Origin of the sequence: Pseudofrankia coriaricola (genome assembly GCF_001854805.1) — a bacterium.
Classification (GTDB): domain Bacteria; phylum Actinomycetota; class Actinomycetes; order Frankiales; family Frankiaceae; genus Pseudofrankia.
Genome location: NZ_MBLO01000249.1, coordinates 1 through 57,671 on the forward strand (window position 1 = coordinate 1; position 57,671 = coordinate 57,671).

Genomic DNA, 57,671 nt, shown 5'->3' on the forward strand with positions numbered 1-57,671 from the left:
TACACCGCGGCCTCGACCATCTTTACACCGGAATCTGGGAACCCCCAGCCCGCGCGGACGACACTCGACACGGCGACAACCCGGTCCGCCCGCCCATCGACGACTGCCGTGCCAGCGACGCGGCCGCCGACCCCGAGCCGACCCAACCCGGTGACTGCTCCGACCCCCTCTTCGACGAGGACGACGAGGACTACCAGGACCAGGACCACGACCTCCCGGCGACCGGCCGCGCCGGCCCGCCAACCAGCCACCCTGTGTCAGGCGAGGAAGACCGGGCGCGGACGAGCGCGCGCTCCGTGCGGACGGACCCCCAGCGTGACCGGTAGCCGTCCGGCCGCCTGTACCGCCGGCGACGTCCTCCACCACCTTCGGAAGTCTGTCGGTCACCCGAGCCGATGGCTCAGCTCTGTGGACGCTGGAGGCATCGCGGTCCCTTGCTCCTGCCCGGCAGCGGGTACCCACCGCGTGGTCCACGCCGTTGACGAGTCCGGATCGTTTTTTCGATCTTGAAGGCTCGCCTGCTCGGCCATCCTGACCGGCTCGTCGAGATCAGGACGTCCGTCGGTCGGGCCGCCGGTGACCAATCGTCGGTCCGACGTCGGACCGTGCCCCGTGCCCCGATCGGGCACCGGGCGTGGGAGTCCCGCGCGACGGCGTGGTCGACGCGGCGGTCAGCGGCGGCGGGCGCGCGCCAGGACGTCGGCCAGAGGCAGCGGCCAGCCGGGGTGATGGGTGAGACAGAGCGGGGTGTTCACCCGCTGGATGGGGAGGCCGGCGCTCGCGGCGTAGAACTCGCCGACGCCGAGACGGCCGATCTCCGGGGCCTCGCCGCCGAGCGCCGTCGCCAGCGCGCGGGCCGCGTCGATCTGTGCCGGGACATTCAACCGGCCGAGGAAGTGCGTGGCAGCGCCCGCCGAGACCCGCGGGTCCAGCCCCTTGGGGGACTGGGTCGCGAAGACCAGGCCCAGCCCGTGATCGCCGGCCTGGTCGAGCAGCGCGAGCGTGCTGTCCGTATACGGCGTCGCCTGCCCGGCCGGCGCGAACGTCTGCGCCTCGTCGAGCACGAGCAGGCCGGCGAGAGGCCGGCCCGCCGCCGGGCGTCCGCCCGTCCAGGCGAGCAGCGCCCGCTGGAGCTCGCTGACGAAGGCCTGCCGCCCCTCGACCGTCGGCAGCCCCATCAGGCTGACCACCGACACCCGGGCGCGCCGCCCCGGCGCCGGGGTGAGCAGCTCACCCGGGTCGGTCGCGGGACCGTCGTCGCCCGCGGTCAGGCGCAGCGGCCGGCCGTCGTCGAGGTTCGGCGTCCACACGACGACATCGGTGGCCGCCAGATACTCGCGGGCCAGCTCCGCGTCGCCGCGGCTCCGGCCGTGCCCGGGCGGCGACGGCCAGGCGTCGCCCAGGCGCGCCAGCTCGCCCGCTGGATCCAGCACGACCGACGAGACGCCGCGCAGCGCGCACTCCTCGACCAGCCTGCGCACCAGCACCGTCTTCCCCGAGCCGGACCCGGCGAAGACCACCGTGTGCCGGCGTAGCGCCGCCAGCCGGAGCTCCACCGCTGCCCGCGTCCCCGCCGCCGCCCCGAGCGTCACCAGCTCGCCCGGCTCCTCGACCGCCTGTGCAGGTACAGCCTGTGTAGGTACAGCCCGTGCCGGTACGGCCGGAGCTGGTTTGGCCGGGGCCGGAACAGCCGGGGCCGGTAGAGCCGGAGCCAGCGGCTGAAGCGCCGCCGGAGCGGCGACCGGTGGAAGCCGGGCGGCGTCGGCACGAAGAGTGGCCCGTTCGTCATGACCGGCCGACCCGTCGCCGCCGGCGGTCAGCGGCAGCGTGACCGGCACGAGCTGGGGCACCTGAGCCGGGGCTGGTGCCGCCGGGGAGGGGAGAGGGGAGCGCAGGGACACCTCGGGTGGCGCCGGGGAAGGCGCCGGGTCGACCGGCGCCTTGGGGACGCCGGCCCCGGGGCTCGTGACCGGAACCAACAGGGCGACCCCTGCCGGGGAGGTAACCGGGTCGAAAGCGGCCGGAGACTGGGCATTCGCCGCCGCTGGCGATGCATGCGCCCCGTTGGGCGAGGCCGCCGTCGCCGGCGGCGGGGGTACCGGCGGCGGGTCGGCGTTGCCGGAGTGCGTCGCCGCCGCGGGCATTCCCGGCAGCGCCACCGGCACCAGCAGGGGCGCGTCGGGAGCGGTGTCCGCCGTCGTCGCGGGCGGCGGCGGAGCCGGCTGGGAGCGCGCCGGCGCGCCGGGGACGAACACCGGCACCAGCAGCGGTGAGGAGGTCACGTCGTGGACATCGTCGTCCGGGCCGGCCCCCCAGGGCGTCCTCGGCGAGGACGGCCGCGAGGCCCGCGGCCAGCCAGCTGCCTCCGCCGGCTCGGCTGACTCTGGCCCGGCTGTCTCCGGCCTGGCTGTCTCCGGCCTGGCTGTCTCCGGCCTGGCTGTCTCCGGCCTGGGTGCCGCCGACCTGGGTGCCTCCGGCCCGGCGGGCGTCGGCTGCCCTGGCTCGGCGGGTGACGTCTCACCCGGTCGAACTGGCCGTGAGGAGGGTGCGCCCAGGGGTGCCGGCGCGGTCCATGCCTGCGGTGCCGCCGCGACGTGGACCGTCGGTGGATTCGCCGGTGCCACTGGCACCGGCGGGTCCACGGGGGCGAGCGGCGTCGTCAGCGGGTCCGGCCACGTCATCGACGCCGCCGGCGCGAGTGGCGGTGAGAACGCCGGGAGGACGGGCGGTGTGGCCGGTACAGCCGGTCCGGACGGCGCCAGTGGCACCAGTTCCGCCGTCGGCGCCGTCGACGGGGAGGACGGCGCGAGAGCGGGAGGCGGCGGGGCTGGGGCAGGCGGGGCCAGGGGCGCCAAGGGAGCCAGCACGGCGGTCGGCGGCTCGGCCGACGCTGACCATGCCGACAGCATCGGGCGCACCGGAGTGACGGGCGGGACCGGCGGCGTCAGTTCCGCCCCCGCGACCGCGGGCGCCGTTGACGGGGCTGGCGGGTCCGGCAGGGCTGGCGGGAGCGGAGTGGGCGCCGGGACGGATGGAACAGGCGGCGCCGTTGGCGGTTCCGGCGATGCCACGGCCGGTTCCGACGACTCCGCCCGCCGCGCGGCCGGCGGCGGCAGCGGCGCCCAGGGGGACGGCGGTCTCGCCGGGTCGCGCGTCGGCGTCGGCGTAGACACAGGCACTGGAACCGGCACCGCGGGTGACCGCGGAGCAAGGGGGGCCGACGACGTCACCGGAAGGGCCGACGGCGTCACCGTGGTCGGCGCCGGCGCCTGGACCCGCGCTGGCGCGGAACCCTGCGCCGGTGAGACGGCCGGCCGCGGGTGCGTGGCGGCGGCATCGGCGGTCCGGGGTAGGGACGCGAGGACGAGCGTCGTCGGGACCGGGGCGGGAACGGGAGCGAAGGGCGTGCGGCGGGGCGGCTGGGCGGTCATCACCACGAACGGGTTCGGGGCGGGTGGGGTCGCCGGGGCGGCGACCACCGGGGGGTAGTGGCCCGGCTCGGGAGCAAGCTCGCGGTAGACGGCGTCGAGCGCCGCCGTGAGCAGGGGAGTGGAGCTCGCCGGGCGGCGGGCGAGCAGCCAGGTCTGAAGCGTCGGGTGCCGGCCGTCGAGCAGCTGGCGCAGCGCGGCGAACGTCCGCAGGTCCTCGTCGGAGAGGAAGTGGGTGATGCCGCCGGCCCGCTCGAACGCCTCGAGGGCGTCCTGCGTCTTCACGCCCTTGCTCCACTCGGCGGAGCGCAGCACCACCAGCGCCCGCCGCCCGGCCGCCGCGGCGCCGTCGAGCCCGGCGAGGCCCCGGTCGCGGCGGCGGATGCGGCCGCCCTCGCCCGCGCCGATCCCGGTGGCGATCCCGGCCATCGTGCAGGCGTTGTTCAGCCTGGTCAGCGCCGTGCCCGGGTGGGTGGTCAGGATCGCCCGGAACGACCAGTGCGCCTCGTCGCCGGTCGTCTCGTCGAGGACGCGGCGCAGCCGGGCGTGCAGCGCTGGTTTGGCGCTCGGCCGCGCGTCCCGGCTGAACGCGCGGCCGGCCGGGCCGAGTTCGGCGATCCAGGCGTCCAGGCCGGCGGCGAGCAGGTCCGGGACGGCGTCGTCCTCGTCGCGGTCGGCCAGCGCCTCGAGCCCCGGCGCGCCGGCGCGCAGCCGGGCCCAGGCGACGTCCAGCTCGGCGAAGCCGACGACCAGCCGCCGACCGGCCGGCCCGTCGAGGTCGAACTCCTCCTCCTCGGCCGCGCCGTTGACCATGATCGTGCCGCCGCCGACGGAGATCGGCCCCCCGCCGGCCGCCCGCGCCCCGGCCGTGGGCGCCGCGCCAAGGACGGGCACGCCGATGGCATCCTCGACGGCGACGTCGTCGAAGGAGCGCAGCTCGGTGTGGGTGCCCGAGGCGAGGCAGGCGCGCACGTGGGCGTCAATGCGCTGTAGCAGCGCCCGCGGGGTGTAATCGCCCGCGGTGAGCAGCGCCTCCGGGCGCACCGGCCAGGTCGGGTACGGCGGGGTGAACCCGATCGTCCGGTAGCGCTGGTCGAACCGGCGGGCGACGAGCTGCTCGGCGAGTTCTCCCGCGCCGATGACGCCGAGCGGGCTGACCACCCGGAACCGGTCGCGCACCGAGCGGACCGCCTGGGTAGCCACCAGGTCCCAGGTGATCGGCAGGCAGGCGAGCAGGCACAGCGTCCTGGTGGTCAGGTCGCGCAGACCCAGCAGGCCGTCGGCGACCTCGTTGACGATCGGGCTGACCCAGGGGCCGCCCGGCCCTCCCTGACCACTCAGTGCGCCCTGACCGCCCTGACTGCCCGGTCCGCCCGGTCCGCGTGGACCGGGCGCGTCGTCGTTCGGCGCGTCGGCGGGGTCGGGGTGGTCGTGGGGGAGGTGGGTCTCGGCGGTGGCGGTGTCGATCTGGTCGACGGCGATGACGGTCGGGCCGGTGATCGCGAGCAGCCGGGACAACTCGCGGACGATCTCGGTGGCGGGCTTGGCGGGCGAGCGCATGCCGCGCTCGGCGCGCTCGTTCGGGAACTGCTCCTCCATCGACTGCAGGTAGCCGCGCCCGACGTCCTCGTCGTCGAGGTCGTCCGAGCCGAAGAGCACCAGCGCCCGCAGCGTGTCCTGGCAGTCGCCGCCGAGGCGGCGGTCGTAGCTGCGCAGCGCCACGACGAAGTCCTTCAGGTGGACAGGTTCCAGCGGGATCCGGCCGGTGACCGCGCCGACGATCGAGGGCGAGGCACCGACGACGTCGGCGAGGCGACGCAGGAACAGCCGCAGCTGGGTCTGGCCGCCCTCGGCTGGGCGGGTCAGGCCGTCGACGATCGCACCGATGACGCTCTCCCAGAACGGCGCCGCGCCACCCAGCGGGCCGACGAGGAAGAAGTAGCCACCGGCCTCGTGCACCTGCTCACGGACCCAGCCGAGCAGGTGCGTCTTGCCCGCGCCCGCCTGCCCCTGGACGACGAGGCCCGGCGGGTTGTCCTCGGGACTCGCCGCGGCGTCGCGGATCGCGTCGAGCAGCGAACGGACGGTGTCCGCGTGCAGCCCGTCCACATGCACGGGTGACGGCGTCCACACCCCGTCGGCGGTGCGGATCCAGTTCAGGTTGAGGGCGGCGAAGGCGTCGCGCTCGGTGGGTGCCGGCATACGCTCAGCCCTCGACCATGATCAGATGCTTGGCCTGGCCGCCGATCTCGACTGCCTCACGCTGGTCGGCACCCGTCAGCGCCTTCTGGTCCTCGTCCGGCGCGACGGTCACTCCCGGCCCGCGGTTCATCCGCCGCAGCGCGGCGTCGACGTCGGCGCGGGTGAGATCCGCGCCGAGGCGCGGCCGCAGGTCCGCGAGCCGCACCCAGTCCCCTGGCCACCGGGCAAGCGTCCCGTACACCGTCCTGATCCGCTGGTCGACCTCATGCCCGGCCTCGCCGGCCCCAGCCTCGGCCCCACCGGCCGGCGGGGGGCGGAAGAGGTCCGCCAGGGTGAGGCCGGTGCGGTCGAGGTGGCCGGCGAGCGCGGCGAGCAGCGCGTGGACGGCTCCAGATGGGATGCTCCCGGCTCGCCCGGCCGGCGGTGTGGCGAGCTCGCGGCGGCAGCGGGCCCAGCCGGCGGCGGTCAGCTCGTGGACGTAGGACCGGCCCGCCCGGCGGCTGGTGACGAGCCCGAGGCCGTTCAGCCGGCGGCGGTCGGCACCGTCGAGCGAGAGCCGGAAACGGGCGGCCAGCTCCGGGTTGGGCACGGGCCGGGCCTCGGCCATGAGTGTAAGCAGGATGCCAACCTGGCCGCCCGTGAGCTGGTCACCGGGCCGCCCGCCGTCGCGCTCGACCGGCTTCTCCCCCGACATCCGCCAGACCCTCTCTGCGTGCCTCGACCCGCGCCCCAGCCCGTCCCTGCACCGGTGTGCCAGCCCCGCGCCGGGCGCGTGCGAGCGTGGCCGGCGGGTGCACCCGGTGCGGGGCGCGGTCGAGGGGCGCGAAACGCCACTTCAGCGTTCTAGGTTGGCACATCGCCACGGGGGCGCCGGCCGCGCCCTCCACTGTCGGCCAGACCTTCGAGGCAGGCGAATCCGGCGTCAGGCGAGAATGCATACGAAGGCGACGTGTCCGGGTGACCGGCCGTGCGCGCTGGCGACCCGCCGGCGTGCCCGTGGGGAGGCATACCGCACCCGATGTCGAGGAACCACCACATAGGCACCACCTGGGTACCACCGCACCGACCTCACGACATGACACCACCGCCGAACCGCCGGAGCCGGGAGAGCGCGGGGCGCGCCGAAGGCACCGGGCGCCGCGCGACCGAGCGTTCCGGGGAGGAGACGAGCACGCGTGCTGACGCCGCTGGGCAGGGACGACCCGAGCGAGATCGGGCCCTACCGCATCCAGAGTCTGATCGGCAGAGGCGGCATGGGCGCCGTCTACCTCGGGTTCTCACCCGCCGACAAGGCGGTCGCGGTGAAGGTGCCCTCGCCGGCGTTGGCGCGCGACGACGAGTTCCGCGGCCGGTTCCGCCGCGAGGTCGACGCCGCCCGCCGGGTGCACGGCCGCGCCGTCGCCGCCGTCCTCGACGCTGATACCGACGACGAGCGTCCCTGGATGGCGACGGAGTACGTCGAGGGCGCGAGCCTGGCCGAGGCGGTCGCCGGCCGGGGCCGCCTCGACGAGCGGCTCGTCGCTGGGCTCGCCGTCGGCCTCGCGGAGGCGCTGGTCGCGATCCACGCCGCCGGTGTCGTCCACCGCGACCTCAAGCCGGCCAACATTCTGCTGTCCTGGGACGGCCCCCGCGTCATCGACTTCGGGGTCGCGAGCGCCAGCGGGGCGACGCAGCACACCAGCACCGGCATGCTCGTCGGCACGATCGTCTGGATGGCCCCCGAACAGCTGCGCGGCGAGCGCGCAGGCCCCGCGGCCGACATCTTCGCCTGGGGTGCCTGCGTCGCCTACGCGGCGGCCGGCCGGGCGCCGTTCCACGCCGACAACCCGCAGGCGATCGCCCTCAAGATCATGAACGAGCCGCCGGACCTGTCCGGCGTGCCCGCGTCGCTGCTGCCGATGGTGCGCGCCGCGCTGGACAAGAACGCGGCGAGCCGGCCGTCGGCCGCCGAGCTGCGCGACCGGCTGCTGCGCGGCGTCGCCGCCGCCGACACGGCGACCAGAGCCGTCGGCGACGACCGCTACGCGACCGCGCTCGCCAGGCTCTGGGAGCTCCCGAGCCCGCCGCCTGGCCAGCCCAGCCCACCGCCCGGACAGCCCGGCGCGCCGTACCAGACCCCGCCCGGCCCGTACCCGCTGGCTGGGTACCAGCATTCGCCGCCGCCGCGGCCGGCCTATGGCCCGTCGACCCCGCCGCCGGCCTATGGCGGACCGCCCGGCGCCGGCTACGGCACCAGCGGGTATGGCGGTGGCTATGGGGGGTCGGGGTATCGCGACCCCGGCTACCCGGCCGGCGGCGCGCCGGCGGGCAGCTGGGCCCGGCAGCCGGCCCGGCCCGCTCCCGTGCCGCCGCCGCGCCGCCGGTCCGCCGGCACCGTCGTGCTCGTGGTCGCGTTCGTCCTGCTGCTCGGTGGCGCGGCCGCCGTCGCCCTGGCGCTCGCGAACCGCGGCGACGGCGGCTCGCCGGACGTGTCCGCCTCCACGGCCGGTGTCACCACCCCGGCGGACTCGGGCGCGCCCACCGGGCCGTCGACGAGCGGCGGGCCGTCCACGGGCGGGCAGGGCACGACGCCCGGCGGCCCGTCCCCGACCCGTCATCTGCTGACCGCGCAGGAGGTCAGCGGGATCGTCGACGGCGAGGGCTACCGGGCCGAAATGAACACCTTCGACCGGAACCGCGACCTCAACGTCGTCATCGGCACCAGGGACGTGCCCGGCGGCGACGTCAACGGGAACGACACGACGGAGCAGCTCGCGTTTGTCTTCGCGAATGGCGAGTACATCGGCACCGATTTGAAAGACCCCAGCCGCCACATCGAGGTGGTCCAGCAGACGCCCAGCTACGTCGTCCTCGAGTACGGCGTCTACGACGTCCCCGACGGCGACTGCTGCCCGAGCAGCACCGTCCAGATTCGCTACAACTGGGACGGCAAGTCCTTCCGCCCCCAGAACGAGTCCGACATCCCGACCTCCGACCCCAGCGTCGACGGCAGCCGCCGCTGACCTCGCGGCGTCAGGCCGTCAGGCCGTCACGGCGGCACGGTGTCACGGTGTCACGGTGTCACGGCGGCACGGATTCGCGGTGGCACGGATTCGCTGGCGCACGGCGTCACGGCGTCACGGATTCACAGCGCACGGATTCACGGCGCCGTGCGGCGCCTTCTCCACCGGGCCCCGCTGGCACGGATGGGTGTGTCCCAACACCGACATCTGTGATGTCGGGCAAAGGTGCGGCGCGGCGGGTCGACTGTTGAGAGGGTGATGGGCACTGGTGGTGCCACCTTCCTGAGGTCGGCGGCGGCTCTGATTCGGACGCGGCGCCACCTCGGGGCTTGGGGGAATTGTGCTGGCACCACTTGGCGACGCCGATCCGCGCATGATCGGCCCGTTCCGGATGACCGGCCGGCTCGGCTCGGGCGGCATGGGCACGGTCTACCTCGGGTTCGGGCCGGACGACCGCCCGGTCGCGGTGAAGGTCCCCACGCCCGAGCTCGCCGGCGACCCGCGGTTCCGCGCACGCTTCCGGCGTGAGGTCGACGCGGTCCGGATGATCGGCAGCAGCTCGGTTGCGACCGTCGTCGCCGCGGACACCGAGGCCGAGTCGCCGTGGCTGGCCACCGAGTACGTCGAGGGCGCGACCCTCCTCGACGCGGTCGCCGGCCGCGGGCCGCTCGCGCCGAGGCTCGTCGTGGGCTTCGCCGCCGGCCTCGCCGACGGGCTGGTCGCGATGCACGCGGTCGGCGTCGTGCACCGCGACCTCAAGCCGGCCAACGTGATCCTCGGCTGGGAAGGGCCGAAGATCATCGACTTCGGGGTCGCGCTGACCACCCAGCCCCTGCTAGGCGGCTCGACCACTGACTCCGACCCCGACCTCACCCAGGCCAAGACCCAGTTCGGCCAACGCATCGGCACCCTCGTCTGGATGGCGCCCGAGCAGCTGCGCGGCGAGGCGGTCGGCCCGCCGGCGGACGTGTTCGCCTGGGGCGCCTGCGTCACCTACGCCACCACCGGGCATTCGCCGTTCCGTGGCTCGCGCCCGCTCGAGGCCGTCGGGCTCATCCAGCACGCCGAGCCGGACCTCGCCGGCGTCCCGCCCGAGCTGGTCGACTTGGTGCGGGCGGCGCTGGCGAAGGACCCGCGAGCGCGTCCGTCCGCGACGGTTCTCGTCAGCGGCCTGCTGCACCGTGAGATCCGCACTCCCCTGGAGTCGGACCAGGCGGTCGAGACCGCGCTGGTGACGTGGGTCGAGCAGCCGCCGACCCCGGCGCCGCCCCTGGCCCTGCCGCCGTCCAAGTCGTCCGCCCCGTCCGCCCCGTCTGCCCCGTCGGCCCGCTCGCGGGCGGCCGCGGAGGCGGACGCGCTCAGGGGGACCTCTGCCGGGCAGACGTTGAACCTGCGATCCACCCAGGGACTCGCTGGCCAGCCGCGGCCAGGCCGCCCGGGTGAGCCGTCGGGGCCGCCACGCGGCGACCGGTACCCTCCCGCCGGCCGTGACGGCGCCCGCCCGGGCTATGTCACCGGCCCGTTGCCGGCCGGCGGCGGGCCGGGCCGCCAGGGTGACGACTGGACCGATGGGTCCGACGTGCCGACCTACGTACGCCCTCCCACAGGTCCCCTGCCCCGTGGGCGCGGCGGGGCCGGAACGGACGCCTTCGGGGCGGCCGCCGGGGAGGGCGCGGGCTGGTCTGACGGGCGGGGACGGCCGGGCGACGTGAGGCGGACCGGGCCGTCGACGACGATGAAGGCGCTGCTGGCGACCATGGTGGTGCTGCTCCTCGGCGGCGGCGTCGCCATCGCCCTGCTCCTGGCCAACGCCGGCGGCGGCGACGGCGACCCTGGCCTGTCGGTCAGCGAGACCTCGCCCGCCGTCGCCACGTCCGCGCCCGACTCATCCTCCCCGTCCGCGTCCGCGTCCGCTTCCCCGTCCGCGTCCGCGTCCGCCGAACCCACCTCCGCCAAGCCGTCACCGCGGCGCACCACCCGACCCCCCTCCCAGCGTCCCACCAGCAACCCGCCGACCACCCCGACCTCCCCGGTCACCGACACCCAGACGCCCCCGACGACGCCGACCACGCCGAAGATCACCGACACGGCCACCGCGCCCACCACACCTGGCTCGTCCCCGACCACCGGGGTCACCCCGACCCCGTAGCCCCCGCCCCTGGCACTGGTGCCCGTGCCGCCCCGCCGCCCGGCGGCGGGCCGTCCATCACGGTCGCGGCTGGGTACTCGAGGGCGTGCGGCGCAAAAAATTTGTCAAAATTGGTGATCTGAATAAGGATCTCCTGTGTAGCGGCGGATGCAGCGGCGGATATCCCGCATTGCGGGCCCGACGCCGTATCGCCGAGTTCGCGATTCTGCGATCCGGGGAGGTCCCGTGGCCGTGCCCGCGTTCGTGACTGGTAGCGCTGTCCGCCGCGAGCCCGTCGCGCCGCGCTCGTCGGACGGCGGCGGCACGGGTGTGACCGGGACGGGCCGGGTGATCGTGGCGCCGCGGGACGTGCCGGCGGTGCTGGGGCGCCACGTGCTGGTGGACGGTCTGGACCTGGTCGTCGACCTGGCCGCCAGCCGCGGGCGCACGCTCGTCGACGCCCGCACCGGCGAGCGCTACCTCGACCTGTACAGCTTCTTCGCCTCCGCCCCGCTCGGCGTCAACCCGCCGGAGCTGGCCGACGACCCCGACGTCGTGGCCGAGCTCGGCCGGGCCGCGCTCAACAAGCCGGCGAACCCGGACGTCGCGACCGTCGCCTACGCCGAGTTCGTCGCGACCTTCGCCCGCGTGCTCGGCGACCCGCGCCTGCCGCACCTGTTCTTCGTCGAGGGCGGGGCGCTCGCCGTCGAGAACGCCCTGAAATGCGCCTTCGACTGGAAGAGCCGCCACAACGAGGCGCACGGCCGCCCGCCAGAGCTCGGCACCCGGGTCCTGCACCTGCGGCACGCCTTCCACGGCCGCAGCGGCTACACCCTCTCGGTCACCAACACCGACCCGAACAAGACCGCCCGTTTCCCCACGTTCGACTGGCCGCGGATCGACAGCCCGGCGCAGACGTTCCCGGTGACGGCGGCGAGCCTCGCGACCGTGCGCGCCGCCGAGCGGCGGGCCCTCGACCAGGCCGAGGAGGCGTTCGCGCGCCACTCGCACGACATCGCCTGCGTCCTCGCCGAGCCGATCCAGTGCGAGGGCGGCGACCGGCACCTGCGGCCGGAGTTCCTGGCCGCCCTGGGCGAGCTCGCGCATGCCCACGACGCCCTGTTCGTCCTTGACGAGGTGCAGACCGGCGTCGGCGCCACCGGCGCTGCCTGGTGCTACCAGCGCCTGGGCCTGCGGCCCGATGTCGTCGCGTTCGCGAAGAAGGCGCAGGTCGGCGGGGTGATGGCCGGCGGCCGGGTCGACGAGGTGCCCGACAACGTGTTCCGGGTGCCTGGCCGGATCAACTCCACCTGGGGCGGCGGCCTCGTCGACATGGTCCGCTCGACCCGGATGCTGGAGGTCATCGAGCGCGGCCGGCTCTTCGACGCCGCCGCGCGCGCCGGCGAGCGGCTGCTGGCCGGGCTCACGGCGCTCGCCGCCGGTCATCCTCGGCTGCTGTCCAACCCGCGTGGCCTGGGCCTGCTCTGCGCGTTCGACCTGCCCGACCGCGCGACCCGCGACGAGGCCCTGCGCCGGCTGCGCGTCGACGAGCACGTGCTCACCCTGCCCGCCGGCGACGTCACGGTCCGGGTGCGTCCGGCGCTCACGATCACCGGCGACGAGATCGGCGCGGCCCTCGCCGCCTTCGGCCGGGTGGCGGCGGCCCTGGCCGGTGGAGCTGGCGAGGCCGGTGTGGCGGCGGGCAGGGCGACCCCGGCCCATCGGCCTGCGACCGAGTCGTCGCCCGCTTACGGTGGCGGTGGCGGTGGCGGTGGCGGTGGGGGCGGGCGGCTGGCCGCGTGSGCGGACATGACGGGAGACGGGAGCTGACGATGACCCTGGTGCACCCGCCACTGGTGGCGCCCATGATCGAGGGCATCGAGACCGAGGGCCCGACCGTCGCGTCGACGAACCCGGCGCGCCACGGCGACGTTGTCGCGGAGGTCCGCCTCGGCGGGCCGGAGGTGCTGGTCGCCGCGGCGCGGGTCGCGAGAGTGGCCCAGCGCGGCTGGGCGGACGTGCCGGCGCCGGTGCGTGGCACCGTGATCGGCAACTTCGGCCGGCTCGTTGAGGACAACGCGGACGCCCTCGCCCGGCTGGTGACGAGGGAGATCGGCAAGCCACTCGGCGAGGCCCGCGGCGAGGTGCAGGAGATCGTCGACACCTGCCGGTTCTTCCTGGGCGAGGGACGGCGGCTCTACGGCGAGACCGTGCCGTCGGAGATGCCCGACAAGCAGTTGTTCACGTTCCGCGAGCCGGTCGGCGTCATGATGGTGATCACCGCGGGGAACTTCCCGGTCGCGGTGCCGAGCTGGTACATCGTGCCGGCGCTGCTGTGCGGCAACGCGGTCGTATGGAAGCCGGCCGAGTACGCGGCCGCCTGCGCCCGGGCGCTCACCGAGCTCGCCCAGCACGCCGGCCTGCCCGCGGGCGTGCTCTCGATGGTCCCAGCCTCCGGGGAGGCGACCGCCGACGGCCTCGCGCGGGCGCTCGAGGCCGGGGTCGTCGACAAGGTTGGCTTCACCGGCTCGACGGCGGTCGGCCGCCAGATCGGCGAGCTGTGCGGCCGGCACCTGCAGACGCCGTGCCTGGAGCTCGGCGGTAAGAACCCGATGGTCGTCGCGCCGGACGCCGACATCGACCTGGCCGTGGACGGCGCCCTGTTCGGCGGGTTCGGGACCGCCGGGCAGCGGTGCACGTCGCTCGGCACGCTGATCGTCCACGAGTCCGTCTACGTGGGTTTCCGCCGCCGGCTCGCCGCCGCCGTCGAGAACGCGAGGATCGGCGACCCCACCCGCGATGTCCTGTACGGCCCGCTGCTCGACGCCAGGTTCGCCACCGGCTACGAGCGCCACCTGGAACTGGTCCGCGGCCACCACTCGACATTCGGCTCGACCGCCGTCGGCCGGATCAGCGTCGGCGCCCCGCGGCGCGGGTTCGTCGGAGACCCGGCCGAGGGTCTCTATTACCACCCGGTCGTCGTCGACGGCATGCTTCCCGACGACGAGCTGTTCCGCGAGGAGACGTTCGGCCCGATCGTCGGCCTGACCACCTACCGCACCCTGGAGGAGGCCATCGAGCTGGCCAACCTCCCCGGTTACGGCCTGTCGAGCGCGATCTACACCAATGACCCGGCGACGGTCTTCAGGTTCCGCCGCGGCGTGTCCGCCGGCATGGTCAGCGTCAACAACTCCACCTCCGGCGCCGAGGCCCATCTGCCCTTCGGGGGAAACGGCCGCTCCGGCAACGGCTCCCGCCAGTCCGGCCGCTGGGTCCTGGACCAGGTCACCCGCTGGCAGTCCGTGAACTGGGATTACTCCGGCCGCCTCCAGAAGGCCCAGATGGACACCACCATCCCCGACGCCGACCAGGGATTCCGCCTGAACGGCTGATCGCCGGAGTCTCGGTGAGATACGCGCCGACCACCGGCCGGCCAGCAGCGGCACGGAACGCCCAGGTTCTGCGCGCCGATTCCACGCAGATCGACGCAGAGGCAACCAATCGGCACGCAAATACGACTAATAGGCGGGAGGGGATCCGTCGCGGCCGGTCGGGAGTATGAGGGGATCGGCCGGTCGCCGACCGAGAGGTCAGCCTTGCAACGACGACTGAAAGATCATCTGCTCCGGCACTCCGAGCCTCGCCTGGCGGGTGCCCTCCTGGCGGGACCTGCCCGCACGCGGAACGCGTCGAAGGGCGCGGTGGCGCTCGCCGCCCTGGCCGTGTTGGGTGGAGCCGCCCTCCTGACAGGGTGTCAGCCGGTCACACCCACGACGGGTACCGGCGGTGGCACGGTGGTGGCCCCTCCAACCGGCCCATCCGGCACGTCACCCGGCACGACGGCGACGACCAGCGCGTCCTCGACCCCCGTGAGGACCACCCCGGCCGCGACCACGACCGTCGGCACCACGAGGCCGCCGGCGCCGGCGGCGTCAGCCGCGGCGACCTCCACCACCGGCGCGCTCGCGGCGTGGCCGAAGGCCACCGGCGAGGTCAGCTCCAGCACCACCACCAAGGTCTCCGGCACCTTCGACGGTGGGCTTCGGCGCTATCGCGGCGTCGGCGACGGTGGGCAGGGGGAGAGCCAGCCGGCCATGTTCGAGGTGGCGAACGGCGGCACCGTGCAGAACGTGATCATCGGTACGCCGGCGGGCGACGGCATCCACTGCCTGGGGACGTGCACCTTGCGCAACGTCTGGTGGGAGGACGTCGGCGAGGACGCGGCGACCTTCAAGGGCACGTCCGCGGCGCAGACGATGACGATCGACGGCGGCGGCGCCCGGCACGCGGCCGACAAGGTGTTCCAGCACAACGGGCCAGGCACCATGGTCATCCGGAACTTCCAGGTGGAGGACTTCGGGAAGCTGTACCGGTCGTGCGGGAACTGCAAGGCCCAGTACCAGCGCGCTGTCGTCATCCAGAACGTCACCGTCACCGCGCCGGGGAAGACGCTCGCCGGAATCAACTCGAACTACGGCGACACCGCGACGCTTTCCGGAATCACGATTGTCGGCGACACCAAGAAGAAGATCAGCATCTGTGACCGGTACGAGGGCAACGACGTCGGCGACGAACCGGTGAAGCTTGGCACCGGCGCCGACGGGACCTACTGCCGCTACTCGCCATCGGACCTCACCTACCGCTAAGCCCGCAGCGGGGCCGGTCCGGCGCCGAGGTCCACTCGGCCCTGGGCCGGCCAGGAACGGTGCGGTTGCCGGGCCGTCGGTAGCCCGCATCAGGAGGCCGGGACTCGCTGGGAGATGCGCCAGCCGGCCGGTGTCCGGACCAGCGTGATGTCGACGTGTTCTGGTGCGGCCTGGTCCTGGTGAACGAGCACATTGCCGCTCGCGTCCAGGATTTCGTAGGCGTTCAGCTGGTAGGTGACCCGTAGCACGACCCGGTCCTGGATCTGCTCGCGGATCTGGACGTCGAGGAAGTGGTACGACAGGTCCGGGACGTGCCCGCCCCCGCTGGCGACCTGGCGCAGCAGGGCGAGGTCGGCGGCGTAGACCGCGCTGCCAACCTCGTAGACATCCGCGAGCGCGGACTCGTCGACCCGCTCGAAGGCCCGTCCCCTGGCCGCGTCCAGGTCGGCGAGCGTCGTCGCCCACACCTCCTCCGACGGTTGGCTTGCCGTTGCCGTTGCCGTCGGTGTGGCTGTCGGAGTGGCTCCGCTCGTCAAGGCGGCTGCGCCCGGCCCGGGCGCTCCCTTCTCGTCGGGCGTCCCGCCGTTCGAGGCGCTCAGCAACACCGCCATGATCGTCACCGCGAGCAGGACGACGACTCCCGCGAGCGCGAGCAGCCAGCGGGGCGGCCGCCCGTGGCCGCGCGCCTCTCGGCCGCCCAGCCGCGGTGGTCGCGAAACCGTTACCGCCGCTGAAGGAACAGGCGATGACGGCTGCTCCTGCCCCATGCCCCGAGCGACCTTGTCGCTGCCTGACGGCGGGGGCGTCAGCTCGGGCTGGCGCTCGGCGAGACCGTCGGGCGATGCTGCCTCGACTGGTCCGGAGACGTCCCGCGGTCGGTCCAGTTCGGCCATCGGCGGCCATGCGTCGAGACGGGATGCGGCCCTGTCGTCATCCTCCTCGCCGGTGACTGCTCGGGATCCCGCCGTCGCGATCAGACTGCCGTACAGCTGCGTGGCGGACGGCCGGCGGTGCGGATCCTTGTCCATGGCGGCGGCGACGAGCGAGCGCAGTGGCTCGGGGACACCGGCGCAGTCGGGTACCTCGTGGACCACGCGGTAGACCTGCGCCTGGGTGCTGCCGTCGCCGAAGGGTGGGCGGCCCGTGGCCGCGTAGATCACCAGTCCGCCCCAGGCGAAGATGTCCGTCGCCGAGCCGACCGGTTCGGCGGCGTTGCCTCGTGCCTGTTCCGGGGCCATGAAGGCGGGCGTCCCCGGCTTCGGACGGGCGACGTCCAGTGTGGTGAACGAGCGTGCGATGCCGAAGTCGATGACGAGCGGGCCTTCGGCGGACAGCAGTACGTTGGATGGCTTCAGGTCCAGATGCACCGTCCGGGCCTGGTGAATCGCTGTCAGCGCGGTTGCCACGGCGACCGCGAGCCGTTCCAGCCGCGCCGGCTCCATCGGGCCGTTGCGGCGAATCTCCTCCTCGAGCGTGGGACCGTCGATGAACTCGGTGGCGTAGTACAACCGGCCGGCGTCGTTACCGGAGTCGAGTACTCGTACGGTGCCGATGCCCGCCACCCGCCGCGCGAGGCGGACCTCGTGCTCGAACATTTCCCGGAAGGCGGGATTATCCGCGTACTCCGAAAGGATGACCTTGACCGCCGCGCGTCCGCTCAGGGACCGGCCGAGGTAGACGGCCCCCATACCGCCTGCGCCGAGCCGGCCCTCCAGAGCGAACTGGCCGATCCGCATCGGATCATGCGGCAGGAGCGGCTTCAGCACCGAGCGGCCCGACCCGCCCAGGCCGCCGCCGGCCTGGCATTGGCAGGCGCTTCACCCACTGCACCGACGTCCTCCGCGAACCGTCGTCCTCCGCGAACCGTCGAACGCCCGGCATTCCCAGCCGTCCGACCATACCGCGTCACCGCCACGGCGCACAGTCGGATGATCGGTGACCCGATCGGGTGCGGAGCGGACCATCCGCGCATCCGCTCAGTTGTTCGCCGCCGGCACGCCGTCCTGGTCGAGGGGGACGAGGAGGTCGCGGGCCAGGATGGCGGCCAGGGCGAGGGTGCGGTAGCCGGCGTCGTCGAACAGGACGGTGAGGCGGTCGCCCTCGTCCCGGACGACCTGACCGGTGCCCCACTGCTGGTGGCGGACCTTGGTGCTGACCGGGAACGCGTGCCCGGCCATTGCCTGCTCGGCCGCCGCGCGCGCGGCCGTCTCCGGACTCGGCGGTCCGTCCGGCCGGGCCGCCGCGGCGGCCTCACAGCGGTCGCAGTTGCCGCAGTCGGCTTCATAGGGCTCGCCGAAGTAGGTCAGCAGGTAGCGGCGGCGGCACCCACGGCTCTCGGCGAAGCCGCGGATCTCGTCGACCCGGGACCTGTCGACCGTGCGGCGGGCCTCGGCGCGCGCGGCGGCGCGGTCCGCGGCGGTCGCCGCGTCCGGGGCGTCGGGACGTTGTTCGACGCTGCCGTCGTCGTTCACGGCCAGCGCGCCGGCCGCCGCGAGCAGGTCGACGAGCCGGATCAGCGCCGACTCGCTGAGATCCGCCTCCTGGGCGAGCCGGGACAGGGCGACCGGCCCATCGGCGTGCGACATCAGTACCGCGACCCGGCGCACCTGGACCGGGTCGGGTGGGCCGGCAATGAAGAACCGGCGCAGGCCCAGATCCTCGGGGCGGAAGAACAGGCACGCGTTGGCCTGGTCGCCGTCCCGGCCCGCCCGCCCGATCTCCTGGTAGTAGGAGTCGAGGGAGTCGGCGACGTCGGCGTGCGCGACGAAGCGGACGTCGGGCTTGTCGATGCCCATGCCGAACGCGGTGGTCGCGACGACGACGTCCAGGTCGCCCGCGAGGAACGCCGTCTCGGTCTGGCGCCGCCGGGCCCCGCCCAGCCCGGCGTGGTAGGGCTCGGCCGACAGCCCCAGCGCGGCAATCTCGGTGGCGATCTCCTCGGTGGCGCGACGGGTGGCCGCGTAGACGATGCCCGGCTTGGCCTCGACGGCCGCGTACTCGACGAGCGCGGCGCGCTTGTCGGCGTCGTCGGTGAAGGTCCGGACGGCGAGATGGATGTTCGGCCGGTCGAAACCCGAGACGGTCTCGGCCGGGTCGCGCATCCGCAGCCGTTCGATGATCTCGCGGCGCACCGGTGGCGCGGCGGTCGCGGTGAGGGCGACGACGGTCGGGTGCCCCAGGTCGTCGATGACCTCGCCGAGGCGCAGGTAGTCAGGGCGGAAGTCGTGTCCCCAGGACGAGATGCAGTGCGCCTCGTCGATCACGAACAGGGAAGGCGCGGCTTCGCGTAGCAGCGTCCGGACCTCGGGCTTGGCCAGTTGCTCCGGGGCGAGGAAGAGGAACTCGCTGGCGCCGTGCCGGATCGCGCCGAACGCCTGGGCCAGCGCCCGCGTGCCGACCTGCGAGTTCGCCACCACCGCGGCGCCCGGAGAGCCGGGCTTCCCGTTCCCACCGCCGAAGGCGTCGAGCCCGCCCAGACGTTCCGTCAGCCCGCGGACCTGGTCGCGCTGCAAGGCGATCAGTGGCGAGACGACGATCGTCGGCCCTTCGAGCAGCAGTGCCGGGATCTGGTAGACGGCTGACTTGCCGGCACCGGTCGGCAGCACGCACAGGGTGTCGCGGCGGTCGACGATCGTGCGCATCGCCGCGCGCTGCCCGGGGCGCAGGGCGTTGAACCCGAACGCGGCCGAGGCCACCGCGTCGAGCAGGTCGTCGGTCTCGTCAGCCGCCTCACCGGCGGCGCTCTCGACGGGTGCCGGTGTCCGCGGCGCCGGCGCTGATGCCCCTGGCGCTGTCCCCGCCGCCCGTGGCGCGGGCACCCGAGACGGCGCGCCGGGCGTCACCGTCCCAGCGGTCCCACCGCCGCGACGCCACCACAACAGCCGTCCGAGCCGCACTCTTACCGTCCCTTTTGTCCATTTTGTTCGTACCGTCTCGCGATCACGGCCGTTAGGCCGGGTCCGCGTCCCCTCGGGGATCGTCATCGGGATGGGCGGATGAACCGGTCAGGCCTGGGGGGCCGCCTGCTGCGCGGGCAGATCCGCGGAGGTACTCGTGGCCTGCTGGGCCAGGACCAGGCTCGGCTCGCCGTCGGCCTCGACCGCCACGCTCTGGGGGAGAGGAGAGGTCAGGCGCAGGATGTCGGTGACGGCGGCGCCGTCCACGGTCTCCTTCTCCAGGAGGAGCGCGGCGAGGTGGTCGAGGGCGTCGTGGTGCGTGCGCAGGAGGTCGACGGCCCGGGCCTCTGCCTCGCGCAGCAGGCGGGCGACCTCGTCGTCGACGACGCGCTGGGTGCCTTCCGAGTAGGGCCGGCTGACGAGCTCCTCGCCGCCTAGGAACTGCTGCTCGCGCCCGCCGTAGCCGACTGGCCCGAGCGCGGGGGAGAGACCGAACTCGCGCACCATCCGCGTCGCCAGCTGCGTCGCCCCGGCCAGGTCGCTGGACGCGCCGGTGGAGCCGTAGCCGAAGGCGACCAGTTCCGCCGCCCGGCCGCCGAGACGGACGGCCAGGCTGTCGAGCAGGTAGGCCTCGGTGTAGAGGTGGCGTTCCGCCTCGGGTAGCTGTTGGGTGACGCCGAGCGCCATCCCGGACGGCAGGATCGTCACCTTCGCGACCGGGTCGGCATGCTCGGACAGCGCCGCGACCAGCGCGTGCCCGGACTCGTGGTAGGCGACCGAGCGCTTCTCGTCGGGCAGCAGCGCGTTCGACGCGTCCCGCTGGCCGAGCAGGATCCGGTCGCGGGCGGCGTCCAGGTCGGCGGCGGTGACGATGTCCCGGCCGCCGCGCACCGCGTGGATCGCGGCCTCGTTCACCAGGTTCGCGAGATCCGCGCCGGAGAAGCCGGGGGTGCCGCGGGCGACGACGTCGAAGTCGACGTCGTCGCCGAGCTGCTTGCCGCGGGCGTGCACCGCGAGGATCGCCGCCCGCTCCGCCTGGGTCGGCAGCGGGACGGTCACCTGCCGGTCGAACCGGCCGGCGCGCAGCAGCGCCGCGTCGAGCGTCTCCGGGCGGTTGGTCGCGGCGAGCACCACGACGCCGCTGCTGGAGTCGAAGCCGTCCATCTCGGCGAGCAACTGGTTGAGCGTCTGCTCCCGCTCGTCGTTCGCGCCGCCGATCACCGAGCCGCCGCGCCGGCCACCGATCGAGTCGATCTCGTCGATGAAGATGATCGACGGCGACCGCTTGCGGGCCTCGGCGAACAGGTCGCGCACCCGGGAGGCGCCGACGCCGACGAACATCTCGACGAAGCCGGAGCCGGAGATCGACAGGAAAGGCACCTCGGCCTCGCCGGCGACGGCCCGGGCGAGCAGCGTCTTGCCGGTGCCGGGAGGGCCGACCATCAGCACCCCGCGCGGGCCCTTCGCGCCGGCTCGGTGGTAGCGGTCAGGGTGCCGCAGGAAGTCGACGACCTCGCTGATCTCCTGCTTGGCGCCCTCGTAGCCGGCGACGTCGGCGAACCGGGTCTCCGGGCGCTCCGAGTCGGTGATCTTTGCCTTGGACCGGCCGATGGCGCCGAGAGGACCGCCGCCGGACAGCTGCCGTCGTGCCTGCCGTCCCGTCCAGACGAAGAAGCCGACGAGCAGCAGCAGCGGCAGGAAGCTCAGCAGGACCGAGATCCAGGAGCCGCCCGTCTGCGTGCCCTTGACCGCCACGCCCTTGGACTGAAGCTGGGTGGAGAGGACGGTCGTGTCCAGCGCGGTGGGGATCTGGCTGGTGAACTCGGTGCCGTCCTTCAGCTTTCCGTCGACGGCGCCCTTGTCGTTGATCGTCACCGAGGCGACGGTCCCGGCGTTGACGCGCCCCAGCATGTCCGAGTAGTCGAACGACTTCGTGCCGCCGCCGGACATGCTGGGGACGAACAGCAGCAGCGCCGTGATCAGCAGCCCGAGCGGCAGCAGCCAGCTCCGCCAGAACGGCGGCTTCGGCGGCGCGGGCTTGGGCGCCGGGTCCCGCGGCGGCCCGGACCTCGCCGGCGCCGAGTGGTGCACGCCCGGCAGGCGGACTCGTGAGATCACGTCAGACTCCCGTCACAGCGGCCGCGGCCCCGGCCCGCGCGGCATCTGGCACCGGCGCGCTCCGGTGCCCGCGGAACTTCCGCGGGCCAGCACGTACTTCAGAGTAATGAGGCGGTATGACAGCCGTGCGGCCCGAGCACTTCCCGCGCACCCGGCCCGGCAAGCCCCGCCGGGGCGCGCCCCGGCGGGCGCGCCCCGGCGGTCCGATCATTTCCGCGGCGGCCCCGGGCGCCATCAGTCAGGTGACTGCGACCGGTACGCCCGCACCGCACCGGACAGGCCGGGCGCGCGACGGCGGCGAGGCCACGCGCCCGGCGGCGCTGTCGAAGGTCAGTGCGGGACGGTGCCGCAGGACTCGAGGGTCGCGCCGCTCGAGCCGGTCTGGAACGCGGTCCTGCGCTGCTCGGCGGAGCCGTGGGTCCAGGTCTCCGGGTTGACGTCGACGCCGGCCTTCTGCTCGATGCGGTCGTCGCCGACGGCCTCGGCGGCGTTCAGCGCCTCGTCGAGGTCGGACGGGCCGATGGTGACGTTGCCGGCCTTGTTGGCCAGCGTGCTCCAGACTCCGGCGTAGCAGTCGGCCTGCAGCTCCAGCTGCACCGACAGCGCGTTCTCCTGCGAGGGGTCGGCCTGCTGTGCCTCGCGCAGCCGCTCCTCCGTGCCGGTGAGCGTCTGGATGTGATGGCCGACCTCGTGCGCGACGATGTAGGCCTGCGCGTAGCGGCCCTGGGCGCCGAACTGGTCCTGCAGCTGGCGCAGGAACCCGAGGTCGATGTACACCCGCTGGCCGTTCGGGCAGTAGAACGGGCCGACCTCCGACGAGGCCTGTCCGCAGCCGGTCGAGACGGCCTGCTCGAAGTAGACCAGCGTCGGGCGCGTGTAGGTCTGGCCCTGCTGCTGGAAATAGCCGGTCCAGACCTCGTTGACTTCGTTGAAGACCTTCAGCACGAAGCAGTCGTCGTACTGGTCGATCGCGCCCGAGGCGTTGCAGCGGGCGGCCAGGTCGGCCGCGGCCGAGGCACCGGCCTCGGTCCCGCCGCCGCCCGTCCCGCCCGCGGGGGACGACGTGCCGTCGCCGCCGCCGAGGAGCGTCACCAGCAGGTAGATGACCACGCCGATGACGCCGGCGCCCCCGCCACCCAGCGCGATCTTGCCGCCAGCGCCGCGCCCGCCGCGTTGGTCCTCGAGCTGGGAGGTGTCGACCCGATCGTCGTCGAAATCCATGGCCTGCCTCTCGCGCCGCCCGTCCCGACCCTGCGTCGGCACTGGGCTCGGCCGGAGCACCGATTGTGCCAACCCGGCCGATGGCCGCGCGAAGCTGGTGAAACCGACAGGCGGCGGACGTATCCGCCTTGGATCGATCTACACGGGCGGCCCGGTGCCGCGGGACCGCGTGCCGGGCTGGTGGCGGGCCGCGCCGGTGTCACCGTGCGTCCAGGCGGCGCAGCGCTGGCCGGAGGACCGCCCGTCGCTCGGCGCCGGCCCGGCGGCCGCGGGCGGCTGCTCTCGGGGGCGGGCGCAGGTCTGGCGCGGGGCCCGGGGCGCGTGCTGGTCGTGGCCGCTCATATCCGGCCCCGGCCGTCGCAGGAGACACAGACGTCGACGGCGTGCGCGCCGCGGTGCTCGCGCTGGACGTAGCCGGTGCCGCCGCAGCCGCCGCAGGTGAGCGGCCCCTGGTCGGAGTGCTCGTCCTCGGGAGGGGGACCGTACTTGGCGCCGCCGCGCTTCTCCTCGCGGCCGAACCTCATGTCGCCCTGGCGGCGCCCAGCGGGTCTCATGATCAAAAACTTAAGGTGCTCTCGACACCCTGCCAATGGGGCTGGCCGTGGTCTCGTCCAGAGAACCCCACTACGGGGCCGCCGCTGGTCACGCGGCGGGCGCCGGTCCCGGAAAGCACGACGGCCCGCTCCGGCGACCGGAGCGGGCCGAGCACGTCCCGCGGGCGTGCGCCTCGGCTGGCCTGAGGCCCTTGGCTGAGGGTCAGCCAGGGGTCAGGCCGAGGCGGGCACTCCCAGACGCAGGCGCTTCGGGTTGGCCACGGGGCCCACCGCGATGACGTCCGACTCGGCCGGGGCGGTCTCGGCCGGTACCTGCTCGGCGCCGGCGTCGCGCTGGCCCGGCGGCGCCCACGCGCCGGCCGACACGGCCGCTTCGTTCAGTTCCATCCGCGAGACCCCCTCTGTTCGCTGACAATCAGTACCGCGCAGGTCGTACCGATACGGACGCGTCATGACGTCCGTGCCAAAACGGTATCGAGCGGGCGTGGCGAGGCCGAGCCCCGGATGTCCGGGGCGGGAGATAGCTGCGTCACAGTCGGGGCCGCCGCCGTCGTCCTTTGCTAGGCAGGAGGGCGCGGGTTGGGCGGGCAGCGGGAGGGCCGATGAAGGATATCGATCAGGCCGCCGGGCGCGAGGCACGCTGGGCGGACGTGGATGGGCCGGTTCACTACGCCGACTTCGGCGGGCCGGCGGACGGGCCCCTGGTGGTCTGCGTGCACGGGCTGGGTGCCTCGCACACCAGCTGGTGGTCGCTCGCGCCGCGGCTGGCGAAGCGGTCCAGGGTGCTCGCGCTGGACCTCGCCGGCTTCGGCCGCACGCCGGTGGGGGAGCGGGGAAGCGATGTCGCGGCCAACACCCGGCTGCTGGCCGGGTTCCTCGCCGCGGTGTCCGGGGGCGCGCCGGCGCTGCTGGTCGGCAACTCGATGGGCGGGATGATCAGCGTCCTGCAGGCCGCGGCCGACCCAGGCTCGGTCGCCGGGCTGGTGCTGATCTCGCCGGCGTTGCCGATCCCGCGGCTGAGGCCGCCGGACCCCTCGATCCTCGGGATGTTCACCGGGATGGTGCTGCCCAAGGTCGGCTCGCTGGTGCTCGCGCGGCGGCGGGTCCGCTACACGACCGAGGAGCTGGTCGGCCAGGCGTTGAAACGCACGACCGTCGACCCGCGGCGGGTGCCGGCGGACGCGGTCGCGGCGATGGTGGCGCTGTCGGCCGAACGGGCGGCGGCGCCCGGTGCGGGCCTGGCGAGCGACACGGCGCTGGTCGCGGCCACCCGGTCGGTCATCGGCCAGATCGCGCGGCCCGGGCGGCTGGCCGCGGCGGTGGCGGCCGTGGCCGCGCCGACGCTGCTCGTCCACGGGCGCCAGGACCGGCTGGTGCCGGTCGCGGCCGCCCGGCACGCGGCCGCCCGCCGGCCCGACTGGCAGGTGGAGCTGCTCGACGACTGCGGCCACCTGCCGCAGCTGGAGGCGGTCGACCAGACCACCGCGCTGATCGACAGCTGGCTCGACGGCCCAGGCGCCGCCGCCGCGACGGCCGCGCGGGCCGGGAGCGCCGGGGCTGCCGGAGGCGTCGGGGACACCGAGGTCACGGTGCCCGCCGCGCGCGACGACGGCGAGCTCGCCCTGTCCTGACGGGCCCGCTGACGCCCCCTGGCCGGCCGGGCCGAGGTGATCATGAACTGGTGTTCGTGTCGGCCGCGGGGTTGTCAGACCCGGGGGCTAGGCTGCTGGCACCGCCCCGACATCACCCCGATCGCCGGACATCAGCATGATGCCCGCGTTGGGTGTCCTGTCTGCTGTGTGCCTCGTCCCGTACCCGCCCTCGGCCCGCGCCCTGGCCCATGGCCCGGACCTCGGATGGAAGGCCCGCCGTGTCCGACTCGTTCGTGCACCTGCATGTCCACACCGAGTACTCGATGCTCGACGGGGCCGCCCGGCTCAAGGACATGTTCGCCGAGGTCGGACGGCAGAAGATGCCCGCTGTGGCGATCACGGACCACGGCTACATGTACGGGGCGTACGACTTCCACAAGCAGGCGACCGCCGCGGGCGTCAAGCCGATCATCGGCTGTGAGGCCTACGTCGCCCCCGAGTCCCGGCTGCTCAAGCAGCGGGTCCGCTGGGGCGAGCCGCACCAGAAGAGCGACGACGTCTCCGGTGGTGGCTCCTACACCCACATGACCATGTGGGCGCGCAACGCCGAGGGGCTGCACAACCTGTTCCGGCTGAACTCGCGGGCCTCGATCGAGGGCCACTACATCAAGTGGCCCCGGATGGACCGGGACATCATCGCCGAGCACTCGGCCGGCCTGATGGCGACGACCGGCTGCCCGTCCGGCGAGGTGCAGACCCGGCTGCGCCTCGGCCACCCGGACCTGGCGCTGAAGGCCGCGGCCACCTACCAGGAGATCTTCGGCGCGGAGAACTACTTCTGCGAGATCATGGACCACGGCATCGAGATCGAGCGCCGGGTCCGTGACGGGCTGATCGACATCGCCCGCAAGCTGAACATGAAGCTCGTCGTCACGAACGACTCGCACTACACCTACGAGTCCGAGCGGGAGACGCACTCGGCCCTGCTGTGCGTGCAGACCGCCTCGACGGTCGCGAACCCGTCGTTCCAGTTCGAGGGCTCGGGCTACTTCCTCAAGAGCGCCGACCAGATGCGCGCGATCGACACCAGCGACGCCTGGCTCGAGGGGTGCGACACCACCCTGCTCATCGCCGAGCGGGTCGACACGTCCGGCATGTTCACGAAGCACAACCTCATGCCGCTGTTCCCGGTCCCCGAGGGCGAGACCGAGGAGTCGTTCTTCCGCGCCGAGGTGCTGCGGGGGATGGAGCGCCGCTTCCCGGACGGCGTCGACGAGCGGCACCGCGCCCAGGTCGAGTACGAGATCGGCGTCATCCTCCAGATGGGGTTCCCGTCGTACTTCCTGGTCGTCGCGGACTTCATCATGTGGGCGAAGCGCAACGGCATCGCGGTCGGCCCGGGCCGCGGCAGCGCCGCCGGCTCGCTCATCGCCTACGCGCTCGGCATCACCGACCTGGACCCGCTCCCGCACGGCCTGATCTTCGAACGGTTCCTGAACCCCGACCGCGTGTCGATGCCGGACATCGACATCGACTTCGACGACCGCCGCCGCTCGGACGTCATCCGGTACGTGACGGAGAAGTGGGGCGACGACCGGATCGCCCAGATCGTCACCTACGGCACGATCAAGGCGAAGGCCGCCATCAAGGACTCGGCTCGGGTCCTCGGCTACCCGTACGCCGTCGGCGACCGGATCACCAAGGCCATGCCGCCGATGGTGATGGGCAAGGACATCCCGCTGTCCGGGATCTTCGACCCGAACCACCAGCGCTACAGCGAGGCCGGCGAGATCCGATCGCTCTACGAGTCCGACGCGGACGTCCGCAAGGTCATCGACACGGCCAAGGGCCTGGAGGGGCTGATCCGCCAGGCCGGCGTGCATGCCGCCGGCGTCATCATGTCGGCCGAGCCGATCATCGACCACATCCCGGTGTGGCGCCGGGACGCCGACGGGTCGATCATCACGCAGTTCGACTACCCGACCTGCGAGAACCTCGGCCTGCTGAAGATGGACTTCCTCGGGCTGCGCAACCTGACGGTCATGGACGACGCCGTCCGCAACGTCGAGCGCAACCGCGGGATCACGATCGACCTGCTCGGGCTGGGGCTCGACGACAAGACCACCTACGAGCTGCTCGCCCGCGGTGACACGCTCGGGGTGTTCCAGCTCGACGGCGGGCCGCTGCGGTCGCTGCTGCGGCTCATGCGCCCGGACAACTTCGAGGACATCTCCGCCGTCATCGCGCTCTACCGGCCCGGCCCGATGGGCGCGAACTCGCACACCAACTACGCGCTGCGCAAGAACGGCCAGCAGGAGATCACCCCGATCCATCCGGACCTCGGCACCTCGCTCGACGAGATCCTCGGCACGACCTACGGCCTGATCGTCTACCAGGAGCAGGTCATGGCGATCGCGCAGGCGGTCGGCGGGTACACGCTCGGCCAGGCCGACCTGCTGCGCCGCGCGATGGGCAAGAAGAAGAAGGAGATCCTCGACAAGGAGTTCGCCCCCTTCTCCGCGGGGATGAAGGCGAACGGATACTCGGACGCGGCGATCAAGACGCTGTGGGACATCCTCGTCCCGTTCTCCGACTACGCGTTCAACAAGGCGCACAGCGCCGCCTACGGGCTGGTGTCCTACTGGACCGGCTACCTGAAGGCGAACTACCCGGCCGAGTACATGTCAGCGCTGCTGACGTCCGTGCGCGACGACAAGGACAAGAGCGCGGTCTACCTGAACGAGTGCCGCCGGATGGGCATCAAGGTGCTACCGCCCGACGTGAACTACTCCGACGCCGACTACACCCCCCACGGCGACAGCGAGATCCGAGTCGGGCTGGCCGCGATCCGCAACGTCGGCGCGAACGTCGTCGAGTCGATCACGCGCACCCGCGGGACGAAGGGCGACTTCACCTCGTTCCCCGACTTCCTCGAGAAGGTCGAGGCCGTCGTCTGCAACAAGAGGACGATCGAGTCGCTGATCAAGGCGGGCGCGTTCGACAGCTTCGGGCACACCCGCCGCGGGCTGGTCGAGCGGCACGAGCAGGCGGTCGACGCCGTGATGGCGGCGAAGAAGCAGAGCGCCCTGGGCCAGGAGAGCCTGTTCGGCGAGGTAGAGGACGACCCGACCACGTCCGCCTTCGGCGCCATGGAGTTCTCCGACAAGGAGTGGGAGAAGACCGTCAAGCTCGCGCACGAGCGCGACATGCTCGGCCTCTACGTCTCCGACCACCCGCTGTCCGAGGTCGCGCACATCCTGACGGCGAAGGCGGACTGCACAGTCCCCGCCCTCGCCGACTATCCGGACGGCGCCGTCGTCACGATCGGCGGGATCATCTCCAGCCTGCAGCGCAAGGTCACCAAGCAGGGCAAGGTCTGGGCGCTCACGACCATCGAGGACCTGGAGGGCGGCCTCGAGGTCATGTTCTTCCCCCAGACCTACGAGACCTGCGCGACCCAGCTGTCCGAGGACGCGATCGTCATCGTCAAGGGCAGGCTCGACAAGCGGGAGGACGCGCCCCGCCTGGTCGCCTCCGAGCTGTCCGTGCCCGACCTGTCCGAGCACGCGCTCACCCCACCGATCGTGATCACGTTGCCGACGTCGCGCGTCAACGCGCCGACGGTCGACCGCCTGCGCGAGGTGCTCGCCACCCACCCCGGCACGACGGAGGTGCACCTGCACCTGCAGTCACCGCACCGCACGACCCTGCTGCGCCTCGACGACTCCTACAAGGTCCGCCGCACCCCCGCCCTCATGGGCGACCTCAAGGCCCTGCTCGGCGCGTCAGCCGTCGCCTAGCCCCAGCTCGCGCGAGCGAGCGATGGCGTGCGGCGCCGCGGCTTGCCGCGCGCCACACGCCGGTTGACCGGGCGTGGCGATGAATGACTGCGCGCTGCGGACGGCGACGCTGCCCGGTCATCGACGCAACCGCGGCGGATTCGTGCCGAACGGGCACGGCTACGCTTGATTCGCGGCTTTGCCGGTTGGGCGGCCGTCTGGGCGTATCCGCCGGGGGGAACGGACATGACCTTGAAGAAGTGCCCACGTCCGGAAAAGCAGGCGTACCCGACCGAGCAGGCCGCGCTGCGCCATCGCAACGACCTTCGCTTCCGTCGCGACGGTTCGTCGGATCTTGTCGCCTACCTGTGCGTGTGCGGGCTGTGGCACGTCGGCCACAGCCAGCAGCGCCTGGATGCCAGGATCAGCGCCGCACTGCGCGGCAAGCGCTCGATGCCGGGAGCGAAGCGCAAAGCCTGGTAGGCCGCCGGTCTCCCGGAGCCGGCGGCCTACCAGGACGTCGTCAGCGCCTGGTCCTCGGGACGCCCCGTTGCCGGGGCGCCGCGAGATCAGGACGCCGCGAGGTCAGGACGCCGCGGTGTCGGAGGTGGGGCCGCTGTCGCGCGTGGGGTGGTCGGTGTGGTGGGGCCGGTCGAGGCGGGGGCCTCGGCGGGGGGCGCCGCGGCCGTCGCGGGACGTCCGGCCGCTTCCGGCCGTACCGCGATAGCCGCCGAAGCCGGCGCGGCCCGCATGGTCACCGCCGCCCCGGCCCTCGCCGAAGCGGGTGCCCGCCTGCCGGCTGGCGCCCTGGCGGCCCTCGCCCTGCCGACCCTCACCGGGGCGGCCGTCGCGGCGTCGGCCGTCGACCGCCTGCCGCGGCGGCGGGATCGAGCCCGGCTCGATCCTGGGCGCCGGCGGGCCGGCGATCTCGGCGACCAGCGGGTCGCCAGCACCGACCGGTGTGACGTGGGCGTCGACGCCAGCCGTGCGCAGCATCGCGCGGACCTTGCCGCGGTCGGCGGCGACGGTGACGAGCACGTCCGCGCCGTCGGCGCCGGCCCGGGCGGTGCGCCCGCCGCGGTGCTGGTAGGTCTTGGCGTCCTCCGGCGGGCCGAGATGCACGACCAGGCGGACGTCGTCGACGTGGATGCCGCGGGCGGCGACGTCGGTGGCGACCAGCACCCGGCGGGTGCCGTCGGCGAAGCCGGCGAGCGCCCGGGTGCGCGCGCCCTGCGGCAGGCCACCGTGGATCGGCTCGGCGGGCACGCCGGCGCGGGTCAGGTCCCTGGCGACATGGTCGGCGTCGCGCTGGGTGCGGACGAAGACCAGGGTGCGGCCCTGTCCGCCGGCGAGCGCCGTGACGACCTCCAGCTGGCTCGTCTTGTCGGAGGCCTCCAGAGCGTGCCGGGTCAGCGTCGTGACCTGGCTGCTCTCCGGGTCGACGGCGACCAGCACCGGATCGGGCAGGTAGTCCCGGACGAGCACCTCGACCTCGCGGTCCAGCGTGGCGCTGAACATCAGCCGCTGGCCGTTGGGGGAGGTGGCGTCCAGGATCTGCCGGACCGCCGGCAGGAAGCCCAGGTCGCACATGTAGTCGGCCTCGTCGAGGACCGTGATCTCGACGTCGTCGAGCTGGCAGGCGCCGCGCTCGACCAGGTCCAGCAGCCGGCCCGGGGTGGCGACGACGATGTGGACCCCGCGGCGCATGGCGGAGATCTGCCGGGAGATCGACGTTCCTCCGTAGACCGGGCGAAGCCACAGGCCGACCGCCCGCGACAGCGGGTCGAGCGCGTCGCTGACCTGCTGGGCGAGCTCCCTGGTCGGGACGAGGATCAGGCCCCGGGGGCGCAGCGGGGTGGCGGCGCCGCGCCCGGCGAGCTTGGTCAGCATCGGCAGGCCGAAGCCGAGGGTCTTGCCGGAGCCGGTCTTGGCCCGGCCGAGCACGTTCTCGCCGGCCAGGACGTCCGGCAGCGCCGCTGCCTGGACCGGGAACGGCGAGGCGATGCCGCGTTCGGCCAGCGCCCGGACGAGCCGGGCCGGCAGGCCGGCGGCCTCGAACGACTCGACCGGCGGGCGCGGCTCGCGGGTCGGCAGTGCCGGGCGGACCGGCGCCGGGCGACGCCCGATACCGCCGCCACCGCCATTGCCACCACGGCGCGGGCCGCTCGGGCGGCCATGGCCGCTATAGCCGCCGCCGGAACGGGACCGTCCGCCCGACCGGGCCGGCCGGGCACCCGTCGCCGAACCGCCGAACGAGCCCGCGGAGGAGCTCGTGGTGTATGTGGAAGAAGCTTTGGAGTTGCTGGGGTGAGACAGTGGATCCACCGATCAGGTCGGGGCCACCTGCCCATGTGTCAACACGTGCCGGCGGCCGGTGTGCGCGCAGGCCGGCATCGCGAGAGAAACCGAGGGAACCCCCCGGGCCGACCGCACCACCCACCCAGGCGCCGACCCGTCAGGGACCGCGCCGGCCGACCACTCCGCCCTCCCCACCCGTTCGACGGACTCCGCCAGACGGGACGAGGCAAGACTTCGTGACTGCCAGGAAGCTGGCCCGAATGGTCGGCTTCTCGGTGATCCGCGCTGCCTGTGTCCCCGGTCGAGCGAAGCTCGACATCGGGGGGTCCGGGGGGTCGTCCCCCCGGGCAGACATCGCGGCCTCCGGGAAGCTGACCCGAAGGGCCAGCGAACAGGATGAGCCAGCGCGTGCTCGCACCGACCTAACGCCCGGCCGGGACCGCGTGGCTCGCGGGTGGCGCGGACGTATGACGGCGTGAGAGGCCGTCAGGGTTATCACCGTACATGCCCGACCGGCCTTGCGCCGGATGGGTGGCGCGACCGTGAGCTATTCGTCGTCCACTTGCGGCTCGACCCCGCTTACGGCTAGGTACGGCGTCCGCGGATCCCGCGACGGGGACGTGGGCCGGCCGTGGACCTGGCGGGCACCCCAGGCGGGCAGCGCGAGCAGGCCGAGCGTCACCAGGTAGGCGCCGGTCACCGCGTCGCCACCGTGGTGCGCGCGCGCCAGCGCCCAGCACAGCTCCAGCCCGGCCAACGCGGGCACCGCGATCGCCGCCGCGGGCACCGCGAGCGTGGCCAGCCGGCCGATCCCGCGTTCGCCCGCGGCCCGGCGGGCGGCGCCCGCGAGGGGGCGGGCGGCGAGCGCGGCCAGGACGAGGGCCGACACGACGAGGTCCGGCGGGGTGCTCAGGTGCGGGGTGACCAGCAGCCAGCTCACCACGGTCGCCGTGGCCAGCGCCCCGGCCCGCTCGCCGCCCTCGAGCACCAGCAGCGGCGCCGCGAGCAGCAGCAGGTAGTGGCTCCACACGATCGGCGACGCGAGCAGCGCCGCCGCGACCGTGGCGGCGAACAGCAGCCCGTCGTCGCCCGCGCCCCAGGCCCGCGCCTGCGCCCGCGCCGCGCACCGCCCGACGGCCCAGCAGGAGGCCAGCAGCGCGGCGGCCACCGCGCGTGCCACCCAGGTCGCCGGCGTGAGGCCCAGGCCCACGTTCATCAGCAGCCCGGTCAGGCCCAGGCCGGCGGGTGCCTCCGCGCGGGCGAGAACGCCCAGCATGTCGCTGTAGGCCGCGATGTCCACCGGGCTGGCCAGCTCGCCGACGCCGAACAGCGCGCCGAGCGCGCAGGCGGCGACCGCCGCGGCTCGCCAACGCCCGGTGAGCAGCAGCCACAGCGGCAGCGGTACCAGGAAGAGCTTGCTGTAGACGAGCAGCGCCGCGAGCCCGCCGGCGGCCACCGGCCGGTCCCGCAGCCGCCACAGTGCCGCGAGCCCGGCGAACAGCGCCGCGTTCAGCGTGCCCATCTGCAGCCCGATGATCGTGCACGACGCCGCCAGCACCAGTGCGTACAGGCGGAAGCGTCGCGCCCCGGCCAGCCGGCAGCCGGCGAGCACCGCCAGCACCGACAGCCCGATGAACAGCGCCGCCGCGCCGCCCCGTGGCAGCCAGGCGAGCAGGGCGAACGGGAACGCCACCAGGTACGGGTAGACGAACGCGAACCCGGAGTAGACGTCCGCGGTGCCGGGCCGCGGGTAGGGGTCGCGCCCGGCGGCGACGGCGGTGCCGGCCCGCAGGAACACGTCGATGTCGAAATGGACCAGCGGATGGACGTAGGCCACCCAGATGACCGCGACCAGCCCGGCCAGCGCCACCGGCGCGAAGGCCGGCCACCCCGCCGGTACCACCCGCCGGGCGAGGACCGGCGGGATCCGTCGCGACGACGCGGCCGGCGCCTGCTCGGTCGTCACGCGTGCTCATGCTGCCAGACGGCCCGCGCGGTGACTCGGCCACCTCCCGGAGCGGCCAGTCGCGACTGTTGGTGGTGTTGGTGACGGCGCGGTGTCAACCTGGCCACCTCGATGGTCCGAGATCGACCGACCACCGTCATATGCCTCAGCCCGAGACTAGGCGGGGGGAGGGCGTCCAGCGCCCCGGACCTCCCAGATCGGCTACGCAAGCTCCCAGACCTGCCGGATCGCGAAGCGATCTGGGAGGTCCGGGTCGCGCCAGCGACCTTGAGCCGACCGCCCTACAGGGCGAGCTCGGTGATGAGATGAATCAGGAGACCGGCGAGCGCGCCGACGACGGTGCCGTTGATCCGGATGAACTGCAGGTCACGGCCGACCTGCAGCTCGATGCGTCGGGACGCCTCGGCCGGCTCCCAGCGGGCGACGGTGTCGCCGATGATGGCCGCGATGTCGCCCTTGTACCGGGCGACGGCCCGCGTCGCGAGGTCCGCGGCCGTCCGGTTGACGGAGGTCGCCAGCTCCGGGTCGGCCGTGAGCTTGAAGCCAAGGCTGGCCAGGTGCGTGGTCGCCGCGCGGCGGGCCACGCCGCGCTCGTCGGTGGTCAGGTCCAGCAGGAGGCCCTTCGCCGTCTCCCACATCCGGGAGATAGCGTCGCCGGCGACCGGGGAGGCGAGCGCCCGCGCCTTGAGGTCCTCGACCCTGGCACGCAGGTCCGGGTCGGACCTGAGCTTGCCGGCCAGGTCGGCGAGGAAGCTGTCGAGGCTCTGGCGCATCCGGTGGTCACGGTCCGCGCGCAGCGCGCCGACGAGCTTCACCGCCTCGGCGTAGACCTTGGCCGCGACCGCCTCGTTGAGCCACTTCGGCGCGAAGCCGGGGGCGCGGTCGAGCACGGCCTCGTGCACCGCGTGCGGGTTCTTGATCAGCCAGTCCTCGGCCTGTTCCAGGAGCACGTCGACGGCGCGGTGCTGCAGCCCGTCCTCCAGCGCCCGCTCGAGCAGGACGCCGAGCACCGGCGCCAGCGGCACGTTCACCAGCCGGGGCACGACCGACTTCTCGACCAGCTCGACGATCAGCTCGTCGTTCGCCTTGCGCAGGACGGACGCGAGCCGGCCGGCGACCTCGGCGCTGACCCGGTCGGCGTGATCGGGCTGGCACAGCCAGGCGCCCACCCGGTTCGCGACCTCGATCTGGTTGACCTTGTCGCGGACGATGGCCTCGGTGAGGAAATGGGTGGAGACGAACGACTGCAGGCCGCGGCCGAGGTCGTCCTTGCGCTTGCGGATGATCGCGGTGTGCGGGATGGGCAGGCCCAACGGGTGGCGGAACAGGGCCGTCACCGCGAACCAGTCGGCCAGCGCGCCGACCGTGCCCGCCTCGGCGGCGGCGCGCACGTAGCCCACCGAGGAGGGCGCGTCACGCCACAGCGAGGTCGCGATGTAGACCGCGACGGCGAACGCCAGCAGGCAGGTGGCGACCGTCCGCATCCGGCGCAGCCCGGAGCGCAGCGCCGCCTGCTCCCGGTCGTCCGGCCCGCCGTCCACTCGCCCCCCAGCTCGTCCCCCGCGGCCGCTGGATGCGCCGCGCCGGACACCATGGTCGTCTCGGGCCACGATACGGCGGTCGCCGTGACGGACGCGGCGCGTCCGTCACGGCGGCTGGCTCAGGGCAGAAGGGCGTCGAGCAGGGGGCTGGAGAAGACGCGGTTCGGGTCGTAGGTGTTCAGGGTCGCGACCGCCGTGTCGAAGTTGTCCCCGCCCGGCTGGCCGGTCCGCAGCGAGTTCGGCACCGTCGTGCCGATGGCGGTGCTGTCGGCCCATGCGGCGCTGTTCGTGTAGCCCCAGCCCTTGGACCATTCCACCCGGGCCGAGGCATAGCTGCCGGAATAGTTCGAGAAGACCCAGGCCTCGACCTCACGGTAGAACTGGTTCGCGTACGGCGTACCGGGCACGGTGAGAATGTCCAGCCAGACCGCGACGTCCCATTCCGGATGGTCGGGCCGTGGCCGCAGCGCGGACAGCTGCGGCGAACCGGCGCTCGGGACGCCGACGTCGCCGGCGGCGTCGAGCCCGGTGACCCGGATCTCGACGGGCCCGTTCATCGGGTACTGGCCGTTGTTCCGGTACGTGTTCAGCTTGTTGTTGTAGTACGTGCAGAACTCGTTGATGACGCGCTGGATGTTCGACCGGCTGGTCAGGATCGCGTAGCCGTTGGCGGTGACGCGCAGCGTCGTCGGCCGGACATAGAGGAGCAGGTCCTTCGACCAGCCCCATATGTCCCAGGTCGAGGTGGTGATCAGGCCTGCGCCGACGACGGCGATCTGCGTCCCGCCGAGCGTCGGGGCGAGCTCGGGATGGCCGGCCGAGATCTGGCCGACCAGGTCGGTGATCGACGACGGCAGGCTGTCGGAGAACGAGTAGTTGTAGGGGCTGGAGACCTGCCGCGACAGCAGTGGCTTGTTCGGGCTGCGGCTCCACACCTTCAGCCACGGGGTGTCGGTGAACGGGAACCAGATCGCCTCGACCCGGCCGGCGGAGTTGACGTAGCTGGCGAACGTGCGCCCGCTGGAGCCCTGCGTCGCGAACAGCTCCGTCCAGGGAACGTTGAACCAGCTCTGGCAGCGCAGCCGCTGGTTGGCGCCGACCTGCAGCGTCACCTCGGTGAGGAAAGCGCGGCCCAGGTGTGCCAGGAACGCCTTCGACGCCGCATCGGACCGGCTGAACGTGCGCAGCACGTACTGACTGGTGGCGGAGTCCCAGACGACGGCCGTCAGTGACGTGATCAGGTTCGACAGCGACCCGTAGGTGGTGCCGGGGACCCGGGTCTCGCCACTGGCGGGGACGGCGGTGCCGTGCGCGTCGATCGCGAGCACGCCGCCGACGGTGAGGTCACCGGGAGCGGGGGTGGCGGTCAGGCCGTAGCCAGCGGCCTGCAGCTGGGTGAGCAGGCTGTCCATCGTCACGCCGGTCTGCGCCCGGACGGTCGCCGGGGTCGACCCGGACGGCCCGGTGATCGTGACGGCGGTGAGGTGCTGGGTGGTGTCGACGAAGATGACGTTGTTGCCGGACGACCCGACGGCGACGCTCAGTGGTGACCAGCCGTGCGCCATGCCGCGGGGACGGATCTTGTAGTTGTTCGCCCGCGCCCAGTTGGCGAGGGTCACCACGTCCGCGGGCGTCGCCGGCGCGCAGGTCCACACGCCGGTGACGTTGATCTCCCGCGACCAGTTCTGGAACGTCTGCCGGTACAGCGGGATCGACGCCGGGAAGTTCGGCGGCGCCGGCGGGTCGGCGTGGGCCACGGCCACCCGCGCGACCGGCGTCCAGCCGACGGCGGTCACCGCCGCCGCACCGAGCGCCCCCGCCAGGACCGTGCGCCGGGTCCCGCCGCCCTCGGCGGCCATGGCACCGCCGTCCGGAATCGCCACACCGCCGCCCGCGCCCGGCCTGGCCGGCCAGGCCGGGCGGGCCAGGCCGGCTAGGCCGGCGCCGTCCGCGTCCTCACTGCCGCCGCCAGACCCCGCGCCGCCCCGGTCGTCGCGCCGTCGTCCCATCGCGGTCTCCTCCGTGCTCCGAGGGCCAGATCTGATGGCCCATCAGATAGTGGGAGCACGAAGGTAAGAGCGCGAGAGGAGCAAGGTCAACAGTTTTGGGCGTGCCTTCACATCGCCGCTGGTCACGGTCCTGATGTGCGGCGGAATGTGGGCCCGGTCTGCGGCCGGTTCCCCGCGGCTTCCTGGTAGAAGACCTTATGAGTCATCAGAAAGAAGAGACACTGCTACCGTGGGTAACTTCCGCTGCGGGTACGGTTCCCGGGCCGGGTGGCCGGGCCGAAGCCCGGCGGACGTGAACGACGATGCCGTCGCATCCGATGGATGATCACGGCCATGTCCGCCAGGGCGGTGGCCCCGACGACGCAGAGCAGGATGGCGGGCACCGTCCAGCCGGCGGCGGCGAACAGCCCCGCGACGACACCACAGAACACCAGCCCGAAGAACGCGAGCGCGGCCCGCAGCCGCAACGGGCTTCGGGCCGGCGCCGCGCCGGTGAACGCGGCGAACCTGCCGGCGGAGCGACGCGGCGCATCCGGCTGGCGTTGGGGAGGAAGCATCCGAGTCACGTCGTCCGGTGTGCCCGGGACGCGGCGCCCGAACCACGCTATCCGAGCGGCCCCGTGCGCCAGGTCACTCCTGGAGGTGCTGGAGGTGCTGGTGGAGCTGGAGGTGCTGGTCGAGTTGGGTGACGATGTCGCGCCAGTCGTCGCCGCGGCGGGCGGCGATGCCGGCGAGCACTGTGGTGAACTGATCGGTCGGCCTCGACGCGGGCGGCGGGCCGTCGGCGAGCATCGCGCGCAGGTGCCCCAGGTCCGACGGGTCGCGCTGGGCGAACACCCGCTGGTAGTCCAGCGCGACCGGATGGTTGGACACATCGGACTCCCGGTGGCGGCTCTCGATGACCGCGGCGCCCATCGCGCACTGTGTCACCAGGATGTAGGCCTCGAAGGCCTCGCACGCGCCGAATCCCCGGCGCACCAGCGCCGCGATCACGGCCTCCAGCGCGTCGACCATCCGGTCCAGCCCGAAGGCGCCGCTCATGACCTGGGCCAGCAGCGCGGGCGACTCGACGAAGGTGCGCCGGATGACGTCCGCCCACTCCAGCAGCCACAGCGACCAGTGCTGTCCTCGGTCGATCGGCAGCGCGATCATCGCCGCGGACTCCTCGGCGGCCAGGCGCAGCAGGTCGTCGCGGCCCCGCACGTAGTGGTAGAGCCCGGGGACGCTCACGCCGAGCCGTTCGGCCACCGAGCGTAGGCTGACCTGGTCGATGCCGATCTCGCCGGCGGCCCTGGCGATCGTCGCCCGGTCCATCCGGGGCGGACGCCCTACCCGGCGCTCGACCATGCAACCTCCCCCCGCTGTCGTCGTTTCCGCTGCCGATCCGGGTCGTTCGCCACTCAGTCTGACCGAGTGCGCGCGGTTCGTGGCGGAACGCGGCGAGCAACGGTGGGAAGGACAGCCGGACATCGGCCAGAAGTGGTGGGGAAGGCCCTTACCGCTTGGTGAGCCTGGCGATGGCGGCCTGGGCCTCGGGGGACCTGGAGGTGCGGGTGAAGACCTCGCCCTCCAGTGCCGCGGCCGCGTGCAGCTCGGCGATCGTCGTCTCGCCGTGCAGCAGCTTGCGGACCGCCGCGAGCGCGCCCGCGGGGCGGGCGAGCAGCGCCTCGACCCGGTCGGCGACCCGCGCCCGCAGCGCGCCGGCGTCCGGCAGCACCTCGGTGATGATCCCGGCCTCCAGCCCCTCCTGCGCGCTGAAGACATCCCCGAACAGCAGCAGCCTCGCCGCCCGCTGCGGCCCGGTGACCCGCGGCAGCAGCACCGACGACGCCGCCTCCGGCACCACCCCTAGGTTGACGAACGGCATCCCGAACTTCGACCGCGCCGTCGCGTACACCAGGTCGCAGTGCAGCAGCATGGTCGTGCCGATGCCGATCGCCGCGCCGTCGACCTCGGCGACCAGCACCTTCGTCGTGTCGATGAGCGCCCGGATGAAGCGGGCGGTCGGGCCGCTCGGCTCGAGGACGTCGTGTTCGGCGATGTCGGCCAGTTCGTTGCCGGCGGTGAACGCGCCGCCGCTGCCGGTGAAGAGCACGACCCGGACGGACTCGTCGGCCTCCGCGCCGACCAGCGCGTCGCCGAGCGCCTGGTACATGTCCTGCGTGATCGCGTTGCGCTTGTCCGGCCGGTTGATCCGGACGGTCAGCACCCCGCCGGCTGCCTCGGTCTGCACGTGATCGGTCATGACCGTCTCCTACCAATCTCGCGGGTGCGGCGGGCGCGCGGCCGGACGCTCCGCGCCCGCCGCTGCGCCCGCCTGTCGGGCGCGGAGCGCCCTTCCCGGCTGGATCCGGGTCGATGTACATGACGGTGGTCGGGCTGGATTCGGGCTGACGAGGTGGGGTCGGCTACCGCTCATCGACGAGGCGGCCGGGCCGCGCCGGTCCATCCGGCGCTCCGCCCGGCCGCGGGACCGCCTTAGTCGACGAGCTTGATGGCCTGCTTCGGGCAGGAGCGCACGGCCTTCTCCAGGTCCGGACGCAGCGACTCGTCGGGCTCCTCGACGACCGACAGGTACTCGTTGTCGTCCAGCTCGAACACCGACGGCACCAGCCCGACACAGATCGCGTTGCTCTCGCAGACGTCCCAGTCGACTACGACCCGCATGATGACCCTCCTTCAGTGGTGATCCCGCAGTGGTGATCCCGCCGGTGCAGGAGCGCCGACGCGGCGCTGCCCGGGGTTCCTGCCGGATCGGCGGAGCTTGCGGAGCCGATCTGGCAGGTCCGGGCGGCCCGTAACCCCCATCAAACCGCATATGACCTACCACGAGCAGGCTGCCCACGCACCAGCCTGCCGTATCCCCGGGCCTCGGCCGGACAGCCACCCGCGGCTACCACCAGTGGTAGTTGCCGCCGGCATGCTGGCATCTCCCACGAAACCAGCGACGGATCGGCCCGGTCGCCGACCGCGGCCCGTGACATGCAGATTGGATACGTTCTGGTTCATGCTGGCGGAGACGGTGCGGGAGGCGGCTCGGCGGTTCGGGGACGCGGTGGCGTTCGTCGACCCGGACGGAACCCGGCTCTCGTTCGCGGCGCTGGACACCGGTTCGGACGCGGTCGCGGCCGGGCTCGCGGCCCGCGGGCTGGGCGCCGGCGACCGGCTGGTCCTGCGGATCGCCTCGACAAGCCGCTACGTGCTCGCCTACGCCGCCGCCGCGAAACTTGGCGCGGTCACCGCCGGGGTGAACCCGGTGCTCGCCCCGCCCGAGCAGGAACGGCTCGCCGGGCTCGCCGACCCGGCCGTCGTGCTCACGGACGGCGCGGAGGTCGACGAGCTGGCTGCCTACGGCTCGGCGGTGCTCGAGGCCGGTTCGGCGGCCGTGCCCGGTCCGTTGCCGGCCGACGAGAGCCGCCCGGTCGCGATCGTGTTCACCTCCGGTACCACCGGCCTGCCCAAGGCGGCCGTCTTCACCGAGCGGCAGCTGCGTGCCGTCACCCGGATCGACACCGGCGGCGTCTGGGCGGACCGGCCCGGTGAGGCGACGATGGCGACCACCCAGTTCGCCCACGTCGGGTTCATGACAAAGCTGCCCTGGTACCTCCAGCGCGGCCATCGCATGCACATCCAGGGCCGCTGGCGGGCCCGCGACACCCTGGCGATGCTCGCCGAGCACCGGATGACGACCGTCAACGCCGTCGCCCCGCAGCTCGCGCTGCTGTTACGCGTCCCGGACTTCGACAGCTTCGACCTGAGTGCCGTCGGGCTGATCATCGCGGGAGCGGCGGCGTCGCCGCCGGCGCTCGTCGAGGAGGCCCGCCGCCGGCTCGGCGCCCCATACAGCGTCCGCTACTCCTCCACCGAGTCGGGGGGCTGCGGCCTGGGCACCGCGCCGGACGCCGACGACGAGGAGGCGCTGTTCACGATCGGCCGGCCGCGTCCCGGCATCGCCTGCGAGATCCGTGACGACGATGGCCACCTGGCCGGCACCGGTGACGTCGGCGAGCTGTGGCTGCGCACCCCGAGCGCGTTCGCCGGCTACTGGCGCGACCCGGCGGCGACGGCGGCGACGGTCGTCGGCGGCTGGATCCGCACCGGCGACCTGGGCCGGATGGACGAGCGGGGCCTGGTCCGGCTGGTCGGCCGGCGCAAGGAGATGTTCATCCGCGGCGGCTACAACGTCTACCCGGCCGAGGTGGAGGCCGCGCTCGGCACCCACCCCGCCGTCGCCCAGTGCGCCGTCGTGCCCCGGCCCGACCCGGTGATGGGCGAGATCGGCGTCGCCGTCGTCGTCCCCCGCGACGGCGCCCGCCCGCCGACGCTCGCCGAGCTGCGTGACCACCTCTCCGGCCTCGTGGCGCGCTACAAGCTCCCCGAGGACCTGCGCCTGGCCGCCGACCTGCCCCTCACCGCCGTCCACAAGCTCGACCGCGCCACCCTCACCCGCCAGATCCTCGGAACCTCCTGACCTTGGTGCCGTCAGTTCAGGCTGGGCGGGATGCGGGCGAGGCCGGGGGAGCTGACCGTGGTGATCGTGGTCAGCAGGGCGAGCTCGCGGCGCAGCATGGCCTGCTCGGCACGCAGCCGGCTCGCTGCGTCCGGGGCCTCGAGCAGTTCCTGCCGGTGCGCGATGTCCGGCACGACCGCGGCGGCGACCAGGTAGGACAGCGCCGCCGGCTCGTCGGGCAGGTCGGGCAGGCGGATCTCCAGCGCCTTCTTCTCGGCCAGCCTGGCGGTGTACTCGCGCAGCAGGCCCTGTACCGCCGGCACCAGCGCGACCGCGGCCTCGGCGTCGCCGGCCTCGTCGGCCAGGTAGGCAACCTCGCCGATCAGGTAGGGCCGGCTCTCGACGTCGACCGAGCGGATCGTGAAGCGGCGCTCCCCGACGGTCATCAGCGAGTAGCGGCCGTCCGGGAGCCGCTGGGCCCGGCGCAGCACCGCCGCACAGCCGACGTCGTAGAGCTCGGGGCGCTGCGGGCCGACCTCGCGGCCGTGCCGGATCGCGACGACGCCGAACGCGCGCGGCGTGTCCTCGGGCAGGTCGAGCAGGTCGCCGACCAGCTCCCGGTAGCGGGGCTCGAAGATCTGCAGCGGCAGCAGCAGGCCGGGCAGCAGCACCGTTCCGAGCGGGAACAGCGCCAGCCGCTCGGTCGCCGGCCCGCCGTCCTGATCGCCGGGCGCCTCGTCCGTTCCCGTCGGTTCGTCCGTCACACTCGCCGCCTCCGTCCCCTTCGCCCCATGGTCCCACCGCGCGGGCCCGGACGCCCTGCCCCTGGCCTTGTCCGTCGGGCTGTCTCGGGTCGAGGCGTCCGCCGTGTCTTATGCCCCGGTTTGGGGAGTATTCACCTACTGCTGGTCCGGTGGCCGCCGGAGGTGCCACCGCCCGGGTCTTCGGAGTCCCTGGCGGTCAGGGCGGCGGGCTACGGGAAGCGGCGGGTCAGCGGCTCGCGCTGGTGGGCGGCGCGAGTGAAGAACCGGAGGGTGGCTGGCTTCGGCTCGGGCGTGGACCAGTGGGAGCTGACGACAGGCTGGACGGGCCGCGTGGCGCGGCGTGGCAGGCCCGAGACATCCGCCCAGGAGACATTCAGGCTGCCGCACTGCGGGCAGCGCTGGCCCAGCATCGGCGGCGGCACCGGCACCCCCCGGCGGAAGTAGGTCTCCAGGAGGTCGCCCTCGTAGCCGGTCCACCGGACCACCTCGTAGCCCTGCCGCCACTCCAACTGGCAGTGACGGCACGTGAACAGCACCTCGACCGGTGTCCGCTCGACCTCCATGGCGACCTCCCGCTCTCGCGGAGCCGGAGCACATCGGGGCGCCGGCCCCGAAGAGGAACTGCCCAGGGCCCTCACACCCAACCAGCGCCCCACACCCGGCCGTGGCGGCGACAGCGGACGGAGACACCTGGGAGTGGCTACCGGGCCGCGTTGCGACCGCGGCAGGGGCGCTGACAGGGTGGTGGGGGAGACGCCGTCCGGTGGGGATGGCGAGCCGGCAAGGAGACCATGGCGGACGACGAGGGCGGGTGCCGGATCGGGCTTGCCGAGCATCTGCGTACACCGGAGCTGGTGTTCGGGATCGTGCGGACCGTCGGCACGGAGACGGCGCCGGTGCTCCAGGAGCTGCACGCCGCGCTCGCGGCCGCGAACTACCTGGTCTTCCGGATCGACCTGGACGCCCTGCTCGCGCCGATGGAACCCGGCGACGACACCGGGCGGCCCGTCGCCGCGGGCGTCGCTCCCGGCGAGGCCGCGCGCGCGGAACCATCCGCGCCGGCGGCGCCGCCCGCGATGAGGGAACCGTCGGCGGCCAGAGGGCCCGCCGGGACGGCCGAGCCGCACGGCCCGGCGGAGTCGCCCGGAGCGGCGAAGCCAGCGGGACCAGCGGGACTGGCCGGCCGGCCGGGGCCGGTGGACCTGCCGGCGGACGAGCCGACGCGGCGCGAGCTGCTGATGGACGCGGGCGACCAGCTGCGGGCGCGGCTGGGCCGGGCCGACGCGGTCGCACTCGTCGGGGTGCGCGAGATCCACGAGATCCGCGGCGGCGACGGCATCGACCACATCCGCCCCCGCGCGTTCGTCCTGGACAGCCTGACCCACAAGGCCGAGGTGGAGACGCTGCGCCAGGTCTACGGCCGGCGCGCCTTCTTCATCGCCTGCGACGCGCCGCGCCCGGAGCGGGCCAGGATGCTCGCGCAGCTGTTCGAGCGCAGCGCCGGGCTCGCCGCGACCGACGCCGAGCGGGCCGCGACCCATGCCGTCGACCGCGACTTCGGCCTGGCGACCAGCCTCACCTCACCCCCGGTCCCGCGCGGGCTGCGGCTGTCGTCGTCGGCGGCGCTGGAGCGCTGCGACCTGTTCGTCCGCTGCGACGACCCGACGCAGACCCGCCGGCACGTGCGCCGCCTGGTCGAGTGCATCCACAGCCACCCGTTCCATACGCTGACGATGGACGAGCTGGGCATGGCCGCCGCCTACCGCGGCTCGCTCACTACGGCGGTGCTGGCCCGCCGCGTCGGCACAGCGATCATGGTGGACGAGCAGATCGTCGCGGTCGGCGCGAACGAGGTGCCGAAGGCTGGCGGCGGCTACTACCACACCGAGAGCCAGCCGGACGGGCGCGAGTTCATGGCCGGCCTGGACGCCTCCGACGGCATCCGGGCGCAGATCCTCGCCGACCTGCTCGCCCGGCTGCGCGCCGGCTGGTTCACCCCGGAGCTGCGCCGGCGCACCGTCGCCGAGCTCACCGAGCTCGCCATCAACGACGAGAACATCCGCGACGCGGACCTGTTCGACGTCATCGAGTACGGCCGCACCACCCACGCCGAGATGGTGGCGATCACCTCCGCCGCCCGCCGCGGCATCTCGATCGAGGGCGGCACCCTCTACAGCACGACGCTGCCCTGCCACGAGTGCACCCGCAACATCATCGCCTCGGGCCTGGCCAGGGTCGTCTACCTGGAGCCGTACCACAAGAGCAAGGGCGGCGAGCTGCACCGCGACGCGATCGACCTGTTCCCCGAGCCGATGGCGCGTACCGACCGGGTGTCGTTCGAGCCGTTCTCCGGCTTCTCCCACCACCGCCTGTCGGACCTGTTCTCCTGGGTGCCGCGCAAGGCCGACGACGTGCGGCGCGCCAGCGGCGAGCGGATCCGCCTCGACGGCCGCGCCGTGATCTGGCGCGCCCACGAGGCGGCGCTGCGCCCCAGTATCAGCGACCCGGCGTTCGCCGAGACCGACGGCCTGACCCGCCTCGTCACCGAGATGCGGGTCCTCGCCGCCCTCCCGGGCCCCCGCCCCCGCTCCGCCTGCACCCCCCTCAAGGACCTGGAAGCCCTCCTCGACACCATCGCCACCACCCTCGACAACGGCACGTGAGGCGGGCGCGCGGAGCGCCCCCGCCCGCCACCGTTTATGCGATGCGGCTGGCGGGGAACCAGTTCCCCGAGGCGTCGCGGAACATCTGGTGGAGGCGGTCGCCGACGCGGGCGACGACCTCCAGGTGGCCCTGGAAGGTGCTCTGGATCATCGTCACCGCGTCGACACGGCCGAGGTTCGTCGCGAACGGGCGCGGGCCGCTCCACGGGGTGGCGAAGGCGCTGTTGTTCCGCCAGTAGTGGATCAGCCCGCTGTTCGCGCCCGGCACGACGACCTCGAAGTTGCGTGACGACCCGAACACGCTCTCGATCATCACCGGGTTGCCGGCTACGCCGTCGGCGAAGGCGACCGTGATGTGCCAGGCGGCCGCGGAGGTCTGGTCGCGCCAGATGTGGAGCAGCCGGCTGCCAACCCGCACGACCGCCTCCAGGCTGCCGACGCCGCCGCCCCGGCTGCCCTGGATGAGGCTGACGGCGTCGGCGTGACCGAGTTCCGGCAGGACCTGGCGCGGGTTGCTCCAGGGGAAGCCGAAGACGTCGTGGTTGCGCCACATGTGCATCAGGCCGACGCCGGTCGACGGGAAGAGCATCTCGAAGTTGCCCCGGGAGCCGTAGCGGCTCTGCACCAGCGAGTGCGTGCCGGCGGCGCCGGTGGCGATCCGGGCGGGCTTCGACCAGACGAACGTGCCGGTGCTGTCCCGCCACAGGAAGTGCAGGTCGGCACCGACCCGCACGACGGTCTCCAGCGGCCCCGGTGCCTGCAGGGTGCTCTGGACCATCGACACCGCGTCGAGGCGGCCGAGCACCTGCGCGGTCTGGAACGGGTCCTCCCAGGGGAAGCCCGGCTGGTCGAAGTTCTCCCACCGGTGGGTGAGGCCCGAGAACGACGAGGCGGAGAGCAGCTCGAAGTTGCCGAGTTGCCCCAGGCCCCTGGCCTGGATGAGGAGCGGGTTGCCGGTGGCGCCCCGGCCCCAGCCGACGTGCGCCGGGGTGTACCGGCAGAAGTTGAACGTGTTGCCGCGCATCAGGCAGTCGACCGGGGCGGCGGCGCAGGCGTCGCAGTTGCCGTTGACGACCCCGAACCGGCCCCATGCCCCGCCGCAGTCGCAGCCCGACGAGGCGTACTCGTCGACCGCGCCGAAGATGTGGCACGACTCGTGGGCGACCACCCGGTCGAGGTTGTCCGGGCCCCAGCCGTCGTTGTCATACGTCAGCACCAGCCGCGGCCCGCCGATGGCCGCGTAGGCGAAGTAGCGCACCGGGTACTTGGTGACGAACATGACGTAGCCCCAGCGGGTGCCGAGCTGGCCGCGGACCTCGTCGGCGTAGTCGTAGACGCCGTCGAAGTTCGCCTGGTAGCCGAGCTTGGCCATCGTCGGGTCGCGCCAGTAGGCCTCCAGGTCGTCCTGGGACGGGTCGGCGGCCTGGCCGAGCCGGACGATCTGGATGTCGTAGCTGAACGTGACGTCGGCGGCCGGGTTGGCGGCCGCGAGCCAGGACAGGCCGTTCTGCGCCTCGGCGACGACCTTCGTCCGCTCGGCCGCGGTGAACTGCAGATCGGCGGTGGGCCCCTCGACGAGGACCAGGCCGACGGCGACGCTGCCCTCCAGGTAGGAGCTCAGGGGCGCGGCGCCCACCTCGCCAGCGGTGGAGGTGCCGTCGGGGGCGATCGTGGCGCCGGCGGAGCGGGACGCGACCTCCGCGGCCACGGCCGCGGCGTGCACCTGCATGGGCGCGACGTGCGCCGGCAGGTCCGCGACGGCCAGGGCACTCGGCCCCGGGGCGTCCGCGGTGTCTTCGCCCGCGCCGCCCGCGTCGCCCGTGGGCGTGGCCGGTGGGCGGACGCGCGCGGCTGCCCCCCGGGGAGGCGCGATGTCGGTGCAGGCGTACTCCATGTCCCACAGCTGCCCGTCACGCGGGCGCTCCTGCTTGCCTCGCCGGTAGGCGGCGCTCGCGCGCAGCCGGAACGCCTCAAGGCCGAGGGTCTCGGTCCGGTCCAGCCCGGCGGCGAGGCCCGTCGTCGCGACGACCGACCCGTCGGTCGAGCCGAGGGCGGCACGGTCGTGGTCGTCCGTCGTGGCCGCGGCCCGCGGTGTCGCCCGCTCCGCGACCGCCGGCTGCCCGCCGGCGCCAGGAACGCCGAACGCGCCGAGGACCTGGACCCGCCCGTAGCGGTGCAGGACGCGTTCCCCGGCGGCGACGGCGGCGGCGGCCGCTGGGTCCGCGCCCGTGGGCTCGGCGGCGGAGCCGATGGCCGGCGTGGCCGGCTGATCGTCAGGTGCCACCCGCAGGCCGGCTCCGCCCACCCCAGAAGACCCGGTGGCGCCGGGCGCGATCAACACCCGCTCGTCGGCCGGAACATCCCCCGCCATAGTCGATCCTTTGTCCTCTCGTGGATGAGCAGTGGGGAGTGCTGTGGACTGCTGTCGGGATTTGTATCGTGCCCTCCGTGCCGGACGGGCACTTTCGCCCTACTCGGCAGTTATCGACAGCCGGGAGACGTGCCGCTGTGGTCGTCCCGGGGCGTGGCAGGTTGTTGCCAAACCCGCCGTCGTGGCCCGGCTTTTGACCGGGTGCCGGGGAACGGCCGTCCCGCCGATGGCGATCTCGCCGATGGCGGTCCCGCCGATGGCGGTCCCGCCGTGCCCGCGCGGACCGGGCCCGGCCCGGCCGAGCTGGTCAGGCGGGCGGGAGACGGTGCTGCGGCCCACCGCCGGTGGAGGGCCCGGACGTCATGTCCGGCCAGCCCGGCATCTGCATGGGCATTGCCGGCGGCATCGCCCCGGCCCCGCCCTGCGCGGCGGCCTGCGCGCTCATGGCCTCGGACACCTTGCGCATGATCGCCTCGACCAGGCGCACCGCCTGCCCGGTGGCCAGGTTGAGCACGATCTCGGAGTCACCGGCGACCTGGAAGCGCACCGACACGTCGGCCATGTGGCCTTTCCCTTCGTCGTGGACGTTCTGGGTCGCAGACTGCCCAGCCCGCTTGCGTGAAGCGTGGAGCCGTCCGTGGCGCGAAGAAACAGACGATGCGCCTCGTTCGGCCCGGACAGTCCGCACCGCAAGTGAACTTACGGCGTTGCGATTTGCGGTATCCGCCCCCCGGTAGGGTCGCGCTGATGAACAACCACGTGGACACGACGGGTGACGACACGGGCGCTACCAACGTGGTCACCTCAAGCCCCGTGGGCCGCCCCGCCCAGGCCGCCGGGACGGCTGCCCTCGGGGACGCCGGCGCCGCCGTCACCCCCGGCGATGTGACGGCCGGCGGCGTGACCGTCGCTGACTGCGTCGCCGCGCTCGAGGACGCCTACCCGCCCGGGTTCGCCGAGTCGTGGGACGCCGTGGGCCTGTCCGTCGGCGAGCCGGACGCGCACGTGGGCCACGTCCACTTCGCCGTCGACCCGACCGTCGAGGTGGCCGCCGAGGCGGTGGCGCTCGGCGCGGGCCTGCTCGTCACCCACCACCCGCTGTTCCTGCGCGGCGTGCACGGCGTCGCGGCGACGACCGCGGGCGGGCGGGTCGCCACCAGCCTCATCCGCGGCGGGGCCGCGCTGTTCACCGCCCACACGAATGCCGATGTGGCCTGTGCCGGCGTCAACGACGCGCTGGCCGCCGCGCTCGGCCTCACCGACGTTCGCCCGCTCGCCGAGGGCCGGGGCAACCCGGGGCTCGGCCGGCTCGGCGACCTGGCCGCGGCCGAGCCGCTGTCGGCGTTCTGCGCCCGGGTCGGGGCCGCGCTGCCGGCGACCGCCGGCGGCGTGCGGGCCACCGGCGACCCGGACCGGCCGGTGCGCCGGGTCGCGGTCTGCGGCGGCTCCGGCGGGGAGCTCGCCGCCGCGGCCGCCGCCGCCGGCGCGGACGCCTTCCTCACCGCCGACGGGCGCCATCACCACGTGCTCGACGCGGTCGCGGCGCACGGCGTCGCGATCGTCGACGTCGCCCACTGGGCGAGCGAGTGGCCCTGGCTCGCCTACGCGGCCGAGCGGCTTGTCGCTGCTTTGTCCGCCACCGGCCGTACCGTGGTCACGTCGGTGTCGACGCTCGTCACCGACCCGTGGCGGCTGCACGTCCCCCAGGGCACGCGACCCGTGACGCCCTAGCCGCCCCGCCCCGCACCTGTCCCTGCCCGACCCGCGAAGCTCGCCGCGAGGAGACCATGAAGGCCGACCCAGCCACCCAGCTCCGTCTCCTCGACCTACAGACCCTCGACTCGGGCCTGGACCGGCTGGCGGCCCGGCGCCGCGACCTGCCCGAGCTCGCCGTCATCGCCGAGCGCACCAAGGTCGTCGACTCGCTGCGCGCCGACATCGTCCGGGTCGAGACCGAGATCTCCGACCTCGCCCGCGCGCAGCGCAAGCTCGACGACGAGATCGACCTGGTGCGTTCCCGCGCCGACCGCGACCGCCGCCGCCTGGACGCCGGCCAGGTCAGCAACGCCCGTGAGCTGGAGAACCTGCAGTCGGAGCTGGCCTCGCTCGCCCGCCGGCAGGGGGTGCTGGAGGACGAGGCGCTGGAGAAGATGGAGGCGGCCGAGGAACTCGACGCGCGGCTGGCGAAGCTCGTCGCCGAGCGCGACCGGGTCCAGGCCGAGCTGGACAGCTCGGCGGCCCGCCGCGACGAGGCGTTCGCCGAGATCGACGCCCAGGCCGCCGGGACCCGCCGGGAGCGCGAGACGCTCGCCCCGGCGCTGCCGGCCCCGCTGGTGACCCTCTACGAGCGGATCCGGTCGACGTCGAACGGTGTGGGCGCGGCGAAGCTGGTGCGCCGCCGCTGCGAGGGCTGTCACCTGGAGCTCTCCGGCGCCGACCTGCGGACGCTCGCGTCGAGCCCGGCCGACGAGGTGGTGCGCTGCGAGGAGTGCCGGCGCATTCTCGTCCGGACCGCCGAGTCAGGGCTGTAGTGGCGGTGGGGGCGGTGACGAGCGCGCGGGTCGTGATCGAGGCCGACGGCGGGTCGCGGGGCAACCCTGGCCCGGCCGGCTACGGCGCGGTGGTCCGCGACGCCGACAGCGGCGCGCTGCTCGCCGAGCGGGCCGGCGCGATCGGCGTCGCGACGAACAACGTCGCCGAGTACCAGGGCCTGATCGCCGGCCTGCGGGCCGCCGCCGAGGTAGCCCCGGACGCCGAGCTCGAGGTCCGGATGGACTCCAAGCTCGTCGTCGAGCAGATGAGTGGCCGCTGGAAGATCAAGCACCCGTCGATGCGGCCGCTGGCCGCCGAGGCCGCTGGGCTCGCCACGGCCCGGCCGTCATCGGTCCGCTACCGCTGGATCCCCCGGGAGCGCAACAAGGACGCCGACCGGCTCGCGAACGAGGCGATGGACGCGGCTGCCGCCGGCCGCGTCTGGGAGCCCTCGACCACTCCGCCCTTGGGGCCTCCGGCCGCGCGAGGCTCCGCCAGTGTCGCCGCCGGGGTCCCCAGCGACTCTGCGCCAGCAGATCGCTGGGGGAGCGCTTTGGCCGGCCAGTCTCCGGACCCCACGCCCGTGCCCGCGCCGACGACCCGGCGGCTGTCGGGCTGGGTGGCGCCGCCGGCGCCCGCGACCTGGACCGTGCTGCTGCGCCACGGGCAGACCCCCGTCTCGATTGAGAAGCGTTTCGGCGGGACGGTCGACGCGCCGCTGACCGAGGTCGGCCACGCCCAGGCCGCCGCCGCGGCCGAGCGGCTGCGCGGCGAGGCGTTCGACGCGGTGATCTCGTCGCCACTCAAGCGCGCCCGCCAGACAGCCGAGGCGGCGTACGCCGGCCTGGTCCCGGCGCCAGGCCGCGACGAGGTCGCGTTCGTCGTCGACGAACAGCTGCGGGAGACCGACTTCGGCGCCTGGGAGGGGCTGACGTTCGCCGAGGCGCGCGAGCGCGACCCGGGCGGGCTGTCCGCCTGGCTCGCCGACCCGGCCGTCCCGCCGCCCGGCGGGGAGAGCCTCGCGGCGACGATCGAGCGGGTGGACGCCGCGCTCGCGGCCCACCGCGCGGCCTTCCCCGGCGGGCGGCTGCTCGTCGTCACCCACATGGGGCCGATCAAGTCGGCCGCGTCGCTGGCGCTCGCGGCCGGGCCCGCCGTCTTCTACCGGCTGCACCTGGACCTGGCGTCACTGACGACGATCGCCTGGTACTCCGACGGCCCCGCCGTCCTGCACGCCTTCAACGACGTCAGCCACCTGCCCACGGGCTCCCTCGCCGACGAGTAAGCGGTCCCGTGGCCGGACGCTCCGCGCCCGCCACCGGGCGCCGCCTATCGGGGCGAGGCGCTGTACGCGCTCGCCCCGTGTCGGGCGCTGGGCGCCCTCCTCGCGTGGTTCCGGGCCCTGGCATATCGCGGTGGTATGGCTGGGACCGGGCTGACGAGGTGGCTGGGTGGGTATTGCGCCAATGCGCCGTCACTTGCTGTGGCTGGACATCCGAGCCCATGGGATGTCTGTCGGGCGCTGAGCGCCCTCCCACGTGGTTCCGGGGCGAGGCGTATGACGGTGGTTGACCTGGTTGCAAGTCAGCGAGGTGGCTGGCAGACCTCCCAGATCGGCTCCGCCGCTCTGGCAGGGACCCCGGGCGCAGCGCTGATGCGCCGTCACCACGGGTGGTTGGGTACCGCTTACCGCTTGACGGTTCCATCCATGGGGTTTTAGGCGGGAACGGCCGAGCCTGGCGGGTCGGGGGGCTCGTGGCCGGGGGCGTCCCAGGGGAGACGATCGCCGTGGCGGTGACGCTTGCGGCGGTAGGCGCGGTCCTCGACGCGCAGCAGCCAGGCATCGACGAAGAGCCGCTCGCCCGGGCCCAGGGTGGCGGCGACGGCCGGCGGCGGGGCCTCGGTGTAGACGCCGACGACGTAGGGCTGCTCGGCGATCCGGCCGGCGGCCTGGGGTGGCAGCGGGACCAGCGCCAGCCGCGGCGGGCAGTCCAGGGTCACCGACACGAGCTGGCGCAGAGCGTCGAGCGCCGTCAGCGGCCGGGTGGGAGGCGGGGCCGTGGTTCCCGGCACCGGGCTCTCGGTGCCGGCTGGCGCCGCGGGAACTCCGGTGCCCGGGCCGAGGACGACCAGCAACTCCACCGGGACATCCCAGCTGGGCCTGCCCTGTGCACCCTCAGTGGTCTGCCCGGTCACCAGAAGCCACCTCCCGCCGCAACGGTAGCGCGCCGCACCCGCGCCCCGGAACTGGCCAAGGCCGGACAACCGGCAACCGGCCCGTTCAGGCGACGACGGCGCGCCCGCCAGCGGCCCCCGCTAGGTGAGCAGAGCGGGGGCCAGACGGCGCCATTCGTCGCGGGGGAGGGTGTTGTCGGCGGTGAGGACCTGGACGCAGACGTGGTCGGCGCCGGCGGCGCGGTGGTCGGCGACCCGCTGGGCGATCGCGGCCTCGTCGCCGATGACGATCGTGGCGTCGACGAGGCGGTCGGTGACGGAGAACAGGTCGTCATCGGTGAACCCGAGCCGGCGCAGGTTGTTCGCGTAGTTCGGCAGCTGCAGGTAGCCGGTCAGGAACGGCCGGGCGATCTCCAGGCCGGCGACCCGGTCGTCGGTCAGGACGACAGTCTGTTCCGGCGCCAGCAGCGGCCCGGCTCCCAGCGCCTCGCGCGCGATCGCCGTGTGCTCCGGGCTGACCAGATACGGGTGCGCGCCGCGGGCCCGGGTACGGGCGAGCTCGAGCATCTTCGGGCCGAGGGCGGCGAGCACCCGGTCGGCGACCGGCACCGGCGGGGTGGCGGCGTCGATGGCGTCGAGGAAGGCCGTCGTCGCGCGCAGCGGCGCCTGGTAGCGGCCGGGCTCCTTCTGGTCGACGAGCGGCGCGTGGCTCACGCCGATCCCGAGCAGCAGCCGGCCGCCGAACTTGTCGGCGAGCGCGGCCCGCGAGGCGGCGACGTCGGCAGGCTCGTGCATCCAGAGGTTGAGGATCCCGGTGGCGACGACGGCGCGGTGCGTCGCCCCGAGCAGGTTCTCCAGCGCGTCGAACACCGGCCCACCCGCGTCCGGGATCCAGATCGCCTGGTAGCCGAGCTCGTCGATCTCGGCCGCGGCCTCGGCGGCCGGGCCCGGGGCGCCATAGCGCAGCTGGGAGTTCCAGATGCCGACTCCGCCAAGATCCATCGTGGCCGCGCCTCCTCGAGTCTGGTCAGGCGGAGATACCCGACCGGTCACGTGACCGTATCTAGCCGGCCGTGAGCCTGCCCACACGTCATCCCCGGGTGACATCGGCGGATGTCACCGAGGGATGACGTGGTTTGCTGAGATGTCGGGCGGCGCGGCCGCCCGTCCGTGGCATGCCGCGGCCCGTGGCGACACAGGGGCGAAAAAGGGGTGGCTGTGAGCGTCCAGCAGCATGGCCGAAGGTCGCGCGACGATGGCGAAGCCTCGCGCGACCGGAGGCTTCTGGCAAAGGCGAGCAGTTTCGAGGTGGCCGGGCTGCGGCTCGCGGGGGACCGGTGGGACCCGCCGGCGGGTGACAGCCACGGGGTCGTGCTGCTGATGCACGGCGGTGGGCAGACCCGCCACTCGTGGCGGCGCACCGGCGAGCGGATGGCCGAGCTCGGCTGGACCGCCATCGCGCTGGACGCCCGCGGCCACGGCGACAGCGACTGGGATCCGGAGCAGGACTACAGCCACGTCGCCATGGCCGACGACCTGGGCGAGATCGTGCGCCAGCTCGGCGAGCCGCCCATCCTCGTCGGCGCGTCGATGGGCGGGATCACCGCCCTCGTCGCGCAGGCGCGCGACCCGGGGCTCGGCCGGGCGCTGGTCCTCGTCGACATCACCCCGCGCATCGAGCCGGCGGGCATCAAACACATCTTCGAGTTCATGACGTCGGCGCCGAACGGGTTCGCGGACCTGGAGGAGGCCGCCGAGGCGATCGCCGCCTACAACCCGAACCGCAAGCGGCCGCCGAGCCAGGAGGGCCTGAAGAAGAACCTGCGGCTGCGCGACGGCCGCTGGCACTGGCACTGGGACCCGGCGTTCATGAAGATCCGCGAGGAGGCCCGCCGCGAGCTCGGCCACGACGTCCTCGAGGCCGACGGCCCCGGCGCTTCCGGGGGCGCCGACGTGGCCTCGGAGGATTTCCTCGCCGAGGCGGAGCGGGCGATCCAGAGCGACCGGCTGCGCGACGCGGCCCGCTCGATCCGTGTCCCGGTCCTGCTGGTGCGCGGCAAGCAGTCCGACATCGTCAGCGAGGAGGGCGCCGCCGAGCTGCTGGCGCTCATCCCGCACGCCGAGTATGTCGACGTCACCGGCGCCGGCCACATGGTCGCCGGGGACGACAACGACGTCTTCGCCGGCCGTCTCGGCGACTTCCTCGCGCGTCTTCCCGCGCTGCCGCCGCGCTGACGGCCGCGCCGGTCCGGCGGCGCATCGGTCCGGTAGGTCGCCAAGCGATGTCATCGTACGATGACATCGCCGGGTGACATTGCCGGACGAGGGTGACACGGCGGGACGGGAGCGGCGAGATGGGCGTGGGTGACAGGTCCACGGGTGCGGCGGCGGGGAAGAGCACCACTGGGACGGCCACGGCGGGAGACGCCGAAGCGGGAACGAGCAGGACGCGAACGGGCGAGGCGGGAACCATCGAGGCGGGAACCAGCGAGGCGGGAGTGGCCGCCCGGCCGCGTCTCCTGGTGGCGACGCTGGTCTACACCGGCCTGGTCGTCTCGCTGATCGGGACGCTGGGAACGCCGCTCATCCCGCTGGTCGTGCGCGAGCACCATGTGTCGTTCGTCGCCGCGCAGTGGATCCTCACCGTCACCCTGCTCGTCGGCGCGGTCGCCGGGCCGACGCTCGGCCGGCTCGGCGACGGGCCGCGCCGCAAGGGCGTGCTCATGGGCGGTCTCGGCTCGGTGCTCGCCGGCGCGGTCGTCGCGGCGACGGCGTGGAACTTCCCGCAGCTGGTCGCCGGCCGGGCGCTGATGGGCATCGGCCTCGGTCTCATGCCGCTGACGTTCGCGACCGCGCGCGAATGCCTGCCGAAGGCGAGCGGCGTCCGCGTCGTCGCCGTGCTGTCGGTGAGCGTAGCCAGCGGCACGGGCCTGGGCTACCCGCTCACGGGGACGATCGCCGACCGCGTCGACTACCGCTACGCCTTCTGGCTGGCCGCCCTGCTGACCGCCGCCGCGATCGCCCTGATCGCCGTCGCGGTGCCGCGCGCCGGCGCCGCCACCCGGCTGCTCGCCTCCGGGCAGGCGCGGCGCCGGCCGTTCGACGTCCCCGGCGCGGCGCTGATCGGGCTGACGCTCGGCGCGGTGCTGATCGGGTTCAGCCAGGCGCCGCGCTGGGGCTGGGGGTCGGCGCCGGTGCTGGGCCTGTTCGCCGGCGGGGTGGTGCTCGCGGCCGGCTGGCTGGCCGTCGAGCGGACCAGCCGCGCACCGCTCGTCGATCTGCGTTACCTCAGCCCACTGCCGGTGATGGTCAGCAACGGCGCCGCCGTCTTCATGGGCTTCGGGATGTTCGGCACGGTGTCGCTGGTGATCAGGCTGATCGAGACGCCGCTGTCCGCCGGGTACGGCTTCGGCGGCGGGGTCCTGCTGGCCGGCCTGATGATCATGCCGGTGTCGGTGGGGACGCTGGTCGCGACCAGGGTGGCGCGGGTCGTCGACCGCCGCTTCGGCACGGCGGCCGTGCTGACGCTCGGCGGCCTGGTGGTCGCGGTCGCGAGCCTGGGGCTGGCCGGCTGGCGCGGGCACCTCGTCGAGGTCGCGGTCGCCACGGGTCTGCTCGGCGCCGGCATCGGTACTGCCTTCGCCGCCATGCCGACGCTTATCATCACGCACGTGCCGCTGGCCGAGACCGGCAGCGCCACCAGCTTCAACCAGGCCATGCGGGTGGTGGGAGGCTCGATGGGCAGCGCGCTGGCCGCCTCGTTGCTCGCCGGCTTCACGCCGGCCGGTGCCCTGCTGCCCCGCGACGCGGGCTACACGGCGGCCTTCCTCATGCTCGGCCTCGTCAGCCTGCTCGGCGCCGTGCTCGGCCTGGTGCTGCGCGCCAGCGGCCAGGTGCCGGCGCGCCCGCCGGCCGAGCCCCGGCGGGGCGGCGTCCAGGCCGGTGGCATCGCGCTGCCCGCGCGGGGCGGCTCGGTGGCCGTCGAGGCCCCGGCCGAAGGCCGCGCGACGATGGCGAAGCCTCGCGCGGCCGGCGGCCTTCAGCGGACCACGGTGGCGCCGGCGCTCGCCGCCGGGGGCGGGGCGGCGCCGTGATCCCCAGAGGCCCCGCCGTGGGCCAGTCCGGGCGCGTGGACCGCGTGGAGCGGGCCGCCCGGGGCGGCGCCGAGGCCACGGTGACCCCGACGACCAGGCGCCGGGACGCCCGGCGCAGCCGGGAGCGGCTGCTCGCCGCCGCCGCGGAGCTGTTCGCCGAGCGCGGCTACGCCGGCACCTCCCTGCGGGCCGTCGCCGAGCGGGCCGGCGTCGACGCCGCGCTGGTCGCCCGCTACTACGGCGGGAAGGACGGCCTCTACCGCGCCGTCCTCGCCGCCGACCCGGTCGTCTCCCCGGTCGTCGACGAGAGCGACGAGGGTCACGAGGCCGACGACGAGGCCCGGCGGCGGGCGGCGGACGAGCTGGCCGGGCTGCTCGCCCGGATGGTGGACCGGTGGGAGAACGGCCCGGCGACCACGGTGGGCCAGAACGTGTTCCGCTGCGACCTGGACGACGCGGCCGCGGCCGCGACCGCCGAGCGGGTGGGGGAGCGGGTGCTCCCCCTGCTGCGGGCCGCCGCCGAGCCGCCGGGCGGTCCCGACAGCGAGCTGCGCGCGGAGCTCGCCACCGTGGTCCTGCTCGGGATCGGAGTCGCGAGGACCGCCGGCACGTTGCCCGCGCTGGCCGCCGCCGATCCCGAGGAGCTCGGCGTGTATGCCCGAGCCCTGCTCGACACGGTCCTCGGCCGCCGCTGACGGTCACCGCGCGCCGCGGCTGCCGCCCGTCGCCCGCCGTCTGCTGCCCGTCGCCCGAAGTCCGTCGCCCGTAGTCCGCTGCCCCGCTGTCCGTTGCCCGCTGTGCGTTCGTCCGCGGACGGCGGGCACGGGATCCGGACAGCGAGCGTGGGAGCGAGGTCCACGCGACCATTCTGACGCTCCGTCAGATTTGGCGGCCGGAATGTGCGCGAACGATGCCGCGCGTCGCGTAGCCGGAGGATAGTGGCCCCTATGACCCACGCCACAGGCCCCACGCCCGCCGGCTGGGACGGCGGCGAGGCTGCCGGTCAGGACGCCGGCCGCGCCGCGGCGGCCCCGAGGTCGTTACCTGGCACGACCGCGAACGGTGCGGCCCCCACAGACCCGGCCGTCGTGGGCACCCCGGCGTCGCCGTCCGCCGGACCGGACGTGTTCGCGCCCGCGCGGCTCGGGCCCATCACCCTGCGTAATCGAGTGATCAAGTCGGCGACCTTCGAGGGCCGGACGCCAAAGGGGCTGGCGACCGACGATCTGATTGCGTATCACGTCGCGCCCGCCGCGGGCGGCGTTGGGATGACGACGGTGGCGTACTGCGCCGTCGCCCCCGAGGGCCGCACCGACCGTCACCAGATCTGGATGCGCCCCGAGGCCGTGCCGGGCCTGCGCCGGCTCACCGACGCGGTGCACGCCACCGGCGCCGCCGTGTCCGCGCAGCTCGGCCACGCCGGCCCGGTGGCCAACGGCGCCTCCAACCGGCTGCCGTCGCTCGCCCCGACCCGGCGGTTCAGCCCGTTCGGCTCCATGACCAGGGCGACCAGCACGCAGGACATCGAGCGCATCGTCAGGGCGCACGCCGAGGCCGCCCGGTTCGCCGCCGAGGCCGGCTTCGACGCCGTCGAGCTGCACTTCGGCCACAACTACCTGGCCAGCGCGTTCCTCTCGCCCAAGCTGAACCACCGCACCGACGGCTACGGCGGAAGCCTCGCGGGCCGGGCGCGGTTCGCCCGCGAGATCGCCGCCGCGGTGCGGGTCGAGGTCGGCGGGCAGCTCGCGATCCTGGCGAAGCTGAACATGGACGACGGGGTCGACGGCGGGCTGTGGCTGGACGAGTCGGTCCAGGTGGCCCGCCTGCTGCAGGACGACGGGTCGCTGGACGCGCTCGTCCTCACCTGCGGCAGCTCGCTGCTCAACCCGATGTACCTGTTCCGCGGGGACGCGCCGGTGCGCGAGTTCGCGAGCGCGTTCCATGGGGTGACGAGGGCTGGGCTTCGGCTGGTCGGCCCGCGCTTCCTGAAGGCCTATCCGTACCAGCCGCTGTACATGCTCGATCACGCCCGGCAGTTCCGCGCCGGGCTCACGATGCCGCTGGTGCTGCTCGGCGGCGTCACCGACAGGGCCGGGATGGACACGGCGATGGCCGAGGGCTTCCAGTTCGTCGCCATGGCGCGGGCGCTGCTGCGCGAGCCGGATCTCGTCAACCGGCTGCGCGAGGACGCGAGCACGAGGTCGCTGTGCGTGCACTGCAACAAGTGCATGCCGACGATCTA

Annotated in this window: 39 protein-coding genes and 2 pseudogenes (1 of these 41 running past the window's edge); 18 read left to right on the forward strand and 23 right to left on the reverse strand. The window is 73.9% G+C overall.

Going from position 1 to position 57,671, the window contains the following annotated elements:
- Positions 1–326: pseudogene (locus BCD48_RS51690) on the forward strand (hypothetical protein); the annotation flags it as partial.
- 345 nt (positions 327–671) lie between these two features.
- On the opposite strand, the gene BCD48_RS54395 reads toward BCD48_RS51690, so the two are convergent.
- Both BCD48_RS54395 and BCD48_RS35355 read right to left on the reverse strand, forming a co-directional pair.
- Positions 672–5,630 carry a helicase HerA domain-containing protein gene (locus tag BCD48_RS54395; RefSeq protein WP_071052764.1) on the reverse strand — a complete coding sequence of 1,653 codons (4,959 nt, stop codon included), beginning with the start codon at positions 5,628–5,630 and terminating at the stop codon, positions 672–674.
- Positions 5,631–5,634: 4 nt separating this feature from the next.
- On the reverse strand, positions 5,635–6,324 hold the full coding sequence (locus BCD48_RS35355) for a hypothetical protein (RefSeq protein ID WP_071052765.1): 690 nt from the start codon (positions 6,322–6,324) through the stop codon (positions 5,635–5,637).
- A 481-nt stretch (positions 6,325–6,805) separates the two neighbouring features.
- On the opposite strand from BCD48_RS35355, the gene BCD48_RS35360 reads away from it, so the two are divergent.
- The 4 genes from BCD48_RS35360 (at position 6,806) to BCD48_RS35375 (ending at position 14,152) form a co-directional block, all read left to right on the forward strand.
- Entirely contained in the window at positions 6,806–8,632 is a 1,827-nt protein-coding gene (locus tag BCD48_RS35360) for a protein kinase domain-containing protein (protein WP_071052766.1), read from the forward strand.
- Between the two features lie 373 nt (positions 8,633–9,005).
- Complete coding sequence (locus BCD48_RS55160; RefSeq protein ID WP_071052767.1) at positions 9,006–10,781, forward strand: serine/threonine-protein kinase; 1,776 nt, start codon at positions 9,006–9,008, stop codon at positions 10,779–10,781.
- Positions 10,782–11,006: 225 nt separating this feature from the next.
- Positions 11,007–12,590: an L-lysine 6-transaminase gene (gene lat / locus BCD48_RS35370; protein WP_083419689.1), complete on the forward strand. Its 1,584-nt coding sequence runs from the start codon at positions 11,007–11,009 to the stop codon at positions 12,588–12,590.
- 2 nt (positions 12,591–12,592) lie between these two features.
- A complete protein-coding gene (locus BCD48_RS35375) occupies positions 12,593–14,152 on the forward strand; it encodes an aldehyde dehydrogenase family protein (RefSeq protein WP_071052768.1) in 1,560 nt (519 codons plus the stop codon).
- 362 nt (positions 14,153–14,514) lie between these two features.
- Here the strand turns inward: BCD48_RS35375 and BCD48_RS54400 are convergent, their stop codons facing one another.
- Complete coding sequence (locus tag BCD48_RS54400) at positions 14,515–14,775, reverse strand: hypothetical protein (protein WP_241842261.1); 261 nt, start codon at positions 14,773–14,775, stop codon at positions 14,515–14,517.
- 13 nt (positions 14,776–14,788) lie between these two features.
- Here BCD48_RS54400 and BCD48_RS35380 point away from each other — a divergent pair.
- A pseudogene (locus BCD48_RS35380) lies at positions 14,789–15,406 on the forward strand (pectate lyase); the annotation flags it as partial.
- Between the two features lie 89 nt (positions 15,407–15,495).
- Here the strand turns inward: BCD48_RS35380 and BCD48_RS35385 are convergent.
- The 6 genes from BCD48_RS35385 to BCD48_RS52645 form a co-directional block, all read right to left on the reverse strand.
- A complete protein-coding gene (locus BCD48_RS35385) occupies positions 15,496–17,172 on the reverse strand; it encodes a serine/threonine-protein kinase (RefSeq protein ID WP_071052770.1) in 1,677 nt (558 codons plus the stop codon).
- 210 nt (positions 17,173–17,382) lie between these two features.
- Entirely contained in the window at positions 17,383–19,302 is a 1,920-nt protein-coding gene (locus BCD48_RS35390; RefSeq protein WP_241842248.1) for a RecQ family ATP-dependent DNA helicase, read from the reverse strand.
- Positions 19,303–19,410: 108 nt separating this feature from the next.
- A complete protein-coding gene (gene ftsH / locus BCD48_RS35395; RefSeq protein WP_071052771.1) occupies positions 19,411–21,420 on the reverse strand; it encodes an ATP-dependent zinc metalloprotease FtsH in 2,010 nt (669 codons plus the stop codon).
- A 330-nt stretch (positions 21,421–21,750) separates the two neighbouring features.
- The gene (gene ypfJ, locus BCD48_RS35400; RefSeq protein ID WP_071052772.1) at positions 21,751–22,641 is read right to left on the reverse strand and encodes a KPN_02809 family neutral zinc metallopeptidase; all 891 of its coding nucleotides are present in this window, start codon (positions 22,639–22,641) and stop codon (positions 21,751–21,753) included.
- Positions 22,642–22,979: 338 nt separating this feature from the next.
- The gene (locus BCD48_RS35405) at positions 22,980–23,195 is read right to left on the reverse strand and encodes a hypothetical protein (RefSeq protein ID WP_232794154.1); all 216 of its coding nucleotides are present in this window, start codon (positions 23,193–23,195) and stop codon (positions 22,980–22,982) included.
- A 213-nt stretch (positions 23,196–23,408) separates the two neighbouring features.
- Positions 23,409–23,582, reverse strand: a complete 174-nt coding sequence (locus tag BCD48_RS52645) for a hypothetical protein (RefSeq protein WP_198543526.1) — start codon at positions 23,580–23,582, stop codon at positions 23,409–23,411.
- A gap of 215 nt (positions 23,583–23,797) precedes the next feature.
- Between BCD48_RS52645 and BCD48_RS35410 the strand changes: the two genes are divergently transcribed.
- The 3 genes from BCD48_RS35410 to BCD48_RS35420 all read left to right on the forward strand — a co-directional run bounded on the left by BCD48_RS35410 (position 23,798) and on the right by BCD48_RS35420 (position 29,049).
- Positions 23,798–24,826 carry an alpha/beta fold hydrolase gene (locus BCD48_RS35410; protein WP_083419691.1) on the forward strand — a complete coding sequence of 343 codons (1,029 nt, stop codon included), beginning with the start codon at positions 23,798–23,800 and terminating at the stop codon, positions 24,824–24,826.
- A 239-nt stretch (positions 24,827–25,065) separates the two neighbouring features.
- The gene (gene dnaE, locus BCD48_RS35415; protein ID WP_071052773.1) at positions 25,066–28,587 is read left to right on the forward strand and encodes a DNA polymerase III subunit alpha; all 3,522 of its coding nucleotides are present in this window, start codon (positions 25,066–25,068) and stop codon (positions 28,585–28,587) included.
- Positions 28,588–28,812: 225 nt separating this feature from the next.
- A complete protein-coding gene (locus BCD48_RS35420) occupies positions 28,813–29,049 on the forward strand; it encodes a hypothetical protein (RefSeq protein ID WP_071052774.1) in 237 nt (78 codons plus the stop codon).
- Positions 29,050–29,151: 102 nt separating this feature from the next.
- Here the strand turns inward: BCD48_RS35420 and BCD48_RS35425 are convergent, their stop codons facing one another.
- The 8 genes from BCD48_RS35425 to BCD48_RS35460 all read right to left on the reverse strand — a co-directional run bounded on the left by BCD48_RS35425 (position 29,152) and on the right by BCD48_RS35460 (position 39,047).
- The gene (locus tag BCD48_RS35425) at positions 29,152–30,891 is read right to left on the reverse strand and encodes a DEAD/DEAH box helicase (protein WP_116271776.1); all 1,740 of its coding nucleotides are present in this window, start codon (positions 30,889–30,891) and stop codon (positions 29,152–29,154) included.
- A gap of 520 nt (positions 30,892–31,411) precedes the next feature.
- The gene (locus tag BCD48_RS35430) at positions 31,412–32,830 is read right to left on the reverse strand and encodes a glycosyltransferase 87 family protein (RefSeq protein ID WP_312624075.1); all 1,419 of its coding nucleotides are present in this window, start codon (positions 32,828–32,830) and stop codon (positions 31,412–31,414) included.
- Positions 32,831–33,111: 281 nt separating this feature from the next.
- The gene (locus BCD48_RS35435; RefSeq protein ID WP_071052775.1) at positions 33,112–34,371 is read right to left on the reverse strand and encodes a DUF445 domain-containing protein; all 1,260 of its coding nucleotides are present in this window, start codon (positions 34,369–34,371) and stop codon (positions 33,112–33,114) included.
- Positions 34,372–34,490: 119 nt separating this feature from the next.
- Positions 34,491–36,380: a cholesterol oxidase substrate-binding domain-containing protein gene (locus BCD48_RS35440; protein ID WP_083419692.1), complete on the reverse strand. Its 1,890-nt coding sequence runs from the start codon at positions 36,378–36,380 to the stop codon at positions 34,491–34,493.
- Between the two features lie 224 nt (positions 36,381–36,604).
- Positions 36,605–36,937, reverse strand: a complete 333-nt coding sequence (locus BCD48_RS35445; RefSeq protein WP_241842249.1) for a DUF6343 family protein — start codon at positions 36,935–36,937, stop codon at positions 36,605–36,607.
- 73 nt (positions 36,938–37,010) lie between these two features.
- Entirely contained in the window at positions 37,011–37,727 is a 717-nt protein-coding gene (locus BCD48_RS35450; protein ID WP_198543528.1) for a TetR/AcrR family transcriptional regulator, read from the reverse strand.
- A 148-nt stretch (positions 37,728–37,875) separates the two neighbouring features.
- The gene (locus BCD48_RS35455; protein ID WP_071052778.1) at positions 37,876–38,625 is read right to left on the reverse strand and encodes an enoyl-CoA hydratase-related protein; all 750 of its coding nucleotides are present in this window, start codon (positions 38,623–38,625) and stop codon (positions 37,876–37,878) included.
- A 233-nt stretch (positions 38,626–38,858) separates the two neighbouring features.
- A complete protein-coding gene (locus BCD48_RS35460; RefSeq protein WP_071052779.1) occupies positions 38,859–39,047 on the reverse strand; it encodes a ferredoxin in 189 nt (62 codons plus the stop codon).
- 340 nt (positions 39,048–39,387) lie between these two features.
- Between BCD48_RS35460 and BCD48_RS35465 the strand changes: the two genes are divergently transcribed.
- On the forward strand, positions 39,388–40,851 hold the full coding sequence (locus BCD48_RS35465) for a class I adenylate-forming enzyme family protein (protein ID WP_071052822.1): 1,464 nt from the start codon (positions 39,388–39,390) through the stop codon (positions 40,849–40,851).
- Positions 40,852–40,862: 11 nt separating this feature from the next.
- On the opposite strand, the gene BCD48_RS35470 is transcribed toward BCD48_RS35465, so the two are convergent.
- Entirely contained in the window at positions 40,863–41,594 is a 732-nt protein-coding gene (locus BCD48_RS35470; RefSeq protein WP_083419694.1) for an LON peptidase substrate-binding domain-containing protein, read from the reverse strand.
- Between the two features lie 209 nt (positions 41,595–41,803).
- Positions 41,804–42,157 (reverse strand): hypothetical protein, encoded by a 354-nt coding sequence (locus tag BCD48_RS35475; RefSeq protein ID WP_071052780.1) that lies wholly within the window; start codon positions 42,155–42,157, stop codon positions 41,804–41,806.
- 228 nt (positions 42,158–42,385) lie between these two features.
- Here BCD48_RS35475 and BCD48_RS35480 point away from each other — a divergent pair, with 228 nt between their 5' ends.
- The gene (locus BCD48_RS35480) at positions 42,386–44,257 is read left to right on the forward strand and encodes a deaminase (protein WP_083419695.1); all 1,872 of its coding nucleotides are present in this window, start codon (positions 42,386–42,388) and stop codon (positions 44,255–44,257) included.
- Positions 44,258–44,291: 34 nt separating this feature from the next.
- On the opposite strand, the gene BCD48_RS35485 is transcribed toward BCD48_RS35480, so the two are convergent.
- A complete protein-coding gene (locus BCD48_RS35485; RefSeq protein ID WP_071052781.1) occupies positions 44,292–46,628 on the reverse strand; it encodes a hypothetical protein in 2,337 nt (778 codons plus the stop codon).
- Positions 46,629–46,935: 307 nt separating this feature from the next.
- On the reverse strand, positions 46,936–47,190 hold the full coding sequence (locus tag BCD48_RS35490) for a hypothetical protein (RefSeq protein ID WP_071052782.1): 255 nt from the start codon (positions 47,188–47,190) through the stop codon (positions 46,936–46,938).
- 323 nt (positions 47,191–47,513) lie between these two features.
- On the opposite strand from BCD48_RS35490, the gene BCD48_RS35495 reads away from it, so the two are divergent.
- Genes BCD48_RS35495 through BCD48_RS35505 form a run of 3 tightly spaced genes read left to right on the forward strand, consistent with a single transcriptional unit; the run spans position 47,514 to position 50,445 of the window.
- Positions 47,514–48,359, forward strand: coding sequence for a Nif3-like dinuclear metal center hexameric protein (locus tag BCD48_RS35495; RefSeq protein ID WP_071052824.1), 846 nt, complete (start codon positions 47,514–47,516; stop codon positions 48,357–48,359).
- Positions 48,360–48,415: 56 nt separating this feature from the next.
- Positions 48,416–49,159 carry a zinc ribbon domain-containing protein gene (locus BCD48_RS35500; protein ID WP_071052783.1) on the forward strand — a complete coding sequence of 248 codons (744 nt, stop codon included), beginning with the start codon at positions 48,416–48,418 and terminating at the stop codon, positions 49,157–49,159.
- Positions 49,160–49,173: 14 nt separating this feature from the next.
- Positions 49,174–50,445 carry a bifunctional RNase H/acid phosphatase gene (locus tag BCD48_RS35505; protein ID WP_071052825.1) on the forward strand — a complete coding sequence of 424 codons (1,272 nt, stop codon included), beginning with the start codon at positions 49,174–49,176 and terminating at the stop codon, positions 50,443–50,445.
- Between the two features lie 431 nt (positions 50,446–50,876).
- Here the strand turns inward: BCD48_RS35505 and BCD48_RS35510 are convergent, their stop codons facing one another.
- On the reverse strand, positions 50,877–51,356 hold the full coding sequence (locus BCD48_RS35510) for a hypothetical protein (RefSeq protein WP_071052784.1): 480 nt from the start codon (positions 51,354–51,356) through the stop codon (positions 50,877–50,879).
- A 120-nt stretch (positions 51,357–51,476) separates the two neighbouring features.
- Positions 51,477–52,337 (reverse strand): LLM class F420-dependent oxidoreductase, encoded by an 861-nt coding sequence (locus BCD48_RS35515; protein ID WP_071052785.1) that lies wholly within the window; start codon positions 52,335–52,337, stop codon positions 51,477–51,479.
- 306 nt (positions 52,338–52,643) lie between these two features.
- Here BCD48_RS35515 and BCD48_RS35520 point away from each other — a divergent pair, with 306 nt between their 5' ends.
- The 4 genes from BCD48_RS35520 to BCD48_RS35535 form a co-directional block, all read left to right on the forward strand.
- Positions 52,644–53,570, forward strand: coding sequence for an alpha/beta fold hydrolase (locus BCD48_RS35520; RefSeq protein WP_241842250.1), 927 nt, complete (start codon positions 52,644–52,646; stop codon positions 53,568–53,570).
- Between the two features lie 119 nt (positions 53,571–53,689).
- Positions 53,690–55,429, forward strand: a complete 1,740-nt coding sequence (locus BCD48_RS35525; protein ID WP_241842251.1) for an MFS transporter — start codon at positions 53,690–53,692, stop codon at positions 55,427–55,429.
- A complete protein-coding gene (locus BCD48_RS35530; RefSeq protein WP_083419696.1) occupies positions 55,426–56,124 on the forward strand; it encodes a TetR/AcrR family transcriptional regulator in 699 nt (232 codons plus the stop codon). Before BCD48_RS35525 ends, BCD48_RS35530 begins: the two co-directional genes overlap by 4 nt.
- 252 nt (positions 56,125–56,376) lie before the next feature.
- Positions 56,377–57,671, forward strand: the 5' portion of a protein-coding gene (locus BCD48_RS35535) for an NADH:flavin oxidoreductase (RefSeq protein ID WP_241842252.1). Its footprint extends 40 nt past the window's final position; only the first 1,295 of its 1,335 coding nucleotides appear in the window; it begins with the start codon at positions 56,377–56,379; its stop codon lies beyond the right edge, outside the window.

What these genes read in the sequence shown, in the direction of transcription:
- BCD48_RS35375 (WP_071052768.1), top strand. Translation starts at nt 12,593, where the DNA reads ATGACCCTGGTGCACCCGCCACTGGTGGCGCCCATGATCGAGGGCATC.
- BCD48_RS35440 (WP_083419692.1), bottom strand. Translation starts at nt 36,380, where the DNA reads ATGGGACGACGGCGCGACGACCGGGGCGGCGCGGGGTCTGGCGGCGGC.
- BCD48_RS35450 (WP_198543528.1), bottom strand. Translation starts at nt 37,727, where the DNA reads ATGGTCGAGCGCCGGGTAGGGCGTCCGCCCCGGATGGACCGGGCGACG.
- BCD48_RS35465 (WP_071052822.1), top strand. Translation starts at nt 39,388, where the DNA reads ATGCTGGCGGAGACGGTGCGGGAGGCGGCTCGGCGGTTCGGGGACGCG.
- BCD48_RS35485 (WP_071052781.1), bottom strand. Translation starts at nt 46,628, where the DNA reads ATGGCGGGGGATGTTCCGGCCGACGAGCGGGTGTTGATCGCGCCCGGC.
- BCD48_RS35525 (WP_241842251.1), top strand. Translation starts at nt 53,690, where the DNA reads ATGGGCGTGGGTGACAGGTCCACGGGTGCGGCGGCGGGGAAGAGCACC.
- BCD48_RS35460 (WP_071052779.1), bottom strand. Translation starts at nt 39,047, where the DNA reads ATGCGGGTCGTAGTCGACTGGGACGTCTGCGAGAGCAACGCGATCTGT.
- BCD48_RS35455 (WP_071052778.1), bottom strand. Translation starts at nt 38,625, where the DNA reads ATGACCGATCACGTGCAGACCGAGGCAGCCGGCGGGGTGCTGACCGTC.
- ypfJ (WP_071052772.1), bottom strand. Translation starts at nt 22,641, where the DNA reads ATGGATTTCGACGACGATCGGGTCGACACCTCCCAGCTCGAGGACCAA.
- BCD48_RS35490 (WP_071052782.1), bottom strand. Translation starts at nt 47,190, where the DNA reads ATGGCCGACGTGTCGGTGCGCTTCCAGGTCGCCGGTGACTCCGAGATC.
- BCD48_RS55160 (WP_071052767.1), top strand. Translation starts at nt 9,006, where the DNA reads ATGATCGGCCCGTTCCGGATGACCGGCCGGCTCGGCTCGGGCGGCATG.
- BCD48_RS35445 (WP_241842249.1), bottom strand. Translation starts at nt 36,937, where the DNA reads ATGCTTCCTCCCCAACGCCAGCCGGATGCGCCGCGTCGCTCCGCCGGC.
- BCD48_RS35475 (WP_071052780.1), bottom strand. Translation starts at nt 42,157, where the DNA reads ATGGAGGTCGAGCGGACACCGGTCGAGGTGCTGTTCACGTGCCGTCAC.
- BCD48_RS54395 (WP_071052764.1), bottom strand. Translation starts at nt 5,630, where the DNA reads ATGCCGGCACCCACCGAGCGCGACGCCTTCGCCGCCCTCAACCTGAAC.
- BCD48_RS52645 (WP_198543526.1), bottom strand. Translation starts at nt 23,582, where the DNA reads ATGGAACTGAACGAAGCGGCCGTGTCGGCCGGCGCGTGGGCGCCGCCG.
- BCD48_RS35515 (WP_071052785.1), bottom strand. Translation starts at nt 52,337, where the DNA reads ATGGATCTTGGCGGAGTCGGCATCTGGAACTCCCAGCTGCGCTATGGC.
- BCD48_RS35410 (WP_083419691.1), top strand. Translation starts at nt 23,798, where the DNA reads ATGAAGGATATCGATCAGGCCGCCGGGCGCGAGGCACGCTGGGCGGAC.
- BCD48_RS35480 (WP_083419695.1), top strand. Translation starts at nt 42,386, where the DNA reads ATGGCGGACGACGAGGGCGGGTGCCGGATCGGGCTTGCCGAGCATCTG.
- BCD48_RS35500 (WP_071052783.1), top strand. Translation starts at nt 48,416, where the DNA reads ATGAAGGCCGACCCAGCCACCCAGCTCCGTCTCCTCGACCTACAGACC.
- BCD48_RS35420 (WP_071052774.1), top strand. Translation starts at nt 28,813, where the DNA reads ATGACCTTGAAGAAGTGCCCACGTCCGGAAAAGCAGGCGTACCCGACC.
- BCD48_RS35405 (WP_232794154.1), bottom strand. Translation starts at nt 23,195, where the DNA reads ATGAGACCCGCTGGGCGCCGCCAGGGCGACATGAGGTTCGGCCGCGAG.
- BCD48_RS35355 (WP_071052765.1), bottom strand. Translation starts at nt 6,324, where the DNA reads ATGTCGGGGGAGAAGCCGGTCGAGCGCGACGGCGGGCGGCCCGGTGAC.